This window comes from Candidatus Binatia bacterium (assembly GCA_026415395.1).
Lineage (GTDB): Bacteria > Desulfobacterota > Binatia > HRBIN30 > HRBIN30 > HRBIN30.
In genome coordinates this window covers 1-41858 of sequence record JAOAHD010000022.1, presented here as the reverse complement: position 1 = coordinate 41858, position 41858 = coordinate 1, and the positions used below count along the sequence as shown (strand labels likewise).

The following is a 41858-nucleotide window of genomic DNA, read 5'->3' as shown; positions in this document are numbered from 1 at the left end:
CCGTAGGGGCGACGCATGCGTCGCCCCTACACGGCCAAGGGCACGGGTTCGCTCCTGAAGGGTCGGAGAAAGAGCGCCGGATCATGCAACACCGTGGTCTTTGTGGGGCACCCGAAAGGAGAGGTTGGCGGATGAGGGTCCACCTTGCCGTTGCAGACTGGAAACATCAGCTAGAATGTGGCGGTTAGCGGCACAGGTGGTGCGAGAGGGGTTTCGCACTCTCGGCCCAAGGTCCGACCCGAAAGACGGCCCCGATTGCGGGGTCGAGCTCTGACGAGAGATTGCCCCCGCCGGTCCGGCCGGCCCGGCACCTGCTGTTGGGACCGCCGACTCCGGAGCCAGTCCGGAGCCGAGGCCGCAGGAGAATTGCGGGGTACCGCCAGCGTCCGGCATGGTTCCGTAGGGCCAGTCGCCCCCCCATGTTGCTAGCAAGGGCGGCCCGAGGTCCGGTGTGGAGGGAGAAGCACCGACGGGATCTGGGTTTGAGCCTAAGATCCAGGTGGGTGGCGAGAGTCATCCGGGTCCCTGTGCCTCTCTGGGAGGCGGCGGCTGCGCTTTACCGGCCCCTCACCTGGGGGCCCGGTCGGGGAGGAGGTTTCGGGTATAAATTGGAACTTGTTATCCCGCATCCTGGTCGTTTGGGGAGCGAGGATTGACAGTCAGAATTAGGCACGCGGTGCCCTGCCTATGGGTCATGGCGAGCCCGCAGCGCGGGCACCCCCTGAGGGCGGGGCCGCTCAGGCCCCCGGGATCGAGGTTTGTGGTCCCCTCCCACCTGAGGTTTTGTGCGGTCTCTCGGGGGGTAGGGTAGAACCAACCACTGAGCGAAAGCACGGCGCCCAGGCGAGAATGGAACTGGTTAGGCTCTGGTTCTCCGCCCTGGGTGGAGGTTTATCCTTCTGTTGCCCGAAGGTACTCATTCCCCGAGAGGGCTTTGAGACCCCGTAGGGGCGCCGCATACGTCGCCCCTACGTTCCGGCCGGAGACAAGGATTCGCCCCTCTATTTGGGTGCCGACGCATCCCTCGAATCAAGGGGCATCGTTTCACCACTAGTTTGCAGAAGGTGCCGAGGTAGCTAGCCCACCAGCCGGCGGCCGTGACCTCTAGTAGCTTCCCCTTCGGCCCCTTGGTAAAACGCTGCCTCACTGTTTGCGGACACGAAGCGATGAGCGAGCATGCCCCTCAGTCGCCAGATTTGATCGAGCTCTCCCCACACTGGTTTCTGTTTGGCTCTGCCACCGTTGCTGCCGGCGTGGGGGTTGTCGGACACATCACGCCACTGCCGGTTTGGCTGCTCGGTGTGGAAATGCTGGCCACGGTCCTCGCCCTCTTTGTGTTCGGTTCGATCCGCTACCGCCTCGACAAAAACGCCCTCACTTATGGCGCCGCCTTGGTGATCTCCGCCACTTTCTGGGGTGTTTGGTGGCACGACTCCGAGTTGCGCGAAGTGGTGCAGCGCGAGGGTTGGAGCCACCTGTTCCGGGAGGTCGTGGCGCACTTGAGCACCCTTGAGGCACTCGACCACCTTGTCCACGTCGATACCATGCTGTTTCTTCTCGGGCTCACCTTCTTTGTCGCCGTGATTTCGCAAACGCGACTTCTCGAGAGCATTAGTTTTCGCCTGCTCCGCTGGAATCGCGGTGCTGTCGTACCGACGGTGATTTCGATCACGGCACTGGTCGCTCTCGCTTCCGGTATTCTCGACGGCGTGTCGATGATCGGACTGACGTTGCGGGTGCTTGTGATCATCTTGTTTCTTGCGGACGCCGATTTGAAGGACGTTCGCTACGCGGTGATGGTGTCCACCGTGATCACCACTGTGTGCGGCATGTGGCTAGCCTATGGAGAGCCCCCGAACTTGATCATGCGGGCAAATCTCCATCCCCGCCTGAACGATGCGTTTTTCTTGCAGTACTGCGCCCCTCTGGCGCTAGCCAGCTATCTGATCGTGGCAGGGAGTCTACGCTCTCGCCTGCGCGGGAAGCGGGTGGCGTGGCGCGAACTCGACCTACTGGATCGCCACGCTGCTGACGTCCGGTTTCTGCAAGCGGAACGACACGGAGAGGTGCTCACGCCGATCGAACTCGTTGAAGCGCATGCTGATGAGTTGGGCGATCGCTTCGAGGCGGTCGTCAAACGGCTGCAGCACGGTGTCCCCTTGGGTCTGGCGCTCGTGGTCGAAAAGGTCCCGGAGGAAGTGCGGCACCGGTTGTTGGGAGCCTTTCTCGAGGAAGAATTGGCCCGAGCCCTTGACGACCACTACCGTCATGCCGCGGCCGGTGACCGAGCAGCCGCCCGCGAGGCCGAAATCCCGGTGCGCCAACTGCTGATGAAGACAAGACGACGTCGGGTGCACACCCAAAGGATCGGCATGTTGGCCTTTGTCCCGTTTGTAGCCTTGCTTGTCGCGCATGCGCTGAACCACCAGTTCCGGCTGTTTTATGCCTCCTTCGCGGGATTTGCAGTCGCGATTGCCGGGATCTGGCACCTGCCGCGGATGCGCCGGCTGGCTCTCAGGGAGGCGTGGCATGAATACCGTGAATATCTGTTCCTGCTGCCGCTCTTCTTTTCGATCACTCTCATGCAAGCCGCGGGGTTCTTTGAGCACCTAGAAGCGCTGCTCCGCCACGGCATCGCCACCCTGGGCGAGGCGCACGTCGCCTGGATCCAGTTTTTCGCGGCTACCGTCCTTTCCGCGCTGCTCGACAACAACGTGGTTGCCGATTTTGCTGCCCACGCGCTGCACCAACTCGAGGTTCAACTGGTTCGCTTCTTCGCCATGGCACAAATTGCTGGGTACGCCCTCGGCGGATGCTGGACCCACATCGGGTGCGCGCAGTCGGTTGTCGCCTTTGCCTTCCTGCGGAACGACGTCGACCCAACCTTCACGCCTATGCAGTGGATCCGCGCGATAACGAAGTTATTGTTGGCGCTGTTCGTGCTGCTGAGCCTGGCGATTTATGCGCGAGCTGCCCTGTTGCCTTGAGCATCTTGCTCGGGCAGCGCGACCTCTCCGATTTGCCGGAGCCCATCAGCTCGAAGGGCGGGCTTTTCGAGCGAACCAGAGATCCCGCAGGAAGGCGACGAGGTCCTTTGGTGTTGCGATCCGATAGTGCGCTCGGGTGACAACGGATTCCGCACCGACACGAATGGTCACACCTTGCCCTGCAAGTGCACTGAACGCGTCCTCATCGGTCGCGTCGTCCCCAGCATAGAGCGGCACGAAGTCGGGCGCGCGCGACTGCCACAACCACAGCACGGCGCGTCCTTTGTTTACGTGTTTGGAACGGAACTCCAACACACGCTTGCCTTCGACAAGCTGCAAGGGAGCACCCTCGAGTCGAAGCCGCTCGTAGACGGAGCGCACTGCCCGCTCAGCGCGGTGTCGAGAGTTCTCCGAAGCAAGGCGTGTATGGCAGGCCAGGGCGAATATCTTATCTTCGATCCAAACGCCTTCGGAATTCTTGATGGCAGGCTCGAGAAGTTCGCGCGCACGCTCGAGCCAATGCTGGATTTGGCTCGGCTCCTCCAAGAACAGCTTTTCTCCTGTTGGGTCGACGACCTCAGCGCCGTGCACACCGACGTAGTAGGCCCCTGACGCTGGCAGAAGTTGTCGCACCTCGTCGGCTCGGCGGCCGCTGACAATGGCCAGGTGCACCTTAGGGAGGGCAGCGAGAGCTTGCACGACCTGCGTGGCGCCCGCTTCTGGCAACGCAAGTTCGGGCCGCGGTGCAATTGGGGCCAGCGTGCCGTCGTAATCGACAAAGCAAAACAAGCCGCGGGCCTCGGCGAGATGGGTGAGCAGTTGCTCACGCGGTTGCCCGGCCAAGAGCTCGCTCACAGCGTCCCTTCGAAACGGCGCCGCGCGGCAATCCGCCCCATGGCGCTCACGATCTTGCCGGCCCAACGATAAATGCTGTTGCGCGCCACGGTATCGCGTAACGCGGCCATACGAGCGCGTCGTTCGTTCGGGTCCATGTTGAGTGCCAAGTGAAGAGCGTCAGCGAGTTCGTCGACCGCGTACGGATTGACTTGAATCGCTTCCTCGAGTTCGCGCGCCACCCCAGTAAAGCGGCTCAACACAAGAACGCCGTCCAGATCAGGACGCGCCGCCACATACTCTTTGGCCACGAGGTTCATCCCATCGTGCAGCGCGCTGACTACGCAGACGTCGGCCAGTCGATAAAACGCGAGGACTTCTTCCGCAGAATGGGCAACGTCTAGGTAAACCACCGGAGTCCAGCGGCCGCTTGCATACTTCCAATTGATGTCGGCGACCAGCGAATCGAGCTCCGCCGCAAGCGCCTTGTACGTGGGAATGTGGCTGCGGCTCGGTGCCCCGATTTGCACGAAGGTGACGTGCCCGCGATATTCGGGATGCTTTTGCAAGAGCTGGTCGAACGCACGAAGTCGCTCGGGAATGCCCTTTGTGTAGTCGATGCGGTCGACCCCGAGAATCACTCGCTGATCCTGCAGCCCGAGCTCCTTGCGGAGCGACTCCGTGCGCTCCGCAAGCACAGGCGAGCGTGCCTCTTCGCTCATGGCATCGATGTCGAGGCTGATGGGGAACGGACGGACAAAGGTTGTTTGCCCGCGGCGCGAGATGCGCGACTGTTCGTCGTCGACGCGAGCCTCCAAGGTCGCAGCTACGGTCTCGAGAAAATTCTGGCAATGATATCGGATGTGGAATCCGAGGAGATCGTTCCCAAGCAGCCCGTCGAGGATTTCCTCGCTCCAGGGGCAAATTCGGAATGCTTCCGGATTTGGCCATGGAATGTGCCAGAATTGAGCAATCAACAGCTTGGAATCCGCTTCACGTAACATTCGGGGAAGCAAGGCGAAGTGATAGTCTTGAATGAGAACGATGCTAGCGGCATCGCGGGCCTCTTCGAGGATGATCTCCGCGAACTGCCGGTTTACGCGGCGGTAGGCATTCCAGTGCTCGGTACGAAACAGCGGGCGCTGGAAAACGATGTGGCAAAGCGGCCAGAGCGCCTGATTGGCAAAGCCGTAATAATAATCTTGCTCGTCTTCCTTGCTGAGCCAAACTCGCCGCAGGGTGTAGCTTGGTGCTTCAGGTGGCACGGGCACGCGACCGTGCTCGTCGGCAACTTCGCGGTCGGCGTTGCCGCTTCCATGCGCGATCCAAGTGCCCCCACACGCCCGCATGACCGGCTCTAGAGCGGTTACGAGGCCGCTGACCGGCCGCTCGCATACCACTCGACCGGCTTCGAGGCGATGCACGTACGGCTCACGGTTGGAAACGACGATCAGTTTATACCCTTGGAGAACTCGCTCGACGACTTGGTGAAGTGTTTCCTTGGTCCAAAACCTTGGAAACTCCTCTGTTCCTTCTAGGGTGTCGATGGGCGCAAACGGAACCTCGCGCATCGCTAGCAACTTATGTGTGCTCCGCCAGCGCCGCAACCGCTTGCCTCACCCTTGCCTGGAGCAAATACTTTTGCCAGCGAAGCCTCAGCATGTTGGCGAGCGATTCGTTGTGGTATAAGGATGCGATTCTTTACGAGCTGCGGGTTGGCTCGTTCCAAGATAGTAACGCGGACGGAATTGGCGACTTTCGCGGCCTGCTTCAGCGCCTCGACTACTTGGCCGACCTTGGCGTTACGGCGCTTTGGCTGTTGCCGTTTTATCCCTCGCCGATGCGCGACGACGGCTATGACATCGCCGACTACCAGAACGTTCACCCTGACTTCGGTACCCTGGAAGACTTCAAAGCATTTTTGAAAGCGGCGCACCAACGAGGATTGCGTGTCGTTACCGAGCTCGTGATCAACCATACCTCCGACCAACACCCGTGGTTTCAACGTGCCCGAAAGTCCCCACCGGGCAGCCGCTACCGCAACTTTTACGTCTGGAGCGACACGCCCGAACGGTACGCCGAAGCGCGGATTATCTTTAAGGACTTCGAACGTTCGAATTGGAGCTGGGATCCCGTCGCGAAGGCGTACTATTGGCATCGGTTTTATTCCCATCAACCTGACTTAAACTTTGACAACCCAGAAGTGCGGCGCGCCGTGCTGCGGACCGTCGACTTCTGGATGCGGTTGGGTGTGGATGGGATGCGGCTCGATGCCGTGCCTTACCTGTTCGAGCGGGAAGGCACGATCTGCGAGAACCTGCCGGAAACACATGAGTTTTTACGCGAGCTGCGGGCGCATGTGGACGCGCGCTACCGCGATCGCATGCTGCTCGCTGAAGCCAACCAGTGGCCGGAGGATGCAGCAGCGTATTTTGGGAACGGCGACGAGTGCCATATGGCCTTTCACTTTCCCATCATGCCGCGCTTGTTCATGGCGCTGCACATGGAGGACCGCTTTCCCATCATCGATATCATGCAGCAAACCCCACCCATCCCCGAAAACTGCCAGTGGGCGCTGTTCCTGCGTAACCATGATGAGCTAACCCTGGAGATGGTCACGGATGAGGAACGCGATTACATGTATCGCGTTTACGCCCAAGATGCGCAGGCGCGCATCAACTTGGGCATCCGCCGGCGACTCGCCCCTTTGTTGGGCAAGGACCGCCGTCGCATCGAACTCATGAACGCGCTCTTGTTTTCGCTGCCAGGCACACCGGTGATTTACTACGGCGACGAGATCGGGATGGGCGACAATGTCTTTCTCGGCGATCGCAACGGCGTGCGGACGCCCATGCAGTGGAGCGCCGACCGCAACGCGGGTTTCTCACGAGCCAACCCGCAACGGCTGCATCTGCCAGTGATTGTGGACCCGGAATTCCACTACGAAAGCGTGAACGTGGAGGCGCAGCAAAGCAACCCCCACTCGTTACTTTGGTGGATGAAGCGGGTGATAGCTCTGCGCAAACGGTACCGCGCCTTTGGGCGGGGGTCGCTCCGCTTTTTGCCGGCTGACAACCGCAAGGTGGTTGCCTTCGTACGGGAATACGAAGGCGAGCAGATTTTGGTCGTTGCGAATTTGTCGCGATTTGTTCAGCCCGTCGAACTCAGCCTCGGTGAGTATCGCGACCGCGAACTGATCGAACTGTTTGGTCGCACGCGCTTTCCGCGCATCGACGAGGGGCCGTACCGAATTACACTGGGGCCGCACGCATTTTATTGGTTCTCATTAGAAAAACGGGAGCAGGCCATCGAAGCGGCCTCGGTTGCGCGCGCCGTTCCCACAATCACCGTGCGAGGGTCATGGACGATCGTGTTTCGCGACTTCGCGCGACAGCAACTCGAGCGGGCTGTGGTTGACTTTCTTCCGTTGCAATCCTGGTTCCGACGAAAAACGGATCGAATCTTACGTGCCGTGATCGAAGACGTGGTCGAATTGTCCGATGAAAAACAACCGCTCGTGCTTGTGTTAGTCAGGGTCGAGCGGGGAGCTGCGGAAAAAGAATGGTGCGTGCTCGTGCTGCGCTTCGTTGTAAGCGAAGCCGAGGCCGTGAAACACCCTCCGGAGCGGGTGCTTGCTCATTTGCGGTGCGAGGAGCAGGGCGCCGCGGTGAGCGGCGAACTGGTCGAGTGCGCCGACGAGCTAGCGGCTGGTTTGGCCCTCGTGGAAGCCCTGACCCGCAGGCGGCCGATTCGTGGAGAGCGGGGACAGATTCTTCTGCTGCACACGCGGGCATTCCGGCAACTAGTTGCGGAGGGTAGCCAGATCTTCCCCGTGGCCGTGCATCAACCGCAGTGGAACCCCGGCTTCGTCGCTGGTGGCCGCTTGCGGGTAAAGCTTTACCGTGAGCCGTTTGTAGGCCTGCACCCCGAGGTGGAAATCGGGCAAAAGCTGCTGGATGTTGCGCAGAAGCTTCGTGTTCCAACCCTCGCCGCGTTTATGGAATATCGGCAGAACGCCACGCAAACGCTCACCCTCTGCGCCGCTCACGAGTACATCCCACATGAGGGAGACCTGTGGAGTTACACGGTCGACCACTTGAAGCAGTACTTCGAGCGAGTTCTGGCGGAGTACGCCAGCCGCGCTCCGGTGCAGATTCCGCCAGCAAGTTGGACCCAACTCGTGCCCCAGAGCACGCCTCCACTAGTGAATGAGTTATGCGGTCCATATCTTCAGACCGCTCGGCTCCTTGGCACGCGGGTGGCCGAGCTGCATCGAGCGCTCGCCAGCTTGGCAGACGATCCCGAGTTCGCGCCCGAGCCGCTGACCAGCTTGTATCAACGTTCCCTGTATCAGGGGTTGCGGAACCTTTGGGGACGCATCGCGGTGTTGTTGCAGGAAAAGATGGAGGAGCTACCGGTAGCGGTGCGCCAGAGCGCGCAACACTTGCTTTATGCGGGCGAGGCCGTTCTTCAAATTGCTCAGCGCGCCATTGGTGAACGCACCGCCGGGATGCGCATCCGCGTGCACGGTGATCTCCATCTCGGCCGCGTGCTGCACACAGGCAAGGACGTTTACATCGTCGGCTTTGCGGGCGACCCCACCCGTTCTGCCCTAGAGACGCGCATCAAGCGGACCCCACTGCGAGATATGGCGAGTATGTTGCGATCTCTCGAGTTTGCTGTGGACCGGATCTTGTATGGCCCAGCCGCAGCCGGTTGGTTTCGCCCGGAGGACATCCCGGTGCTCGAACCCTGGGGTCACTTGTGGGAGCGGTGGGTCGGGGCAGCGCTGCTGCGAAGCTACTTGGAGGGCATGGGTGGCAGCAAGGTGCTGCCGGACAGTGCTGACGTCCTCGAGCGGTTGCTCACTGCGAGCTTAATCGAACGCAGCTTACTGGCCCTCGAAGAAGAGCTGCGCTTCCGGCCAGACCATGCCGGAATCCCCATCCGAGGCTTGCTGGAGCTCGTCGAAAACGGGAGAGGCGCAGACTAGCGGGAGCCGAAGCGAACCAAAGGCAACGCAGCTCCAGCGAGCAGCGCTGTGCTCGAGCTCATAGGGTGACGACGCTTGCCATCCGCCGCTTAAGCACACGTTTACTGGCAGACACGCCCGGCACCGGGCTGCGAAGCGCGACGCCGGGCACGCGCCAAGTCGTCGATCAAGCCGCCTGACTTTTGATTCGCATCCCGTAGAAAGACCGGTAGACGAAGGCCACCGCGGCGGCAAAAAACGCGAGAGCTAAAAAGCGGGTGAGGCCCCAAGACAGGGTCACGGCAAGTTCCACCGCCAGCAGACCGAACAACGTGGTGAACTTTATGACCGGGTTCATGGCAACCGATGAGGTGTCCTTGAATGGATCGCCCACGGTATCACCCACCACTGTCGCGGCATGGAGCTCGGAGCCTTTTTCCTTGAGCTCGGTCTCCACCACTTTCTTTGCGTTGTCCCAGGCCCCACCGGCGTTCGCCATGAAGATGGCTTGGAACAAGCCAAACAGCGCGATGGACACGAGATAGCCCACGAAGAAGAACGGATCCAAACACGCAAAGGCGAGGGTGGAGAAGAAGACAGCGAGGAAGATGTTGAACATTCCGGACTGCGCGTACTGGGTGCAGATTTCCACCACACGTTTCGAGTCGGAAATCGATGCTTTCTCGACGCCCTCCAGCCGGATGTTCGCTTTGATGAACTCGACCGCACGGTACGCGCCCGTCACCACTGCCTGGGTGGTGGCGCCCGTGAACCAGTAAATCATTGCGCCACCGGCCACGAGGCCCAGCAAGAATGGCGGGTTCAGCAGCGAAAGCTTGCCTAGGTGCTCAGGTTGCAACCCGTTGGTCAACGCGACCACAATGGAAAAGATCATTGTCGTGGCGCCAACCACAGCCGTGCCGATGAGCACGGGCTTGGCGGTGGCTTTAAACGTGTTTCCGGCCCCGTCGTTTTCCTCGAGGTATTGCTTCGCTCGGTCGAAGGCGGGCACGAAACCGAATTCCCGCCGAATTTCCTCTTTCACGTTCGGAATGTTCTCGATGACCGAAAGCTCGTACACCGACTGCGCGTTGTCGGTTACGGGCCCGTAGCTGTCTACCGCAATCGTTACCGGGCCCATGCCCAGGAAGCCAAAGGCAACGAGCCCGAAGGCAAAAACGGGCGCGGTCATGTCAGCGGTCGCTTGCGGCATGGCCGCGTGCAGGTCGCCGCCGCTGACAATCCAGGCGAGACCCATAAGAACAATGAAGGCAACGCCCATCCAATAAGAGGAGTAATTGCCGGCGGTGAGACCGCTCAGAATGTTCAGCGAAGCCCCGCCTTCCCGCGAGGCAGTGACGACCTCGCGGACGTGTCCTGACTCGGTGGACGTGAACACCTTGACGATTTCCGGAATCAGCGCGCCAGCAATCGTTCCGCAGCTAATGATTGTTGAAAGCTGCCACCACAGGTTGCCCGTACCCAAGTTGCCAATCAGTAGGTAGGAGACCACGTAGGTCAACGTGATCGAAACAATCGAGGTAAGCCACACGAGAAACGTGAGCGGCTTCTCGAAATTCATGTGGTCGGCCTCACCGTAGCGAGCACGTTGAATCGCCTCGTTGAGCAAGTACGAGCCACCGGAGGCAACGATCATCATGATACGCATGGCGAACAGCCACACGAGCAACGTCACTTGCAACTGCGGATCTTGGCCCAGCACGAGCAACACAAACGTGATCAGTGCCACGCCGGTGACGCCGTAAGTCTCGAACCCATCGGCCGAGGGGCCAACCGAGTCGCCAGCGTTATCCCCCGTGCAGTCCGCGATCACGCCGGGGTTGCGCGCATCGTCTTCCTTGATGTTGAAGACTATCTTCATCAGGTCGGAGCCAATGTCCGCGATTTTCGTGAAAATTCCGCCCGCGATGCGCAGCGCGGACGCCCCGAGGGATTCTCCAATGGCAAACCCGATAAAGCAGGGGCCTGCAAAGCTAGCCGGAATGTACAGGAGAATGATCAGCATGATGAGGAGTTCCGTGGAGATCAGCACCATGCCGATGCTCATTCCTGCTTTGAGAGGAATTTCGTACGTGGGAAAGGGCTTGCCTTTCAGGGCAGCGAACGCGGCGCGCGAGTTTGCAAAGTTGTTGACCCGCATGCCAAACCACGCCACGCCGTAGCTACCCGCAATACCCACCAGACTGAAAATGAGGACAATAAGGACCTTCACCACATCGCCCTCGAAGGCCCGGTAGAAGTACACGGCCATGATGACCGCGATGAAGAACTCGAGAATCAAGATGAACTTGCCCTGGGTGAGCAGATATGTCTTGCAGGTTTCGTAGATCAGCTCCGAAATCTCGCGCATGGCCCGGTGCACCGGTAAGCTTTGGAGCTGTCTGTAAATGACAAGACCGAATAGAAACCCGAGAGCGCAAATTCCCAAGCCGAAAGACAGCAGGGCGTGCCCGCTCAGGCCAAGGAAGTGCACCGTCGTGAAGTCCGGCAACACTAAGTGCATTTCTCCATGCGCCTGGGGAGCGGCTGCAAAAGCGGGCTCGAACCAACCCGTGATCACGGCCAAGAGTCCGAGAATCCTACCCATAGTCGCTTTGCTCATGCGCGTTTCACCCTCTCTTTTGTCGAGTTTCAAGCCAAAGGGTGCCTGGCAAGAGGGCCTGCACGTAAGCCACCACCCTTCTTGCACCGACACCCACCCTTGCAGGCGTGACGCCGGAAAACTCGCGCCTTATGGCAAAAGTCCCCCAAACACGCAAGCAGTGCGGGCTCAAGGGTCTATGTCCGAGATTAGGAATGAGCTGAATGGGTAGGTGAAGGATGACCGTGACCACGGGTGACCGCATGGCGTTAACCGAACACGACTGGCTTGTTCTCATGTCGCTTGCGCGAGAGGCAATCCACGCCCAGGTGAAAGGGTTGCCTCCACCGAGTGTGCAAGAAGTTTCACCAGCGCTCGCTCAGCGCGCGGGTGTGTTTGTCACGTTGTATCGGCACGGCCGGCTTCGGGGCTGCGTGGGAACCCTGACTGAAGACGCGCCCTTGCACAGAGCGGTCGCCCGTATGGCTATTGCCGCGGCCTTTGAGGACTATCGCTTTCCGCCCCTGAGCGAGGATGAGGTGGAAGAACTCACAATCGAGATTTCGGTCTTGTCACCGCTCCGGGAGGTGACCACGCCGGACGACATTGTCGTCGGTGTGCACGGCGTGGCGCTCGTCCATGACGGCCAGCGGGCTGTGTTCCTGCCTAAGGTAGCGGTAGAACAGGGGTGGGAGCGAGAAACACTCCTAGAACAGCTTTGCCATAAGGCAGGACTGCCGGGCGATGCCTGGAACTGGCCAGGGACAAAGTTGTTCGTCTTTACCGTGCAAAGTTACACTGCTGGTCCTGAGCACCGCGCATCGTAGGCACGATGCGGAGAGCGCGAGGTGGCGACCGCGAATGCGGTGTTCAAGGCAACAGCTACGAGCGTTGCCCGACCGATCGCGCGGCTGAGCCCGCCAACTTATAGTCATGATGGTGGTGCCGGCTCGCCTGGCCACCTCACCTGTGCCGCTGTCGTTCGGGGTGCGTGCCCCCCGACTGGGGCTTGGGTCCAGCCTCACGGGTAGGCGCGCCAGCGCGCACGTACTCGACGGCTTAGTGCGAGGGTAGGGCGGCAGTGCGTCGAACGAAGCCCGGCGCGGGCGATTAGGACCGCCCTCTCAATTCCGCAAGTGCGGCGGCCATCCGCTCCAATGCCTGATTGAGATTTTCCATCGAGTTGGCATAGGAGATACGGATGTGTGTCGGGTAGCCAAAGTCCGTACCGCCGACCACGGCGACGTGCACTTTCTCAATCAGATACGCTGCCAGTTCGTCGCCAGTTTGTGGACCGTTGGGCTTCCCGAGATACGCGGACACATTGGGAAAGACGTAGAACGCCCCCTGAGGTTTGCTGCACTCGATGCCGGGGATGGCCCGCAAGCGCTCGACTACGAACTCGCGCCGTTTACCGAACTCAGCCATCATGCGCGCCACAGGTTCTTGATCCCCCGTTAGAGCTTCCGCCGCCGCCGCTTGCGCAACCGACGAGGGGTTGGAAGTCATCTGGCCCTGAATCGTTGTCATGGCCTTGATGACCTCGGCCGGTCCGGCGGTGTAGCCAATTCGCCAGCCGGTCATCGCGTAGGTTTTGGAAACGGAGTTGCAGAGAATCGTCCGAGGGCGGAGGTCCGGCCGCACCTGCAGGACCTGTCCGAGAACGAAGTCTCCGTAAACCATTTTTTCGTAGACATCGTCGGAAATGATCCAACAGTCATGCTTGCCGAGGACGTCCAGAAGTTCGGCCAACTCTGCTGGCGTGTAGGCAACCCCAGCCGGGTTGCTGGGGCTGTTGAGAATCACCGCCTTTGTGCGCGGGGTCAGTGCAGTCTCCAGGTCCTGCGGGCGAAGTTTGAAGTCTTGCCCAGGTGATGGGAAAACGATGCGTGCCCGCGCCCCGGACAGCAACAGCATGTCCGGATAGCTCACCCAGTAAGGCGCCGGAACGAGAACTTCGTCACCCTCGTTGAATAGCGCCTGAAACAACACGAACAGCGCGTGCTTGCCTCCGCAATTGGCCATCACTTCGTTTTTCGCGTAGGTGACCCCATTGTCCCGCGCGAGCTTGGCGACGATCGCTGCCTTGAGCTCGTCGGTTCCGCCAACCGGTGTGTACTTCGTCTCACCCCGCGCCAGCGCACGGCGGGCCGCTTCCTTGATGTGCTCGGGCGTGTCGAAATCAGGCTCGCCGGCACCAAGGTCGATGACCTCAACGCCCTGACGCCGCAAGGACGCGGCCTTCTCGGTTACCGCCAGGGTTGCGGAGGGTTTGATCCATTTCACACGCTCACTCAGTTGCATCCAATGCTCCCGTAGTCGCAAAGACGAAACTCGCGCCCGTCTAGCTAAAGTGCGGGTTCAGCGCGAGGGGCGAAGCTTTTCGAGAAGGCGGCGGCGGACGCCATCCGGAACCTGCCCAGAAATGTCCCCGCCGAGTGCGGCCACTTCTTTCACCAGCCGCGAAGACGTGTATGAGTGGGCCTCGCTGGTCGGGAGAAACAACGTATGGATGTGCGGCTTTAGATGGCGGTTCATCATCGCCATCTGGAATTCGTACTCGAAGTCCGAAACCGCACGCAGTCCACGGATGATGACCCGCGCTCCTACCTGGTCGCAGTAATCGACCAAAAGGCCCCCAAAGCTGTCGACCACCACTCGGTCGCGCACGTCAGCCAGTGCCTCACGGATCATCTCCACGCGCTCTACAGCGGTGAACAACGCGCCGCCCTTTTTCGCGTCGGTCGTTACGCCAGCCACCGCAACGATGACTTGATCGAAAATCTCCACGGCGCGGCGGACAATGTCGATGTGTCCGTTGGTAATCGGATCAAACGAACCGGCGTAAACCGCCTTCAAGATTGCGTGTGTGGGATCTGCAGCCGTCATGGTCTTCGAGTACAAAGCGAGCGCAGTCTTTCCATAGCGCCTATGCTGAATCAACCGTATGAGCGGAATTTCATCGGGTGGGGGCTCGTCGACATGATGCTCCAAGGCAATCCAGCCTTCGTTTGGCAAGAGCGTACTGTGCGCCAGCGTGCGTAGCAGCCACGCCACCTGGCCTTGGCCATAGGGCGGATCTGCGAACACGACATCAAATTGCTCGGCACGGGCCTCAAGTGAGGCGAGGGCTTGCGCCACGGTGCACTTTAGGATCTTGGCGCGGTCGCGGAACTTGCACCGCTCGAGGTTGGTCTCGATTGCTCGAACGGCCGGGGGCGCGCTTTCCACAAAGACGGCTTCTTTCGCCCCGCGACTGAGCGCCTCGATTCCGAGGGCCCCGCTGCCGGCGTAGAGATCAAGCACGCGGAGCCCGTCGAGCTGGAGTCGGTGCTCGAGCATGTTGAAGAGGGCGCCTTTAACCTTGTCTGCCGTGGGCCGTACTCTTCGGCCCGCGGGTGCCACTAGCTTGCGCCCTTTGGCCGTTCCGGAAATCACCCGCATGAATCCAGAACTCGAGCGTTACGTTGGCTGACAAGCTACGATGCGCTCAAGAGCTGACGGATGACCTCGACGCCGAAGTCCGCAGCCCGCACGACGGTCGGCAGATCAATCCTCTCTACAGTGTCGTTCGGTTGGTGGTAATTGCGCGGAACACCGTTCTCTTCCAGGGTGATTAGCGACAGTGTGGGGAAGCTGTGCCGCGCAGGGACGTTGCCGTCGGTGCCGGCTAGTAAGTGCACGGGCGTTACTCGCCCGAAGCGCCCGCTAGCCGCCACCCGCCGCGCCACGCACAACAATTCGGGAGGATAAAACGTCCGGCCGAGCAATCCTTCGCTCAGCACATAGCGGAGTTCGCCTCCGCCCACGCACTCGAAGTTGATGAAAACGGTTCGTTCGCGATCCCAATGTGGGTGGCCTTCCAAAAGCTCCACCATGCCCCCACAGCCACATTCCTCCGCTCCGGTACCGACAACCATGAGCTCAGCACTCGCTGGAAGAACATCCTTGAGCTGCTCCGCTGCCAGCAGCATGGCAGCCACTGCCGACGCGTTGTCGTTTGCCCCGGGCGTTGGGCGCGCCATGGCCCACTGCAAGCCGAGCGCCGTGGCGAGCGCAAGACCGAAGATGATGCCCAGACGCAAGGTGGCGAAGAAGAATCCATGGGCGCCCATCCATTCGCCGGTGGCGACCGCCACGCCTCCAATGAGTAACCAAAATGGGAGTGCCAGAGGGGGGAGCGACGGTGGCGTCGTTTCGTCGTTGCGGCGATTCCATGCGGCAAACCAGCTGGCCAGCACGGGGGAGAAGAGAAACCCGGCTTCAGTCGTGTCGATGTGCGCGCTGAGCACGATTCGAAGCGAGGGATTGGGGGCGCCGTGGCGCGCTAAAACGTCCACAGAGTCGGGAGCACGCAAGAGGCGAGAGAGCAGCGGTCGCCGTTGGACATGTTCTCGGTAAAAGGACCAGGCAGCGAGCGCGCTCAAGACAAGGCCAATCAAGCCGCCCCACACCACACCGAGCAAACCCACGGCTGCATGCAAGGCCAAGGCGAGGCCGGGGCGCGGGCCCCCGCGGACCGGCACAATTTGCACGTTGGCGAAGCCGAGAGCCCGGAGCCAGTCGCCCACCATCTCGGCGCTTTGCCGTTCGTAAAGCGAGCCAGCGATGCGATGCGGCATCTCACTGAGGGCGCGAATCCAATCGTGGGCGCGCCGCTCGCGGTCAGCCTCGTTTCGGTGTTGTGTCATAGCTTCTCCAGTTCCTTCACCTGGCCGCTCCGCACAAGGGCAAAGGCGTGAGTCTCATCAGACTTCTGGGTCGCTCCCCTCGTCGCGGCTGGCCTCCGCCAGCGCTTCCATCGACATGCCGACCACGTGTGCCAAGCGACGAATTTGTCGCTCGGCACGGGCTAAGCGCAATTCCAACGCCTTTACTCGCTCTCGCAGGATCTCTTGCTCGTCAGGCGCTTCCCTAAGCGGCGAGGTGTCCGCAGTCGTTGCCTCCGTGGGACACAATACCTGCGCATATCGCTCCGCGCGCGATCCGGGTGCTGGCGGCAATCGGGTTGCAAGCCCGCGATCGAGAAGCGGCTGGATCATTTGATACAACGCTTCGAGCGAGGGAACCGGCACCATTCGGCTCACGTGCGTCCTCAGCTCACCGGGGGTCTGGGCGCCACGGAGAAGCAACTCAGCGAGCACCGCCAAGGGCTCGACTTCGAGCCCAAGTGCATCCTTTCCGTTGTGCGCGTATTTCTCCACGCGGCTATTCGACGGCCAAAGGCGACGCACGAGGAATTTCTTCGCAAGGGATTCCAGGGATTCGGCCACTTCCGGTTCTTCGAGATTCATCACCGGATCGCGGTTCGTTTTTTGATTCGCCGCCGTGGTTACGGCCGCGAGGGTGAGCGGGTAATATTCGGGAGTCGTGAGTGCTTTTTCGATAAGCACACCAAAAACGCGGGCCTCGACCTTGTCCAAGCGAATGTTCAGTTGCATGCCGTGGGCCGCCTAGCAAATTTCGTCCTGCGTGTCGCTAGCCCAGCCCCGCGAATGGTGAAATGGCGGAGCGAGCCTAAACTGCGGGCGCTTGGTTGCTAGCCGCAGGCTGCGCTGTGGGGTAGTGGGTCTGCCGAGCGCGTCGAAGGAGGTACAGGCCCACGCAGGCTAGGCCGATGCTCCAAACTTGGGCCGTGGTGAGCCCCCAGAGCCATGCGGGGTTGCGGCGGACGAACTCGATGGCAAAGCGCAGCGACGTGGCGAGCAAAAGATACCGCCCGACTACCTCCCCTGGTCGGGCGTGGTGTCGAATGCGCCACAAATAGGCGAAGATCGCGAGCGAGCCAATCATCTCGTAGAGCGGGGCAGGGTGAACACGCTCCGCCGTAGGCACGACCCCGTTCGGATAACTCATTCCCCACGGCAAGGAGGTCGGTACGCCATAGTCTCCGTCGCCGCTGAGCTGACAGCCGATCCGTCCGATGGCAAGACCGAGGGCCAGCGCGGGCGCACAGATGTCCGCGAGTTCGATGAAAGGGATTTGTTGGCGCCGAGCCAACAGCCAAACGCCCAGAGTCCCCCCGGCAACGCCGCCGTACCACACCCATCCACTCCCGCTCAGAAGAAACGCAATCGGATCGTTTCGGAAGAGCTCCCATGCCGTTGGGATGAGGAAGAGGCGAGCCCCAACCCAGCCGCCGACGTATGCGTACAGCAACACGTCATAGGCCAGCTCGGTGCCGAAACCTCGTCGTTGCGCTTCCTGGCGCACTACAAGAAAGCCGCCAAGGAAGCCGAGAAAGGCCATCACCCAGAAGCTGGGCACCGCAAAATTGCCAATGGTGAAAAGGATCGGTTTCACCGCGAACGCTGCCTGGTCCGTCGACTGAGTTTCTCACGCAGGGGCGTAATTTATTTTAGCGCGGAGGGACGAGCCATCACCAAATCCCATGGAGTCCCCGCGCTGCTCACTGCTTTGCTCGTGGAGGGAATCCATACGGTCTCAAAAGCCGATAATGTTGTAGCCGGCGTCCACGTGCAGGACTTCGCCCGTCACCGCTGAGGCGAGGTCGCTCGCGAGAAACAGTGTGGCTTTGGCAACTTCCTCGGCGGTGACGTTCCGTCGTAGCGGAGCGCGCTCGGCGTGATGGCGGAGCATGTCGCGAAAGCCCGCGATTCCCGCAGCCGATAGCGTGCGCACCGGCCCTGCGGACACGGCGTTCACACGCACTCCACGCGGTCCGAGCTCCGCGGCGAGATACCGAACGCAGGCCTCGAGCGCCGCCTTGGCCACCCCCATCACGTTGTAGTTTGGCACGACCTTCTCCGCACCGAAGTAGGTCAGGGTGACGAGTGAGCTCCCAGGCCGGAAGAGTTCGGAGAAAGCCCGGGCAAGTTGCACGAACGAATACGCACTCACTTCCAAGGCAATGCGGAACCCTTCCCTGGAGGTCTTGGAGAATTCGTCCTTGAGATCATCGCGTAGGGCAAAGGCAATTGCGTGCACGATGATATCGATCTGCGGCCACTGATTGCTTAGAGCTTGGCGCAGTGCAGCGACCTGCCCGTCGTCTTGTACGTCGCACGGATAGACGAGATGCACCCCGAGCTCTTCCGCCAGTGGGCGAACGCGCCGCTCGAAAACCTCACCAGCGTAGGTCAACGCCAGCTCCGCGCCCTGGAGGTGAAATTCGCGAGCAATCGCCCAGGCTAGACTATGGTCGTTGGCGACCCCGAGGATGAGTGCTCGTCTCCCCAGCAGAAGACCGTCCGCCGCCGCCATCGTGGGACTCCGCTCCTCTTTGACGAAGGGCGCTTCAGTGCACGCCGGTTCCGAGCTGTAGCGCGTAAGGGTCGATCCCTAGGCTACGAATTGCAGCCTCCCACATGACCTCGGCGTCGGTGTTGAAAATGAGGTCCTTGTCGATCTCTGCTGTGAGCCACGCGGAGGCGGCCAGCTCCGATTCGAGCTGGCCCCCAGCCCACCCTGCGTACCCCACGAGGAAACGGGTTTCCCGTACCCGGTCAGGGTCGCCACACTCTATGACCTCGCGGAGCACGCGGGCCGACGCCGAGAGGTAAAGGCCCGGGGCAATGCTCACTGCCTCGTCCTTGCCAGGATCGAAGCCCAACAACAGCCAGGCACGATGTTGCTCGACCGGCCCACCAGTCCACACCCTGAGCCCAGCGCGATCGACCTTGAGGGGCGGATCAAATTGGACCACCTCTGCCACCGCCGTCTCCGTGGGTCGGTTGACGACGAGCCCCATGGAGCCGTCGCCTTCGTGACGACAGAGCAGCACCACCGTGCGCGCAAAGTTGGGGTCCGCCATCTGTGGCATCGCCAACAATAAACCTGGAGCCAAAGAGCCGTCTGCCATGATCGTTCCGGTTAACCGATTGCGCGGCACTTGAAAAGCACTCTTTGATGGATCTACCGCGTGCGCCGGGTCTTCACACCGATGGGCGGTCGCCATACGCTGCGAGCAGAGGCGCAGCTGAGGTCAAGACTCGCATTGTGAGTGGTCGCAGTTTGCGCGAGGGCGGTGTCGAGTGAGTCGATCTTGGGAGCAGTGGAGGGTGCAGAGCGTTGGGGTGCTTGCGTCTACGGCAGGCCATGACCATGGAGCCGAGGGAGGGCGGGAAGCGGTGCGACCGAAAGAGCTCTCTTGCACTCAGAAAGCGATTGCCCTTACAATGCGACCACCGATGTTGGTTGCCGCTCTGGCGCTGGTCAGTGCTCTCTGGAGTGCCGTTGCCGATGCCGAGATTTACGCGTGGAGAGATGCTTCTGGGGTTCGGCACTTCACCAATGTTCGGGAGGAGATCCCGGAGTCATACCGGGATCGGGCGGAAGTCGTTGTCGGCGCCGCGTGGGCGGCGTCCCAACAGCAGCCGCCGCCTTCGTGTGACGAGGAAACCCCAAGGCAGGCCCAAGTTGTGATCGTACCGCGGGCGAGGGGCGACCGCCGCAGAAGCACCGAAAGCGGTGTTGTGCCCTTGGTGGTTCAGGGCGGAAACGTGCATCTCGAAGGGCCCCTCGTAATGGCTCTGGCTCCGCCGACCCTGTCGGGTCTCCGCTGGCCAGTTGTCCCCTTGGTGACCACAGCCTTCGATCGCGGGCGCTCGCGTCACCTTACCTTGCGGCAACTTGCCGAAGAGGAGCGCTGGCTTTGGGAGACGTGGGGATGGTCGCCTGGACTCCCACGGATCATGCCGTTTGCGGGTGGACCACGCCCACCTTGCGTTGCGTGGCGGACGTGCCAACTGTGGTGAGCCTACGGGTGAAGAGAGGGGAGGAGAGCGGCGTGGCGCAACGGGGAGGAAGGCTACTGGAACGGCACGGCAGTGTCGTCGTACTGATTGACGTTCAAGAATCATACCGCAGTAAGATTTTCTGTGAGGAGAGATTCAGTGTCGCTCTGCGGCGGCTACTCGCGGCGGCCCGCATCGTCGGCATACCGATCGTGGCTACGGAGCAGTACCCGCGCGGCTTGGGGCCCACGTGGCCTGAGCTGAAGAATGAATTGCCGGAAGGCACACAGGTGCTCTCGAAACGATGCTTGAGCTGCTGGGGTGCCAGTGGCTTTGGCGACGCCATTCGAGCTTTGGCGCGTCCACAGGTGGTTGTGTGTGGACTCGAGGCGCACGCGTGCGTGAATCAAACTGTGCACGATTTGCTCTACCGCGGTTTTCAAGTCCATGTTCCATACGATGCCGTTTCCTCGCGCTTCGAGCTGGATTACCGGGTAGGCTTGGAAAAAATGATCTCTTCTGGCGCCATTCCGGCGACCGTCGAGATGGTCGCATTCGAATGGTTGCGCACCGCGGATGCGCCGGAGTTCAGGGCTGTGCAACAGCTCTTCAAGTAGAGCTGGGGAGCGGCAAACTCTGAGTGAGCTTGCGCGGCACGCAGAACTCGAGCATAAAAGCTCGCTCTATGAACCGTGCCGCGACCAACGATGGCTCTCCCTCCCCCGCTGTTCGCACTCTGGCAGACGATGTGGCCAAACCGTTCTGGCGTTCGCTGTGGGAGCATTGGAAGCAAATTGCTCGCGCCATTGGTGTGATGCAGACGAAGCTGCTGATGGTGCTGTTCTACTTCGTGATGGTACTACCCTTGGGCTTGATTGTCCGTCGCAGGGATGACCGGCTTCGCTTGAAACCTCCGGACGGCTCGCTCTGGATCCCGCACCCGAACCACGAGCACACACTGGATCGCGCCCGGAAACAGTATTGAAGTGGAATGCTTGCGGAAACCCCGGCTCCCAAGCACCACGACGAAATCTTCACGCAAGCTGCGCCGAATCGGGAACTCCCGTGGAGTGCGCTGCTCGGCACGGTTCTGGTTGCCGCAGTCGTTCGGCTGCCGGATCTCAGCCTACCGCTGGAAGTTCGCGAGCTCGACTACGTAACGGTGCCGTGGATTGGGAAAAGCGAGTTCGCGGACCCGCTTCGCCGCGCTCTTTCATTCCTCGCCGACGCCATTTGGTACGCATCGCTGGACGAAGGCGCGTTGCGTCTCCCGTGGCTGCTCACCGGGTTGGTCGCTGTGCTCTTGACGACGTACATCGTGTCGGCGATGGCCGGAACTCTTGCCGGGATCTCGGCCGGCCTTGCCGTTGCGCTTGCGGGAAACCCAACGATTAGCGGGACGGCGTTGAGTCCAGGTCCTTGGGTTTTGACCTTATCGCTTATGGCGGTCGCGATCGCCGTCAGGGGCGCGTTCGCGAATGTAGTGTGTGTGCTGGCGATTGTTTGCCTGCTGGCAACGGTGATGACACTGGGGCCAGCAGGGTGGCCAGCATGGCTTGCTGTCGGTGCCCTGTTGGTGCTCCGTGGCAGAGAGATAGGCACCTGGCGGTGGCGTGTGTCGGTCGGTGTGTATGCGGTTGCGACGGCGGTGTTTTGGTTGATCCAAAGCGGAGCGCAGCGTTTTTTTTGGCCTCCATGGAACGGCAGCACATTACGGGTGCTACGAGGGCTGTGGCCTGAGTGGGTGGCGCCCCTTGCTTGGGCATTGTGCGTCGTTGGGATGTGGCGGACAATCAGCCGGGGTGCAGCGTGGCCCATCTTCGTTTGGTTCGGCACTGCGGTAGCGTTGAACGGACTTGCGCAGCATCGCCTGTGGGTACTCGGCGAGGACCTCCTCGCGGTGACTTATTTCTCGGCTCTGGTGCTCCTTGCTGCGGGTGCGGCTGAGCTCGGGGAGTGGATGGCGCGCGTGTACGGTGCGCGGCGACTCGGCATTGCAGCCGCTGTTTTGCTCGTGGTCTTACCCCTGTTGCCTTTGTGGCCACGGCAGGGAATGCAGACTCGACGTAATTGGTCGGAAATTGCGCGCCTTGTGTCCGACAATGTGGGGTTGCACGATGCCCTAGCGACGTCGCTTTGCCAGCGGGCTGTTGCATTTTACGCGCCCGAACTGTTTAGCCGGATACCCGCTGAGTCCGACGTCGGCCGCGCGCTCGCGGTGTTCCCGGCGGCGGATGGCGGCTGGCTCGTGACACCCGTAGAAGCACATCTTCACCCGGATTGGCGACGAGTGCAAGATTGGATCGACAGGTTTGGTGTCATCGATTTGAGTCCAGAGCCAGGCGTACACGTGTTTTACTATCGACGCGCCGGTCGGCAGGTCGCCCTGCGCCGTGCTGCCGATTTCACGCTCCCGGTGGCGACGCTTACCCGTGGCAGATTGTTGGTCGATCTGCTCGACGTTGCCGGGCCTGTGCCTACTGTGCTCTGGAAAGTGGACCAACTCGTTCTCGATCAGGGTGCTCTTGTGGAGCGGAACGAGGCCTTGGTGGATGCCGCAGAGAAACTCATGGCGCACGGCCAATTAGACCGGGCTGATTCGTTGCTGCAGCGCCTCCTGAGTTTCGATCCTCAATGGGAGCGAGCGGCACAGGCGCACGAGCGGCTCCGTTCGCGACTGCCTCCGGGATGGTAGGTTTTTGATTGAAAAGGTAGCCATCCTGTGCGATGGGGCGCGCTGTGATTCGCGACGTGCAGAATATTCCGTTGGTCGCCCATGTCGATGACCGCGGCTACTTAATCGAGATTGTGCGGGCAACGGACCCACATCTCCCCAAGTTCGGGCAGGTCTATCTCGTTGGCAATTTTGCCAAAGGCACCGTGCGCGCCTTCCACAAGCACTTGGAGATGTGGGACCTGTTTTTCATCAGTCACGGAGCCGCGAAGTTCGTGCTCGTAGATGACCGGCCGGATAGCCCCACCTACCGGGAAACAAATGTGTTTGTGAGTTCTGCCCGCAATCCATCCCTGATCGTCGTGCCCCCGGGGGTATTCCATGGTTGGATGTCCCTTGAGGACGACACGCAAATGATCAGTACGGCCACCGAGGTGTATCGTCGCGGCAACCCTGATGAAGTCCGCGTCCCGCCGGACACGTTCGGCGACCACTGGGTGGTCAAGGGTCGATGAGTCTCTGTATGATCCTGCTGGTGGGTGGCGCCGGATACATAGGTTCGGTACTGACCGAAGAGCTTCTCGAACGAGGCTACACGGTTCGGGTTCTCGACCGACTGTACTTCGGGGACACGGGTCTTGCCCGTGTGCGCGATCGCATTGAGTTGGTCGCGGCCGATATGCGGCGTGCAGAACCCGCGCATTTCGCCGGCGTTCAGGCGGTGATCAACGTGGGCGGCCTATCCAACGATCCCACGGCTGAGTACGATCCGGTGGCGAATTATGAAATGAACACTCTGGCGGCAGTGCGTCTCGCCGAGTTAGCCCGCGCCGCTGGCGTGCGCCGGTACGTGTACGCTTCTTCGTGCTCAATTTACGACCGGGGCTTGTCGGATGACGAGTCGGACTTGGTCTGCGATGAGACCACTCCGGTACAGCCGCGTGCTGCCTACGCGCTTTCGAAGCTCGAGGCAGAGCAGCGCTTGTTGGCGATGGCTAGCCCCGATTTTTGCCCCGTGATTCTCCGCAAGGGCACGGTATACGGCTATTCGCCGCGGATGCGGTTCGACCTGGTGGTCAACACCTTCGTGCGGGACGCCATGGCCAACGGCCGGATACGCCTGATCTGTGGCGGGGAGATGTGGCGGCCACTAGTGGAAGTACGCGATGTAGCACGCGCATACGTCGCCTGCCTTGCGGCTGACGAGCAGTTGGTTCGGGGGCAGATCTTCAACGTTGCTCGGGCAAACATGCGGATCTCGGAACTGGCGTTGCGGGTCCGCGAGGCGCTCAGGCTCGAAGGCGTGGATGCGGAAATCGTGCCCGATTACTCCTACCGAACGGTGCGCAGTTACCGGGTGTCGAGCCGCAAGATTGAGACTGTGCTCGGCTTTCGGCCGAGGGTTTCGGTGGAAGAGGCAGTGCGCGACATGGTGCGGCAGCTCGGCACGCAAGGCTTTGAGGATTTGCATCACCCCCGTTTCGAAAACTTGCGTTGGCTCCGTGTGCTCGAGGAAGCGGAAGCCATCGTGGGCTCGGGGAGATCTATTTTCGCGGCGCCGCCGGCAGGTCCGCCCGCCCTCGAGCTTGTGCGACGGTAAGGGGTGGGCCCCACCTCTTGTGCGTGCGCGCTGCTTGAGCTTCTTGCCAAAGTGCGGTGCTGCATGGTAGCCGCGCTCCAGGCACCGTAAGTACAAGGAGAGTGCAGACATGAGTCGGCCATCCAGATTGACGGAGGCTAGTCGTAGCGCCCCGCTGCGGGTCGAGGATCTGAAGATTGCCATTTACATTCCGGCGTACAATGGAGCTTCGACGATCCCAAAGGTGCTCGACCGGATCCCCGAGCACATTCGCAAGATTGCCGCGGAGATCTTTATCGTCGACAACGCGAGCCCAGACAACACTTACTTGGTGGGCCTTGGTTACGCTGCCCAAAAGGGGATGGCGAATTTGCGTGTGTACCGCAACGAGTACAACCGCGGCTATGGGGGAAGTCAGAAGTTTGCTTACCAGCACTGCATCGACAACGGGTTCGACCTGGTGATCATGTTGCACGGGGATGCCCAGTACGCGCCCGAGAAAATTCCTTACCTCTTGGAGCCTTTTTTGTACGGCGAAGCGGATATGGTGTTCGGCTCGCGCATGACCGGCGACCCCCGCGCGGGCGGGATGCCGCTGCACCGTTACTTGGGGAATATCTTTTTGACGAAGGTCGAAAATTGGGTGCTGGGGTGGAACTTGTCGGAGTATCACTCCGGCTATCGTGTGTATGCGTGCGAGGCACTCAAGAAGGTGCCCTTCCACAAGTGCTCTGACGCCTACCACTTCGACACCGAGATTCTGGTGCAATTTGCCATCGCGGGTTTGCGGGTGGTGGAGCGCACGATTCCCACATACTACGGCGACGAGAAGTGTTACGTGAACATTTGGAAGTATGGGATCGATGTGCTGCTGACTATGGCAGAGTACTGGTTGCACAAGAACGGCTGGCGGCGCGTAGAAAAATTCGAGGTGGAACGTGTGTTGCCACCAGGCGTGCCGACTCCGGTGCCGGCTCTGGCAAAGTGAGTTTGCGAGGGAACGTCGGATCCTCCGCGGTTACCCGCGACCCCGGCGCGAGCGCGGTGCACATGGTTGTCTGCCAGAGCTGAAAGGAGTTCCGCGGAACGCCGCTCTATCGCGGTGCCGGGTGTCAGGAGGTCCCATGAACGAACCACCATTCGCGGGGAAGCAGTGTTGAGACGAGTCTTGGTCACAGGCAGTCGCGGCTATATCGGTTCGGTGTTGCTCCCTTTGCTGTTGGAGCGTGACTACGAAGTGGTCGAGCTCGACGCTGGGTGGTTCGATCGTTGGTGCGTGAGCGCCGCAGGTAGAGGTGGGAGGCTGGGCTGTGATCTTCGTGATGTGCGCCGCGACCTCCTCGATGGAGTGGATGCGGTGGTGCATTTGGCCGGCTTGTCCAACGATCCCCTCGGCGCCCTCGACCCTCTGCTCACGCAGGAGGTCAATTGCTACGGAACGTTGCACTTGGCTAGCATCGCCCGGGCGGCTGGTGTGAAGCGCTTTGTTTTTGCTTCTACGTGCAGCATCTACGGCGCGGCTGGTTCGGAGTGGGTCGATGAACAAAGCCCCGCGCGGCCACTGAGCGCTTATGCCGAATCGAAATGGCGTGCAGAGCACGGCCTCCTGGCGTTGGCGGATGAAGCCTTTTCGCCGGTGGTCTTGCGTTTGGCCACTGTTTACGGTTTCTCGCCGAGCATGCGCTTAGATCTGGTTGCCAATAACCTCACCGGATGGGCCGTCGCGACGGGTCGAGTGCGCTTGCAATCTGATGGAACAGCCTGGCGCCCACTTGTGCATGTGCGAGACGTAGCACGGGCGATTGGCGAGGTGTTAGAAGCCCCCCGCGAGGTCGTGGGGGCGCAGGTGTTCAATGTCGGCTCGAGTAGCAACAACTACCGTGTGCGCGATCTAGCCGAGGCCGTGACGGTGGTGACCCCGGGCTCCCGTGTGGAGCTGGTGCCCGACGCTGCGGCTGACGCCCGCAGCTATCGGGTGCGGTTCGACAAGTTTGCTCGGTGTCTTCCGGATGCGGTGCCCCGCGAACCACTGGAGCATGCCTTGGCCGAGCTTGCGCAGAAACTCCGCGAGCTCGGCGTTACGGCTGACACGATCGGTCACGGCACGTTTGCGCGCTTGAGCCAGCTCCGCGAGTTACAACGAACGGGTGCGCTGGACGCGAGATTGCGCTGGAAGAGCAGGGGCGCGGGACGTTCGGTTGCTCGTGCTGGGTGATCGGTAGAACTAGAGTCATCGGCGCATGCGGGTTCTCATAGTCGGAGCTTCCGGGTTTGTTGGCAGCGCCTTGATGGATGCCTTCGCCGGTCAGGCAATTGGCACGTATTTTCAGCACCCCAAGCCTGGCCTTCTGCCCTTGGACATTCGGGATGGGCAGGAGGTGGCGAAGATGGTGGCTGAGGTGCGTCCGGCGTGGATTTTCGTTCCGGCAGCACAACCACACGTCGACTGGTGCGAAGATCACCCGGAGGAGTCGCGCGACGTGAATGTGCAAGGACCCGCAACCGTCGCGCGGGTCGCGCATGCACACGGAGCCCGTGTGCTGTTCTTCTCTACCGACTATGTGTTCGACGGCGCTGCCGGCCCGTACTCGGAACGGGCAGAGCCCTCTCCGATCAATGTTTATGGGGAGCAGAAGCTCGCGGCCGAAGGCCTGGTGCTGGCTGCGAACCCAGAGAATCTAATTGTGCGCGTTTGCGGTGTGTACGGTTGCGAGTGGCCGCCAAAGAACTTCGTGATGACGCTGCTGAAGCGACTGCGATCCGGCGAAGAAATACGTGTGCCATCGGATCAATGGGGCACACCGACCTACGTTCGCGATATTGCGCGGGCCGTCCGGTGTTTGGTCGATGCAGCGCAGGCCGGTGTTTGGCACGTGGCCGCGCCGGATTTTCTGCCGCGCCACGAATTCGCTCGCCGCGTGTGCGCGGTGTTCGGATTGGATCCGACGAGGATCCAACCGACTCCGACGGCAGCTTTGGGGCAACGCGCGCGACGACCATTGCGAGGGGGGCTACAGGCTCGGCGCCTCGAAGAATTTGGTTTTTCTTGTCGCGATGTGGATGCGGGCCTACAGGCTCTGGCTGTCGAAGTGCAGAGGCAGGGACTGCAGTGATTGATGTTCGTTGTTCCGGCATATGATTGAAGGCGTTCGCTTAATCGAGTTGCGGGCACGGGTGGACGATCGCGGCTACTTGATCAAGGTGCTCCGGGCCGACGATCCGCACTTCACTAAGTTCGGCGAAGTGTACATTGTCGGCGACTTTGCGCGCGGCACCGTGCGTGCGTGGCACAAGCACCGGGTGCTGTGGGATTACTTCCACATCAGTCACGGTGCCGCCAAATTCGCGTTGCGAGACGACCGTCCTGATAGCCCCACGTACGGCCAGCTCGACGAATACGTTCTCAGCGCGCGCAATCCCTGCACTCTGGTGGTGCCGCCTGGTGTGTACCATGGCTGGGTCGCACTCGAGGATGACACGCAGCTCGTCAGCGTCGCCAGCGAGCTTTACGACCCGGACAACCCCGACGAGGAACGAATCCCCTGGAATTCGTTTGACTACGACTGGTCGGTACGCTTTCGTTGAACCGCAATTCGGCCCGGCACCAGCCCCATGACTGCGACGGTTGTGATTCCCACGTACAACGAGCGTGACAATATCCAGCGCATCATTCCGGCGTTGCTCAACGGGCGCGAGGGCTTGCGGGTGCTCGTGGTGGACGACAACTCTCCAGACGGAACTGCCGATGTGGTACGGGAGATGGGGCGCGCGGACACGCGGGTTTCTGTCCTCGTGCGCAGCCAGAAGGAAGGGATTGGCCCCGCATATCTGGCGGGCTTTCGCCGAGCGCTGGACGATGGAGCGGAGCTCATTGTGCAGATGGACGCGGACTTCTCCCATCCGGTCGACATGGTCCCAGAACTGTTGCGTTTGGCCGAGGACTACGACCTGGTGCTCGGTTCTCGTTACCTCCGGGGGATCACAGTGGTGAATTGGCCGATGAGCCGCCTCCTTCTGAGCTACTACGGTAACGCCTATGCCCGCTGGGTTACCGGCCTGCCGGTTGCCGATGTCACCGGCGGGTTCAAGTGTTGGCGGCGAGAATTGTTGGCTCGCATTCCCCTCGAGCGCGTGCGGTCGAATGGCTACGCGTTCCAAATTGAAATGACGTTTCGCGCCTGGCAGCTCGGAGCCCGATTGTTCGAGACGCCCATTTTGTTCGTTGACCGCACGGTGGGTGACTCAAAGATGAACAAGCGGATTGCTCTCGAAGCTCTCTGGATCGTGTGGTGGCTTAAGTGGAGGTCGTGGCTCGGGCGGCTGTAGTCTCATGGGTCGGCCGTTGCTGATTTTGAACGAGCGTGACCTCGGACACCCCTGGGCCGGAGGCGCCGAGTTGCACATCGCCCAAATGGCGAAGTGGTTCGTGCGCCGCGGGTACGAACCCACGCTCTTCTGCACTTGGTACCGGGGTGCCGCACAGGAGGAGGTTACCGATTACGGCTTGCGGATCGTCCGCTTTGGCAACCGGCTCACGTACTATTTGCAACTGCCGGCGAAAGTGCGCAAAGAGAGTCGGCGCGGCGGCACGGTGATCTTGGAACACCTCAATAAGATTCCGTTCTGCACACCCCTCTACACGGATGTGCCGGTGTTGCTGATCACGCACCATTTGTTCGGTTGGACGGCGTTCCGGCAAGTTTCACCGCCGGTGGCGGCGGCGGTCGTGGGGCTCGAACGGCTCATCCCTTGGGTGTATCGCGGGCGCCGGTTTGTGGCCGTTTCACCGAGCACGCGGGACGATTTAATTGCCCGCGGGATCGCCGCCGAATCGATTCACGTAATTCCGAACGGGCTAGATCATGTGTTGTACAACCCGAACGGACGCTGCCCAGACGTGCAGCCCACGGTGCTCGTGCTCGGGCGCGTGGAGTTTTATAAGCGCATCGATCTCGTGCTCCGGGCGGCGGCGAAGCTGCGCCAGATGTTGCCAGATCTGCATGTTGTTGTGGTAGGGGATGGCCGAGCCCAGGCCCATTTACAGAAGCTAGCCGCCGAACTCTCGCTCGAGCGGTGTACCACATTTACAGGATTTGTCCCCGACGCGGTGAAGGTGGATTACATCCGCCGTTGCCACGTCGTGGTGAACACCTCGGAGAAGGAAGGTTGGGGCCTTACCGTGCTCGAAGCCAACGCGTGTGGGGTTCCGGCGATTGCCAGCGATGTCCCGGGTTTGCGCGATGCGGTGCGCCACGGAGAAACGGGACTTCTGGTCCCGCACGGAGACCTGCAAGCGCTGGTGGATGCGATGGCGAGGATTTTGACGGATACCTCCCTTCGCGAGCGCCTTTCCCGCGGGGCGATTGCATGGGCAAAGCAGTTCTCTTGGGAGCAGGCGGCAGACCGAACCATCGAGGTGATCGAAGCTGAGGTTGCTCGTCGCTGATGGTTCAGGCGCGAGTGGCGGGGACGAAACGGGTGCGGCGGGCTGTGTGGTGGCAAGCGGCCGTTGCGGCAGCGGCCCTCGCGTATTTTGGAGTGCTGCACCTCTACGGTGTGAATCTGGGTGAGGAGGGCGCCACCGTATTCCTTTTGTACCGCACGGCTCGCGGCGAGGTGCCATATATCGACTTCATCAGCGGTTACACACCGGCGTACTTTTATTTTCACGCCTTGCTCTTCCGGTGGTTTGGTGAGCACTTGTCCGTCGTGCGCTTGCCGCTCGTGGCGGTGCACGTAGTGAACGCCCTCCTACTGTTCCGCGTGGGTTTGCATTTTGCGCCGCCAGCATGGTCGGTTGTCCCGGTAGCGGCGTACGCCGCTTTGCTACCCGTCGTCGAGGTGTCGGAGCTGTCGTTCAACGTGCCATACCCGGCTTGGTACTGCATCGCCTGGATGCTGAGCAGCTGGCTCCTGCTCGTTAAGGGGCAGGAAGATAGCCGCGGCTGGCGGTGGCTGTCCGCGGGTTTGCTTGCTGGGTTGAGTTTTTCCTTCAAACCGAATTCCGGGTTGTTCCAACTCGCATTTACGGCCACCGCCGCTGCAGGCTTGCTCGCGCGCCGGTTCGAGGTGTCGTCCTTGGTCGCGTTGTTAGCGGTGGCGACCAGTGTCGCGGCGGTGTTTCGTCACCATCTGTTGGACCAGCACGGGTTTGTCTTTTTGGGTCCGTTTCTCTTGGCGGTGGTTGCCTGGATCGCGGTTGCCCTGAGTGCGCAGCCGCCAACGACCCTTGGTACCCAGGTTGGCTTGCGGGCGCTACTGCTGGCGGGAGCTGGGTTCCTCAGTGTAACGCTGCCGTGGCTGGCGGTGTACTGGTGGAAGCTCGGCTTTAGCGGAGTATGGCGTGACGTGCTCTTTGTCGGATCCGGTTACGAGGAGCACTTTTTCATCCCTTACGAGTGGAGTTGGCTACTCTTTTTGGTAGCAGTGGCGCTGAGCGTCTCGGCCTGGTGGTTACCGCTGTGGCTCCGTGGGCAAAAGCGGCAAGAGTGGTCCGTGGCGATCCTGGTGGTCGTGATCGCCATGATGGTGGCGTACGCTGCGCTGGCCCCAAAACCGGAAGGAGCGGAGCAAGCAGTGATTTCAGCCGTGCGGAGAGGCTTGTACATCGCCGTTCCGACTGCGCACTTTGTGGCGGCAGTAGGGACACTGTTGTTGGGGGTCACCCGCCGTTGGCAAGCTTTGGCGCCCAGGCTCGCCCTCCTCAATATCGGCGCGCAAGCGTTGTTCTGGACTGCGTACCCGCGCAGCGATTTCTTTCACTTGGCCTATGCCGCACCGCTGAGTCTCGTGCTGCTCGTTGTTATCGGGCAAGCGTACTCGCGCCGTTGGGCGAGGGCGCTGCCGGACCGGCTGCGCGAGCTATTTCCGGCACTGGTGCCGGCAGCGGCGTTGGCTGTCCTGCTGGTGTGTAGTGCGCCGCAACTGCGGGTGTGGAGCCATGTGGTGGGCTTTCTCGTTGGCCTGACCTCTAGATTGGAATGGTGGGATACAGATCGCGCCCTTGTGCTTGTGCGCGCCGATCATGCCGGCCAGCGGCAGCGCGATTTTGCGCACACCGCCCGTTGGTTGCTTCGCCAAGGGGCTAGGGGCGAAGAGTTGTTTACGTTTCCCGATCTCGATCTCTTGGGCTTTCTCGTGGCGACGTGGCACCCAGCGCGAATCGGCTACTTCAAAAGCGGTTGGCCCGGACACTCTGTGGAGGCTGAAGTCGTGGATGACCTGCAACGACGGCCTCCTCGTTGGATCGTGACGGAATACCCACCGTCGTTGTTCTTTGCCGATGCGGCCGGATTCTTCTTTTTGCTCAAGCACTGGGTCGAGCAGCGGTATGCGGTTCAGGAGCGCTTCGGTTCGTTCCGCGTTTGGAGGCCGCAGACGGGTGCGTCCGTGCCGGCGGACGGCGGCGGGGATTCAGCACCGCACTGGAAAAGGTGGGAGCGAAAGACAGCCAGCGAAGAATGCAACCGACAGGCTTTGCTCGCTCTGCGCGGCAGCCCTGACCCCGTTGCGTTGGAGCAATGGTCGCGGGCGTGGGCGGAGTTCGGTTACCGGACGTGGTCCACTGGGTGTGCCCGTTTGGTGCTGCGCATCGCTGGAGAACAGGCGAATGCGAGGGTAGGGGCAGTTCTGGCGAGGGTACGCCCGACGCCCGAGTCGCCGCTTTACACCGACTGGGCAAACGCGCTGTGGAACGTGGCCGTGCGCAACCTCTTGTTGACCTGGCAGTTCGGGGGTGCCGACGAGGATGCCGCGCCGCCGGCGATCGTGCCGGAAGAATGGGCGGACATGCGCTCGTGGTTTCTGCAGGAGCGCGATCCGCGGTTGAGGATTTATCTCGCGTGGCGATTGGCTGCACGCGCCCCGATCGAGCTTCTTTGGGAGGCGTTGGCGGTGAGTGGTGCGGAGCCTACTGACTTAGCGTCGGTGCTGGAACGGGGGCTCCTGGCAGCGAGGCTTTCTTCGGCCGCCGATCAATGGGCAAAGCTTGCAAGCCGCTTTGTGAATCTGCCCGCCATCCTGCCGCCGTTGTTCCTCGATTGGGCACGGTTGCCCGGCAGCGATGCCCTGCGCGTGATCCGAGCAGCCAGCGAGGCAGCAGATCCGGCGACTCGCGCGTTGAGCGCGTATCTCACCGTCCCGCTTGGGCAATGTGCGTTTTGCCCGCTCTTGCGCCAACTACTGGCGACGGATCCTGACGCGAGCGTCCACAGTGCTGCGCGATGGGCCCGCCGGCATCTAGGATGCGAAAGCCGCTGTACTTCGAGCAGCGATTCGCGCTAGACAGGCGGGCCATGCGGGGACGCCAGTGGTCGTGGGTGGATGGGTTGTTCTTCGCTCTCACGGCGGCGTATTTCTATTCACTCGTTCCGTACGGCCTGAATCTCGATGACGAAGGGACGCTGCTGTACCAAATTTACCGGACGTCTCTGGGCCATCGGCTCTACACCGACTTTCACGCGGGTTACACGCCAGGAGTGTACTGGTGGAACGGGTTGTTGTTCCGCTTGCTTGCCGTAAACGTCCTCGTGATTCGGTTTGCTCTTGCGGTGGTGAACTCGCTGGCCGTGTATCTCATTTACCTTTTAGCGCAGAAGATCGGGGCCAAGCGGTGGCCGGCGGCGCTGGCGGCCTGGGCCTATGTAGCTCTGATCCCCTACTACGATGGCCAATTTTTCTCGGCGAACATCCCGTATCCCATTTGGTACGTCACGCTCCTTTGGCTTCTCGGAGTTGCGATGGTTTTGCGATGGTGGGAGCGCGGCAGCGCATGGTGGCTGTTCGCTGCAGGCGCGGCTGCTGGCTTGGTGTTCGGCTTCAAACCTAACAGCGGCATTCTCGCCGCCGCCGGATCGCTCTCAGCTGTAGCGGTGCTCCTTCGGGTCGGCTCGGATGGCGACCCAGCGCGCGGTGGCTGGTTCGAATGGAGCACGCGGGCCTTGCTTGTCGTGTTGCCATTCCTGGCTGTAACAGGCTTGGCCGTCGTCGTTACAGGAGCCGGTGGGAACCGAGAGCTCGCCGCCTTGGTTCTACCGGTATTGGCCTTTGCAGCCGTGACCACAGGGTTGCCGGCGCCACTGCGTCGCACGGTTTCGTGGCGCAGTGCTTGGTGGAACGGCTTGTCTTTTGGTGCTGGCATGGCGCTGATGGTGCTCCCTTGGGCCTGGCACTACTGGCGCCAACTGGGCACGGCGCAGTTTCTCCGCACGACTCTGTTCGTCGGTACCGGGTTCGACAAGTTTTATTTTCTGCCGTACCCGCCGTTCAGTTCCTTCAGTTGGGGAGTCTTCGCCTTTTTATTCTTTGTTCTTGTGGCCTACTGGGCCATGCGCCAACGGTTCTTGCACGGCAGGGTCTTGAGCACTGTTGGGGTTGCGGTTGTGGTACTCGTCGGGGCTGCGCTGTTGCGGCACCCGCCTGCCATGGTCGAAGGGCTGACTGCATCCGTCACCATGCGGGTGCGCGATGTGTCGTTTGCCCTGGCTTTGGCGTCCATTTGGTTGGCGGTTGGTGCCGCGGTGATTGCCGCGTGGCGATTGCGGGTAAGGTTGCGGAGTGGGAAGGACGCGAGCGATCTACCCGAGCGCACTTCGAGGCAGTTGCCGCTCTTTGTGATCGTGCTCTTTGCAGCGTTGTTCATGCATGCGCAACTCTACCCGCGAACCGATTTTATGCATCTCGTTCCGGCGGTGCCGGCGCTGTTGGTGGTGGGTGCCGCACTGACGAGCGAGTTTGCTGGCCGTTTTGGTGCGGTGTTGTGCCGCAGCCTTGCTCGGGGTCGACGATTCCGAACGCTTGCTCTTCTTCCGGTGGCGGTGGGCATCATCGCACTTACCGCGCCTGCCTGGCAGCGCATATGGTACCTATGGCAGTTTGGGTGGCGCAGTGGCGATGCAGTGGTGCGGCTCCAAAGTGGCCGCGCCCCGTTGGTCATCGAGCCTGCAGCAGGGCGGCTCTTCTTCTCCATCAACGAAACCACCCGCTTTCTCATTGCCCACACCGCGCCCGGCGAATTCGTTTTCACCTTCCCCGTGCTCGATGTCCTGTCGTTTTTGGCCGACCGCCATAACCCGACACGGCATGGATACTTTTTCCCTGGCTGGCCTGGGCACGAGGTCGAAGCGGAAGTGATCGATGCTCTGCGGCAACGGCCGCCGCGCTTCGTGGTCACGCTTCACGACCATCCGCTCTTTTTCGCCACGGCACCCGTGTACTACTTCAACCTCCGCGATTACGTGACCCGCAATTATCGCTTGGTCGCGCAGGTTGGCGTGTTCAACATTTTGGCCCCGGGAACGCCAAAAGAATTGGACGTACAAGAACAGGGATTGCCGGGAGACCCGGAGCTCTGGCAGCGAGAACTACGTTACCGGCGAGGAGCTACGGCGGCTCAACTGCGCTTGGCGCTGGCAGCCGCAGAGCGAGAGGATCCCGAAGCAATTGCCGCGGTGTTAGCGGATGCCCGGCCGGCTGTTCAGTACGAAGCAGTGCGACTCATTCGCAAGTCCCGCAGTTCCTTGGGCGCCGCTGCATTGGCGCACTTACTGGAAGGGCAGCGCCTCGAGGGCAAAGAAGCAGAGCTCGCCATCCGAACGATTGCAGAGATTGGCGATGCGCGAAGCGTGGCTCCGCTGTTGCGGCTCTACGACACCGACCCAGCCTCTCGTCCCGCCGTTGCCGGGTTGTTGTTTCACATCTCGAGCAAGCTTGCGTTTGCCTCGTATTGGTTTTCGCAGGACTGGCGCGCCGCCGACCGGGCGCTTGCGAGTATCGAGTGGGAGAGGCTTGCAGACTGGGCGGACAACCCCTTTGAGCCTTTAGCCGTAAGGGTGTTTGCTGTGCGCGTTGCTCCTCACCTGCAAGCGAAGACACTCGCTCCAATTTTCATCAGATTGCTGGGCGATCGAAACGAGTGGGTAGACCTCTCGAGTCAAGCAGCTGATGCCGTGGCCGCGCTTGACCTAGCACGCCCGGTGTTTCCGGCAATCGTTCGCTTGCTGCGCTTCGATCGCTTATGGGTTCCGGCGGTTGTGGTAAAAGAGTGGGACCGGGACGATTCCGAAGGGAGGGCAGCACTGGAATTCGAGATGACGAGTCCCCAGTCGGAAGTCCGAGCAGTTGCATTTTGGGTCGCGGCAGGCGTGCGAGATGCGGCATTGCAGCCACTGTTGGAACGGGGGCTCGATGACCCTGAGGTGGAAGTCCGGATGGCCGCAGCCTGGGGTCTGGGCGAGTTAGGCGAGCGCTCCGCGGTTGCAGCCTTAGAGCTCCACGTGGCAGATCCTGACGACCGTGTGCGCGCATTCGTGCGTAGCGCCTTGGCAAAACTGGGTGCTTTGGTTCCGGGTTGAGGTAATCAGCAAACAGCAGATTGGGAGTTTCGAATGAGCGAGTCAGCAAGTCAGGGTGGCTTATTCACTGGGGAGCGCCTTCACGCTGGCGATCCTCTCTTCCAAGCTGATTTAGCCCGGCACGTGTTTGCTTACAGCTACGCGCAAGTGCTGGCACGCGGTAAACGCGTGTTGGACGCGGGTTGTGGAGACGGTTACGGAACCGCACTGCTCGCGGAGGTCGCTGAGCAGGCGGTAGGTGTGGATCGCGAGGCGAGGGCAATTGCTGCCGCGCGGCAACGTTACCAGCGCCCCAATTTGCGTTACGAGGCTTGCTCGCTGGAAGAAGTGGACAAGCTCGGGCAGACCTTTGACATCATTTGCCATTTCCAGGTCATCGAGCACTTGGAGGATCCGAAACCCTTCCTTTTTGCTGCGCACAAGGTACTCGCTAAGGGCGGGGGGCTCGTGATCACGACGCCAAATCGCTTGCTTAGCCGCATCGAAAACCCCTATCACGTGCATGAGTACATAGCTGACGAATTGCAAACCGTGCTGAGCTCCGTGTTCCCACGGGTGGAGATGTTCGGGATTTGGGGCAATGATAAGGTAATGGCGTTCGAGGAGGCTCGCGTACGGCAAGCGCGGCGGATCTTGCGCCTAGACCCGTTGGGGTTGCGCAAGCACATTCCCCGAAGCCTCGTCGAGTGGGCCTATCCACGACTGGCGCGCTTGGTGCGCCGCCGCATCGCTCAAAAGGGAAACCCACCAATCGAAACGAGCGATTTCAGCATTCGGCGAGAGACTAGCGGTGCGTTGGATTTGCTGGCCATTTGCTACTGCGGCAACGAACGTCCCACGTTCGGAGGCACGGCACACGCATGAGGGTGAGCGGTGTTGCTGTGTTGGTGGTGGGTGTGGCTTGCGCGTCGGGTGCGCTTGCTGGAGACTCGGCAGCCCGTCGGTTGGCTGACGAATGGATTGCAGCCTGCCAGAATCGGGACGTTGCCACTTGGCAAAAACTTTTCGCACCAGAGGCTAGCTACGAGGATTCGGTGACACCGACTCCGGTTAAGGCCGTCACGCACTTCGGACCGTTTGCGCGATTGTGGCCAGAGGCCTCGCACTGGCAGTGCGTTCAGCAGCGCTTTATTCCCCTGGAACAAGGTGGCGCGATCCACTGGGTTGCAAAAGGGCGGGTGCGAGATGTTGATCTAGAATTCGTGGGTTTGGCGGTGTTCGGTGTTGTCCATCAGCGCATCGTGTGGATGCGTAACTACTTCGATGCGCGGTCGTTCTTGAAGCTCCTCCGCTCCACCGCGGCGGCGCAATGAAAAGCATGATTCGAGCTCAAGAGAAAAAGGGTTGGTTCTGGAGCATTGCCCCGCTGTTTTTTTGCCTAATCTGGGCTGGCGGTGCTTTTGCTCGCTCAGCAACTCAGGTGCTGGTCGTTGCACCGCAGGAGTTCGTGCCGGCGAGCGTAGGGGTGCGGTATACATTGACGAGCGCGGGGCTGGGTCCTCTCTGTATGACTCAGGGAGCCGGGTATTTCCTGGCGCGGGTCGCTGTTCCAGTGGCGGCGCGGATTGAGGGAATCGAAGCCGTGTTCGACGATGTTTCTGATGATGCGTTTGGCGTTGTTGCCTTGTTTCGCACGGCGGAAACTGCGCGTGAGCTACTGGCCCTCACGCCCATGTCGCTTGCGCGTCCGCTGCGTGAGGTCTCAGCCGTGCAGCTGCCGCAGCCCGAGGTGGTGCGGGAGGGATTCCAGTACTGGCTGCACCTTACATTAACAGGTCCGGGCGTGTGCCTCCGCGCCGTCCGTGTGCTCTACGAAGCAGGCTAGAGGGGGAACGTTACTGCACAGCAGTAGACGGTAACGCTCTGTTTGGGGCGGACGGAATGAAGGTCGGTGCAATCGTTTTCGATGTGGACAATACGCTGACACCACCACGCGCTCCGATTCGTGAGGAGATGGCCGAGGTGTTGTGCCGGCTCGATCCCGTGTTTCATCTAGCTGCGGGGAGCGACCTGAAGTTAGTGATGGAGCAGCTTGTGGAGCCGCTAGCGGAGTATGGCTTCGAGGGCCGCTTCGATGCGTTCGTCTGCAACGGTGCCGACCGGTACCGTTGCCTCGTGCGGGGTGGAGAGGTGGAGGTTCAGCCGGTCAGTCGTTTCGCATTGCGCGATCATCTGGGCGAAACTGCCTTCGATGCGCTGCTTCGATCCGTGAGCATTCTATTGAACGAGCGCGAGTTCTGTCTGGAAGCGTCCGGAGTTCCCGTGCGCGGCGAGCAGATCATTAATCGTGGCAGCATGATCAACGTGGTGCCGATGGGGCGCCCAGCGCAGATGGATGCAGAGGCCTATGCCCAGCGAGCCGCATTTGTGGAGTTCGACCGGCGTACGGGTTACCGGCTGCGGCTGCTGGAACGGCTGCGGACGCTGATTGCGCCATGGCAAGCGAGTCACGGGTTGCGCGTGACGTTGGGTGGACAGACCTCCTTCGACATCGTCGTGGAGGGCCATGATAAGCGCTTCCCTCTCCGTGCATTGTTGAGCGAGGGAGTTCAGCGCATCCTGTATTTCGGTGATGCTTTGCATCCGGAGGGGAACGACCGCGCAGTTCTGGAGTTTATCGATGAGTGGGCAGGGGTGGGGAACTGCCCGGTGGAAGCCGTGGCTGTGGAGAATTGGGAAGATACGAGATGCAAACTGTTGAATCGCCGGTTGGTCCGCGAGGAGCCGCTGGTGGCGAAGGGCCGAGTCGCGAGATCTTTCGATGGCTCCGCACATCGCAGGTGAGGCGTTGTGGCAAGAGCTCCACTTTATGGCGTGATTATGGCCGGCGGCCAGGGCACACGGTTCTGGCCCCTGAGTCGTGCGCGCGAGCCCAAACAGTTCCTGCGTTTGGACGGCAAAGCGAGCTTGCTCCAGCGTACGGCAGAGCGGCTCGCACCGTTGGTCGGATGGGAACGGCTGTTGGTTGTTACGCACCGCTCTTATGCTCGGCGCGTGCGTGAAGAGCTACCGCAACTGGCGGAGGGGAATTTGCTCCTCGAGCCGGAAGGGAAAAACACGCTTCCTTGCCTGTTGCTTGCGGCAGTTGCTATTCGACGGCGTGATGCGGATGCGGTGATGATTGCCGTTCCTGCGGACCACGTCGTGAAGCCAGCTGCGCGCTGGCGGCAGACGTTGCGGAGGGCGGCACTCTTGGCCGGCCAGCAGGCACTCGTGACCGTGGGAATTCGACCCAGCCGGGTGGAAACCGGTTATGGCTACATCGAATGTGGCGCGCAGCTCGCAGTCCCAGGAAGAGAGGGCACGGCGTATTCTGTCCGACAATTCCGCGAAAAGCCCGACAGCCGGACGGCGCGGCGCTTTCTGCGCAACGGGCGTTTTCTGTGGAATAGTGGGGTGTTCGTATGGCACTTGAACACGTTTTTGCAGGCCGCTTCCACGACGGCCCCGGAAGTGGTTGCCTGCTTCGTGGACATGCTCACTAGCGGTCAGCCGATTTCCCCGCGTCGAATTGCCTCGGCTTACGCTAAGCTCCCTTCGTTATCGGTCGATCACGGCGTTCTGGAGCCTGTGTCGAAAAGAGGGAGTCCTCCGATCGTCGTGGTCGAAGGCAGCTTTAGTTGGAGCGACGTCGGCAGTTGGACCGAACTGGGCGTATTTTTTTCAACCGATGAGCATGGGAACGTAAGCCACGGGCGCGTGCTGAATTGGAACGCCTCGGACAACATCGTTTGGAGCCCCTCTCGGCTGGTAGCTCTCGCTGCTGTACACGGGCTGATCGTCGTAGACACGCCCGATGCACTGCTCGTTTGTCCGAAAGACGACGCGCAAGCAGTCCGCCAAGTGGTGGCGGAGCTGAAACTTCGCGGATACGGGAAGTGGGCGTGAGCCGTCGGCGAGTTTTTGCTTGTCCGCTCGCAGCCGTTGGTCTTTTTACGCTCTTGCAGGTCGCTGGCTGTAATGGGTGGCCGCAACCGGTGCCGAGCGATCTCGACGCGCGCCGCTGGGCTGTAGCCTGGATCGGAGCATTGAATAGCCGCACTGTGGAGCAGTTGGACGGCTTGCTGCCGCCGGACGCGCGTTATTGGAGCAGCGCGTTCGGCACGTGGATCGGCGCCGAGAAGCTTCCGAGACACGTACAAGGATATTGGCGCCTATTCCCCAACGGGCAGGTCCAGCAGCGCGCGGTGCACCGTGGCCCAGGGAGCATTGTGATCGAGTGGTGGGCTTGGCCGGATCGGCTCGACGACAAGAAACGCTGGCGCGGCGTAAGCATTTTCTTCCTCCGGCAAGGTCGAGTGCGAGACGTAGTGACGTTCTTTGACCCGACGGTGCTTCTCCCTTACGTGTACCGCGACGAGCCGGAAAAGCGCTGAGCGCACAGGTGAAAAATCTAGTATTGACAAACGGGCGGCAGGGTGTGGTAAGGGAAGCGCATTCAAGTTGAATGCACGGCGGCAGGCCGACTGAGGGTCCTTCGAGGTAGAGAGGGGAACTTATGCGTTACGGCAGGGTGCACCTGCGAATGACAGGTGTCGTTGCGATGGTTTTGTTTCTTGCGTCGGTCCCGGGATCGGCGCAAATCTCAAGCTTCAATGTAAGCTCTGCCGGGAGCGCCGGGAGCCCGGGAAATAATTCGGACGGCTTTACGGGCTGGTCCGTGGCAAAGCAAGTGGAAACGGGGACGCAAATTCGAAGCAGGTACGCGTTCAACGTGAACGCAGATGTTGGCATTTTCAGTACGCGCGATCAGTACGGCACGGCCCAGCACAACATGTCTTTTAACGTGACCACCCCGGGAGGTTACCGCCTCGACGTTGTGCAGAACCTGGTTGGTGCCCGCGATGTGAATGGTGATGCTCCCGGGTGCGATGGGAGCACTAGTATGAGTGGTGTTTCGGGGAGTCAAAGTGGGGGCACCACGGTTACCGGCAGTTTAAACATTGGCGCCCCACCATCAGGTTCGTTTAATTTAGGCGCAAATGCGTCGATTTACGGTGTGAGCAACGGAGTGTCGAAGTCCCATTCCTTGACTTTCACCTGGACGGCGAATGTGCGCAGCAATTCCTGTGAAGCGGCGGTTCGTCTTGGCGAGCAGAACGGTTCCACGACTGGCTGTGACGTGTGCGGTTATCCCGGAACCCCGTCGCGCACGCAGGCGAACGACGGTCACTTCGTTACGGTGACGTTCAATGCCCTCTGCGGGAACGGGGTGATCGACTCGGTGGTCGGTGAGCAGTGCGATCCAGCGATTGCAGGTAGCGTTTGTTGCACCGCAAATTGCACCTTCGCATCGACGTCGACTGCTTGTCGGAGCGCTGCCGGTGAGTGCGATGCGGTAGAGTTCTGTACCGGAACGTCAGCGACCTGCCCAGCCGACGCTAAGAAGCCCGCGGGTACAGCGTGCTCTGACGATGGTAAGCCGTGCCGCCTGGATATTTGCGACGGCAGCAGTAACAACTGCACGCATCCAATTGCTCCGAACACGACGGTGTGTCGGCCTTCGGTGGGTGTGTGCGACGTCACCGATTATTGCGATGGGTTCAACGAGACCTGCCCTCCAGATCAGGTCGCCCCGCCCACGACCGTGTGTCGTGCCTCGGTAGGGGAGTGCGACTTGACCGACTACTGCACTGGCACTAGTGCGGTTTGCCCCACCGATGCCAAGAGTACGGCGATTTGTCGCGCTTCGGCTGGAGATTGCGACGTCGCGGAATTTTGTGACGGCGTAAGCAATACCTGCCCGCCCAACGGGTTTAAGAGTTCATCGACTGTCTGTCGGGCTGCGGCTGGTGTGTGCGACCAGGCGGAAAATTGCACCGGCACGAGTGCAACCTGTCCGGCGGATGCGAAGAAGCCTTCGTCGACTGTATGTCGACCTGCGGCCGATGTTTGCGACGTAGCGGAGAATTGCCCAGGCAATGCGAACGACTGTCCAGCGGACGTGTTGCGGCCGAGCACGTACACGTGCCGGGCGGCCAGTGGGGTGTGCGATGTGGCCGAGAACTGCACGGGCACGAGCGTGAGTTGCCCGGCGGACGATGTGGCCAGCGCGGGTACGGTGTGCCGAGCGGCCACGGGTGGCTGTGACGTTGTGGAGGTGTGCGACGGAGTTGGCAAGAGCTGTCCGGCGGATGGGATTCGCCCGCAGGGGTATGTGTGT

At 61.0% G+C, this 41858-nt stretch carries 34 protein-coding genes and 1 pseudogene; 24 read left to right on the top strand and 11 right to left on the bottom strand.

Features of this window, described 5'->3' with window-relative positions; genetic code table 11:
* Positions 1-1166: 1166 nt before the first annotated feature.
* Positions 1167-2987: a hypothetical protein gene (locus tag N3C12_15790; protein MCX8073881.1), complete on the top strand. Its 1821-nt coding sequence runs from the start codon at positions 1167-1169 to the stop codon at positions 2985-2987.
* A 45-nt stretch (positions 2988-3032) separates the two neighbouring features.
* Here N3C12_15790 and otsB read toward each other — a convergent pair whose 3' ends face one another.
* The gene (gene otsB / locus N3C12_15785; protein ID MCX8073880.1) at positions 3033-3842 is read right to left on the bottom strand and encodes a trehalose-phosphatase; all 810 of its coding nucleotides are present in this window, start codon (positions 3840-3842) and stop codon (positions 3033-3035) included.
* Entirely contained in the window at positions 3839-5392 is a 1554-nt protein-coding gene (locus N3C12_15780) for a trehalose-6-phosphate synthase (protein MCX8073879.1), read from the bottom strand. Before N3C12_15780 ends, otsB begins: the two co-directional genes overlap by 4 nt.
* A gap of 89 nt (positions 5393-5481) precedes the next feature.
* Between N3C12_15780 and treS the strand changes: the two genes are divergently transcribed.
* Positions 5482-8814, top strand: coding sequence for a maltose alpha-D-glucosyltransferase (treS, locus tag N3C12_15775; protein MCX8073878.1), 3333 nt, complete (start codon positions 5482-5484; stop codon positions 8812-8814).
* 166 nt (positions 8815-8980) lie between these two features.
* On the opposite strand, the gene N3C12_15770 is transcribed toward treS, so the two are convergent.
* A complete protein-coding gene (locus N3C12_15770; protein MCX8073877.1) occupies positions 8981-11416 on the bottom strand; it encodes a sodium-translocating pyrophosphatase in 2436 nt (811 codons plus the stop codon).
* A gap of 218 nt (positions 11417-11634) precedes the next feature.
* Between N3C12_15770 and amrA the strand changes: the two genes are divergently transcribed.
* The gene (gene amrA, locus N3C12_15765; protein MCX8073876.1) at positions 11635-12222 is read left to right on the top strand and encodes an AmmeMemoRadiSam system protein A; all 588 of its coding nucleotides are present in this window, start codon (positions 11635-11637) and stop codon (positions 12220-12222) included.
* Positions 12223-12505: 283 nt separating this feature from the next.
* Here the strand turns inward: amrA and N3C12_15760 are convergent, their stop codons facing one another.
* The 8 genes and pseudogenes from N3C12_15760 to N3C12_15725 all read right to left on the bottom strand — a co-directional run bounded on the left by N3C12_15760 (position 12506) and on the right by N3C12_15725 (position 19217).
* On the bottom strand, positions 12506-13699 hold the full coding sequence (locus N3C12_15760) for a pyridoxal phosphate-dependent aminotransferase (GenBank protein MCX8073875.1): 1194 nt from the start codon (positions 13697-13699) through the stop codon (positions 12506-12508).
* 57 nt (positions 13700-13756) lie between these two features.
* Complete coding sequence (coaD, locus tag N3C12_15755) at positions 13757-14284, bottom strand: pantetheine-phosphate adenylyltransferase (GenBank protein MCX8073874.1); 528 nt, start codon at positions 14282-14284, stop codon at positions 13757-13759.
* A gap of 18 nt (positions 14285-14302) precedes the next feature.
* Positions 14303-14839: pseudogene (rsmD, locus tag N3C12_15750) on the bottom strand (16S rRNA (guanine(966)-N(2))-methyltransferase RsmD).
* A 35-nt stretch (positions 14840-14874) separates the two neighbouring features.
* Positions 14875-16086, bottom strand: coding sequence for a M20/M25/M40 family metallo-hydrolase (locus tag N3C12_15745; GenBank protein ID MCX8073873.1), 1212 nt, complete (start codon positions 16084-16086; stop codon positions 14875-14877).
* A gap of 57 nt (positions 16087-16143) precedes the next feature.
* Positions 16144-16836, bottom strand: coding sequence for a YceH family protein (locus tag N3C12_15740; protein ID MCX8073872.1), 693 nt, complete (start codon positions 16834-16836; stop codon positions 16144-16146).
* A gap of 76 nt (positions 16837-16912) precedes the next feature.
* Positions 16913-17698: a prolipoprotein diacylglyceryl transferase gene (locus N3C12_15735; GenBank protein MCX8073871.1), complete on the bottom strand. Its 786-nt coding sequence runs from the start codon at positions 17696-17698 to the stop codon at positions 16913-16915.
* 141 nt (positions 17699-17839) lie between these two features.
* A complete protein-coding gene (locus tag N3C12_15730; protein ID MCX8073870.1) occupies positions 17840-18619 on the bottom strand; it encodes an enoyl-ACP reductase in 780 nt (259 codons plus the stop codon).
* 34 nt (positions 18620-18653) lie between these two features.
* Positions 18654-19217, bottom strand: coding sequence for a YqgE/AlgH family protein (locus N3C12_15725; GenBank protein MCX8073869.1), 564 nt, complete (start codon positions 19215-19217; stop codon positions 18654-18656).
* Between the two features lie 328 nt (positions 19218-19545).
* Between N3C12_15725 and N3C12_15720 the strand changes: the two genes are divergently transcribed.
* The 21 genes from N3C12_15720 to N3C12_15620 form a co-directional block, all read left to right on the top strand.
* A complete protein-coding gene (locus N3C12_15720) occupies positions 19546-20112 on the top strand; it encodes a DUF4124 domain-containing protein (GenBank protein ID MCX8073868.1) in 567 nt (188 codons plus the stop codon).
* A gap of 32 nt (positions 20113-20144) precedes the next feature.
* Positions 20145-20708 (top strand): isochorismatase family protein, encoded by a 564-nt coding sequence (locus tag N3C12_15715; GenBank protein ID MCX8073867.1) that lies wholly within the window; start codon positions 20145-20147, stop codon positions 20706-20708.
* 68 nt (positions 20709-20776) lie between these two features.
* Positions 20777-21076: a hypothetical protein gene (locus tag N3C12_15710; GenBank protein ID MCX8073866.1), complete on the top strand. Its 300-nt coding sequence runs from the start codon at positions 20777-20779 to the stop codon at positions 21074-21076.
* A gap of 6 nt (positions 21077-21082) precedes the next feature.
* Positions 21083-22786: a hypothetical protein gene (locus N3C12_15705; protein MCX8073865.1), complete on the top strand. Its 1704-nt coding sequence runs from the start codon at positions 21083-21085 to the stop codon at positions 22784-22786.
* Between the two features lie 32 nt (positions 22787-22818).
* Entirely contained in the window at positions 22819-23280 is a 462-nt protein-coding gene (locus N3C12_15700; protein ID MCX8073864.1) for a dTDP-4-dehydrorhamnose 3,5-epimerase family protein, read from the top strand.
* Between the two features lie 8 nt (positions 23281-23288).
* Positions 23289-24365, top strand: a complete 1077-nt coding sequence (locus tag N3C12_15695) for an SDR family oxidoreductase (GenBank protein ID MCX8073863.1) — start codon at positions 23289-23291, stop codon at positions 24363-24365.
* A gap of 109 nt (positions 24366-24474) precedes the next feature.
* On the top strand, positions 24475-25332 hold the full coding sequence (locus tag N3C12_15690; GenBank protein MCX8073862.1) for a glycosyltransferase family 2 protein: 858 nt from the start codon (positions 24475-24477) through the stop codon (positions 25330-25332).
* A gap of 168 nt (positions 25333-25500) precedes the next feature.
* The gene (locus N3C12_15685) at positions 25501-26559 is read left to right on the top strand and encodes an SDR family oxidoreductase (GenBank protein ID MCX8073861.1); all 1059 of its coding nucleotides are present in this window, start codon (positions 25501-25503) and stop codon (positions 26557-26559) included.
* A gap of 25 nt (positions 26560-26584) precedes the next feature.
* Positions 26585-27457, top strand: a complete 873-nt coding sequence (locus N3C12_15680) for an NAD(P)-dependent oxidoreductase (protein ID MCX8073860.1) — start codon at positions 26585-26587, stop codon at positions 27455-27457.
* A gap of 22 nt (positions 27458-27479) precedes the next feature.
* Positions 27480-27929 (top strand): dTDP-4-dehydrorhamnose 3,5-epimerase family protein, encoded by a 450-nt coding sequence (locus N3C12_15675; GenBank protein ID MCX8073859.1) that lies wholly within the window; start codon positions 27480-27482, stop codon positions 27927-27929.
* Positions 27930-27956: 27 nt separating this feature from the next.
* A complete protein-coding gene (locus N3C12_15670) occupies positions 27957-28670 on the top strand; it encodes a polyprenol monophosphomannose synthase (protein MCX8073858.1) in 714 nt (237 codons plus the stop codon).
* Between the two features lie 4 nt (positions 28671-28674).
* Positions 28675-29790, top strand: coding sequence for a glycosyltransferase family 4 protein (locus N3C12_15665; GenBank protein MCX8073857.1), 1116 nt, complete (start codon positions 28675-28677; stop codon positions 29788-29790).
* Positions 29790-32627 carry a glycosyltransferase family 39 protein gene (locus N3C12_15660; protein ID MCX8073856.1) on the top strand — a complete coding sequence of 946 codons (2838 nt, stop codon included), beginning with the start codon at positions 29790-29792 and terminating at the stop codon, positions 32625-32627. Before N3C12_15665 ends, N3C12_15660 begins: the two co-directional genes overlap by 1 nt.
* Positions 32588-35695: a HEAT repeat domain-containing protein gene (locus N3C12_15655; GenBank protein ID MCX8073855.1), complete on the top strand. Its 3108-nt coding sequence runs from the start codon at positions 32588-32590 to the stop codon at positions 35693-35695. The genes N3C12_15660 and N3C12_15655 overlap by 40 nt, the downstream gene beginning before the upstream one ends.
* Before the next feature lie 33 nt (positions 35696-35728).
* Positions 35729-36559, top strand: a complete 831-nt coding sequence (locus N3C12_15650) for a class I SAM-dependent methyltransferase (protein ID MCX8073854.1) — start codon at positions 35729-35731, stop codon at positions 36557-36559.
* Positions 36556-37008: a hypothetical protein gene (locus tag N3C12_15645; protein MCX8073853.1), complete on the top strand. Its 453-nt coding sequence runs from the start codon at positions 36556-36558 to the stop codon at positions 37006-37008. The genes N3C12_15650 and N3C12_15645 overlap by 4 nt, the downstream gene beginning before the upstream one ends.
* A gap of 5 nt (positions 37009-37013) precedes the next feature.
* Positions 37014-37520 (top strand): hypothetical protein, encoded by a 507-nt coding sequence (locus tag N3C12_15640; protein ID MCX8073852.1) that lies wholly within the window; start codon positions 37014-37016, stop codon positions 37518-37520.
* Positions 37521-37576: 56 nt separating this feature from the next.
* Positions 37577-38479 (top strand): hypothetical protein, encoded by a 903-nt coding sequence (locus N3C12_15635; protein MCX8073851.1) that lies wholly within the window; start codon positions 37577-37579, stop codon positions 38477-38479.
* 6 nt (positions 38480-38485) lie between these two features.
* Positions 38486-39583 carry a sugar phosphate nucleotidyltransferase gene (locus N3C12_15630; GenBank protein ID MCX8073850.1) on the top strand — a complete coding sequence of 366 codons (1098 nt, stop codon included), beginning with the start codon at positions 38486-38488 and terminating at the stop codon, positions 39581-39583.
* Positions 39580-40071, top strand: coding sequence for a nuclear transport factor 2 family protein (locus N3C12_15625; protein ID MCX8073849.1), 492 nt, complete (start codon positions 39580-39582; stop codon positions 40069-40071). Before N3C12_15630 ends, N3C12_15625 begins: the two co-directional genes overlap by 4 nt.
* A 338-nt stretch (positions 40072-40409) precedes the next feature.
* A partial coding sequence (locus tag N3C12_15620) for a hypothetical protein (protein ID MCX8073848.1) occupies positions 40410-41858 on the top strand: 1449 nt, incomplete at its 3' end.

Coding starts and splice junctions, on each gene's coding strand:
- N3C12_15790 (MCX8073881.1), top strand. CDS start 1,167: ATGAGCGAGCATGCCCCTCAGTCGCCAGATTTGATCGAGCTCTCCCCA.
- N3C12_15780 (MCX8073879.1), bottom strand. CDS start 5,392: ATGCGCGAGGTTCCGTTTGCGCCCATCGACACCCTAGAAGGAACAGAG.
- treS (MCX8073878.1), top strand. CDS start 5,482: ATGTTGGCGAGCGATTCGTTGTGGTATAAGGATGCGATTCTTTACGAG.
- N3C12_15770 (MCX8073877.1), bottom strand. CDS start 11,416: ATGAGCAAAGCGACTATGGGTAGGATTCTCGGACTCTTGGCCGTGATC.
- amrA (MCX8073876.1), top strand. CDS start 11,635: ATGACCGTGACCACGGGTGACCGCATGGCGTTAACCGAACACGACTGG.
- N3C12_15760 (MCX8073875.1), bottom strand. CDS start 13,699: ATGCAACTGAGTGAGCGTGTGAAATGGATCAAACCCTCCGCAACCCTG.
- coaD (MCX8073874.1), bottom strand. CDS start 14,284: ATGACGGCTGCAGATCCCACACACGCAATCTTGAAGGCGGTTTACGCC.
- N3C12_15745 (MCX8073873.1), bottom strand. CDS start 16,086: ATGACACAACACCGAAACGAGGCTGACCGCGAGCGGCGCGCCCACGAT.
- N3C12_15740 (MCX8073872.1), bottom strand. CDS start 16,836: ATGCAACTGAACATTCGCTTGGACAAGGTCGAGGCCCGCGTTTTTGGT.
- N3C12_15730 (MCX8073870.1), bottom strand. CDS start 18,619: ATGGCGGCGGCGGACGGTCTTCTGCTGGGGAGACGAGCACTCATCCTC.
- N3C12_15725 (MCX8073869.1), bottom strand. CDS start 19,217: ATGGCAGACGGCTCTTTGGCTCCAGGTTTATTGTTGGCGATGCCACAG.
- N3C12_15720 (MCX8073868.1), top strand. CDS start 19,546: ATGTTGGTTGCCGCTCTGGCGCTGGTCAGTGCTCTCTGGAGTGCCGTT.
- N3C12_15710 (MCX8073866.1), top strand. CDS start 20,777: ATGAACCGTGCCGCGACCAACGATGGCTCTCCCTCCCCCGCTGTTCGC.
- N3C12_15705 (MCX8073865.1), top strand. CDS start 21,083: ATGCTTGCGGAAACCCCGGCTCCCAAGCACCACGACGAAATCTTCACG.
- N3C12_15700 (MCX8073864.1), top strand. CDS start 22,819: ATGGGGCGCGCTGTGATTCGCGACGTGCAGAATATTCCGTTGGTCGCC.
- N3C12_15695 (MCX8073863.1), top strand. CDS start 23,289: ATGATCCTGCTGGTGGGTGGCGCCGGATACATAGGTTCGGTACTGACC.
- N3C12_15690 (MCX8073862.1), top strand. CDS start 24,475: ATGAGTCGGCCATCCAGATTGACGGAGGCTAGTCGTAGCGCCCCGCTG.
- N3C12_15680 (MCX8073860.1), top strand. CDS start 26,585: ATGCGGGTTCTCATAGTCGGAGCTTCCGGGTTTGTTGGCAGCGCCTTG.
- N3C12_15675 (MCX8073859.1), top strand. CDS start 27,480: ATGATTGAAGGCGTTCGCTTAATCGAGTTGCGGGCACGGGTGGACGAT.
- N3C12_15670 (MCX8073858.1), top strand. CDS start 27,957: ATGACTGCGACGGTTGTGATTCCCACGTACAACGAGCGTGACAATATC.
- N3C12_15665 (MCX8073857.1), top strand. CDS start 28,675: ATGGGTCGGCCGTTGCTGATTTTGAACGAGCGTGACCTCGGACACCCC.
- N3C12_15660 (MCX8073856.1), top strand. CDS start 29,790: ATGGTTCAGGCGCGAGTGGCGGGGACGAAACGGGTGCGGCGGGCTGTG.
- N3C12_15655 (MCX8073855.1), top strand. CDS start 32,588: ATGCGAAAGCCGCTGTACTTCGAGCAGCGATTCGCGCTAGACAGGCGG.
- N3C12_15650 (MCX8073854.1), top strand. CDS start 35,729: ATGAGCGAGTCAGCAAGTCAGGGTGGCTTATTCACTGGGGAGCGCCTT.
- N3C12_15645 (MCX8073853.1), top strand. CDS start 36,556: ATGAGGGTGAGCGGTGTTGCTGTGTTGGTGGTGGGTGTGGCTTGCGCG.
- N3C12_15640 (MCX8073852.1), top strand. CDS start 37,014: ATGATTCGAGCTCAAGAGAAAAAGGGTTGGTTCTGGAGCATTGCCCCG.
- N3C12_15635 (MCX8073851.1), top strand. CDS start 37,577: ATGAAGGTCGGTGCAATCGTTTTCGATGTGGACAATACGCTGACACCA.